This window comes from Rhodanobacter sp. UC4443_H10 (genome assembly GCF_052978325.1).
Map to the genome: position 1 here is coordinate 2325040 of NZ_CM129668.1, position 57511 is coordinate 2382550.

Annotated in this window: 50 protein-coding genes (2 of these 50 running past the window's edge); 24 read left to right on the top strand and 26 right to left on the bottom strand. The window is 65.0% G+C overall.

Translation table 11 applies throughout. From position 1 onward, the window contains the following. The 3 genes from ACVCMB_RS10710 to ACVCMB_RS10720 form a co-directional block, all read left to right on the top strand. Window positions 1-716, top strand: partial view of a toll/interleukin-1 receptor domain-containing protein gene (locus ACVCMB_RS10710; protein WP_447106890.1) — the 3' portion only. 430 nt of this gene lie to the left of the window's left edge; only the last 716 of its 1146 coding nucleotides appear in the window; the start codon falls outside the window, past its left edge; the stop codon is at window positions 714-716. After that, complete coding sequence (locus ACVCMB_RS10715; protein ID WP_447106891.1) at window positions 701-1300, top strand: SLOG domain-containing protein; 600 nt, start codon at window positions 701-703, stop codon at window positions 1298-1300. The genes ACVCMB_RS10710 and ACVCMB_RS10715 overlap by 16 nt, the downstream gene beginning before the upstream one ends. 92 nt (window positions 1301-1392) lie before the next feature. Further along, window positions 1393-1896 (top strand): TIR domain-containing protein, encoded by a 504-nt coding sequence (locus ACVCMB_RS10720; protein ID WP_447106892.1) that lies wholly within the window; start codon window positions 1393-1395, stop codon window positions 1894-1896. A 187-nt stretch (window positions 1897-2083) separates the two neighbouring features. Here ACVCMB_RS10720 and ACVCMB_RS10725 read toward each other — a convergent pair whose 3' ends face one another. The 6 genes from ACVCMB_RS10725 to ACVCMB_RS10750 form a co-directional block, all read right to left on the bottom strand. Beyond that, window positions 2084-2773 carry a uracil-DNA glycosylase gene (locus ACVCMB_RS10725; RefSeq protein ID WP_447106893.1) on the bottom strand — a complete coding sequence of 230 codons (690 nt, stop codon included), beginning with the start codon at window positions 2771-2773 and terminating at the stop codon, window positions 2084-2086. Continuing rightward, window positions 2770-3876, bottom strand: coding sequence for a hypothetical protein (locus ACVCMB_RS10730; RefSeq protein ID WP_447106894.1), 1107 nt, complete (start codon window positions 3874-3876; stop codon window positions 2770-2772). Before ACVCMB_RS10730 ends, ACVCMB_RS10725 begins: the two co-directional genes overlap by 4 nt. A gap of 25 nt (window positions 3877-3901) precedes the next feature. Then, window positions 3902-4525 (bottom strand): Nmad2 family putative nucleotide modification protein, encoded by a 624-nt coding sequence (locus tag ACVCMB_RS10735; protein WP_447106895.1) that lies wholly within the window; start codon window positions 4523-4525, stop codon window positions 3902-3904. After that, a complete protein-coding gene (locus tag ACVCMB_RS10740; protein ID WP_447106896.1) occupies window positions 4522-4995 on the bottom strand; it encodes a TIR domain-containing protein in 474 nt (157 codons plus the stop codon). Before ACVCMB_RS10740 ends, ACVCMB_RS10735 begins: the two co-directional genes overlap by 4 nt. A gap of 161 nt (window positions 4996-5156) precedes the next feature. Beyond that, window positions 5157-5525 carry a hypothetical protein gene (locus ACVCMB_RS10745; protein ID WP_447106897.1) on the bottom strand — a complete coding sequence of 123 codons (369 nt, stop codon included), beginning with the start codon at window positions 5523-5525 and terminating at the stop codon, window positions 5157-5159. Beyond that, complete coding sequence (locus tag ACVCMB_RS10750) at window positions 5526-6053, bottom strand: OB-fold protein (RefSeq protein ID WP_447106898.1); 528 nt, start codon at window positions 6051-6053, stop codon at window positions 5526-5528. It abuts the gene before it with no gap. A gap of 183 nt (window positions 6054-6236) precedes the next feature. Here ACVCMB_RS10750 and ACVCMB_RS10755 point away from each other — a divergent pair, with 183 nt between their 5' ends. Beyond that, window positions 6237-6461, top strand: coding sequence for a helix-turn-helix domain-containing protein (locus ACVCMB_RS10755; RefSeq protein ID WP_447106899.1), 225 nt, complete (start codon window positions 6237-6239; stop codon window positions 6459-6461). Between the two features lie 6 nt (window positions 6462-6467). Here the strand turns inward: ACVCMB_RS10755 and ACVCMB_RS10760 are convergent, their stop codons facing one another. From ACVCMB_RS10760 to ACVCMB_RS10790, 7 genes are all read right to left on the bottom strand, one after another. Further along, window positions 6468-7499: a site-specific integrase gene (locus tag ACVCMB_RS10760; RefSeq protein WP_447106900.1), complete on the bottom strand. Its 1032-nt coding sequence runs from the start codon at window positions 7497-7499 to the stop codon at window positions 6468-6470. Then, on the bottom strand, window positions 7496-8656 hold the full coding sequence (locus tag ACVCMB_RS10765) for a hypothetical protein (RefSeq protein ID WP_447106901.1): 1161 nt from the start codon (window positions 8654-8656) through the stop codon (window positions 7496-7498). Before ACVCMB_RS10765 ends, ACVCMB_RS10760 begins: the two co-directional genes overlap by 4 nt. A 164-nt stretch (window positions 8657-8820) precedes the next feature. After that, window positions 8821-9711, bottom strand: a complete 891-nt coding sequence (locus tag ACVCMB_RS10770) for a hypothetical protein (protein ID WP_447106902.1) — start codon at window positions 9709-9711, stop codon at window positions 8821-8823. 87 nt (window positions 9712-9798) lie between these two features. Beyond that, a complete protein-coding gene (locus tag ACVCMB_RS10775; RefSeq protein WP_447106903.1) occupies window positions 9799-10005 on the bottom strand; it encodes a helix-turn-helix transcriptional regulator in 207 nt (68 codons plus the stop codon). Between the two features lie 222 nt (window positions 10006-10227). Further along, complete coding sequence (locus tag ACVCMB_RS10780; RefSeq protein ID WP_447106904.1) at window positions 10228-10530, bottom strand: helix-turn-helix transcriptional regulator; 303 nt, start codon at window positions 10528-10530, stop codon at window positions 10228-10230. A gap of 145 nt (window positions 10531-10675) precedes the next feature. Further along, window positions 10676-12004, bottom strand: a complete 1329-nt coding sequence (locus ACVCMB_RS10785) for a tyrosine-type recombinase/integrase (protein WP_447106905.1) — start codon at window positions 12002-12004, stop codon at window positions 10676-10678. A 231-nt stretch (window positions 12005-12235) separates the two neighbouring features. Then, on the bottom strand, window positions 12236-13531 hold the full coding sequence (locus ACVCMB_RS10790; RefSeq protein ID WP_447097882.1) for an NAD(P)/FAD-dependent oxidoreductase: 1296 nt from the start codon (window positions 13529-13531) through the stop codon (window positions 12236-12238). Window positions 13532-13616: 85 nt separating this feature from the next. Between ACVCMB_RS10790 and ACVCMB_RS10795 the strand changes: the two genes are divergently transcribed. Further along, the gene (locus tag ACVCMB_RS10795) at window positions 13617-15596 is read left to right on the top strand and encodes a UvrD-helicase domain-containing protein (protein ID WP_447106906.1); all 1980 of its coding nucleotides are present in this window, start codon (window positions 13617-13619) and stop codon (window positions 15594-15596) included. A 58-nt stretch (window positions 15597-15654) separates the two neighbouring features. Here ACVCMB_RS10795 and ACVCMB_RS10800 read toward each other — a convergent pair whose 3' ends face one another. The 4 genes from ACVCMB_RS10800 to ACVCMB_RS10815 all read right to left on the bottom strand — a co-directional run bounded on the left by ACVCMB_RS10800 (window position 15655) and on the right by ACVCMB_RS10815 (window position 23269). Continuing rightward, window positions 15655-16884, bottom strand: a complete 1230-nt coding sequence (locus tag ACVCMB_RS10800) for an ISL3 family transposase (RefSeq protein ID WP_447106907.1) — start codon at window positions 16882-16884, stop codon at window positions 15655-15657. Window positions 16885-17012: 128 nt separating this feature from the next. After that, window positions 17013-19925: a TonB-dependent receptor domain-containing protein gene (locus tag ACVCMB_RS10805; protein WP_447106908.1), complete on the bottom strand. Its 2913-nt coding sequence runs from the start codon at window positions 19923-19925 to the stop codon at window positions 17013-17015. A 118-nt stretch (window positions 19926-20043) separates the two neighbouring features. Next, complete coding sequence (locus ACVCMB_RS10810; RefSeq protein WP_395120446.1) at window positions 20044-22074, bottom strand: alpha/beta hydrolase family protein; 2031 nt, start codon at window positions 22072-22074, stop codon at window positions 20044-20046. Between the two features lie 163 nt (window positions 22075-22237). Continuing rightward, the gene (locus ACVCMB_RS10815) at window positions 22238-23269 is read right to left on the bottom strand and encodes a hypothetical protein (RefSeq protein ID WP_395120448.1); all 1032 of its coding nucleotides are present in this window, start codon (window positions 23267-23269) and stop codon (window positions 22238-22240) included. 331 nt (window positions 23270-23600) lie between these two features. Between ACVCMB_RS10815 and ACVCMB_RS10820 the strand changes: the two genes are divergently transcribed. The 6 genes from ACVCMB_RS10820 to ACVCMB_RS10845 all read left to right on the top strand — a co-directional run bounded on the left by ACVCMB_RS10820 (window position 23601) and on the right by ACVCMB_RS10845 (window position 30930). After that, window positions 23601-24485, top strand: a complete 885-nt coding sequence (locus ACVCMB_RS10820) for a 5'-nucleotidase, lipoprotein e(P4) family (protein ID WP_395120449.1) — start codon at window positions 23601-23603, stop codon at window positions 24483-24485. Window positions 24486-24813: 328 nt separating this feature from the next. Continuing rightward, window positions 24814-27462, top strand: a complete 2649-nt coding sequence (gene plsB / locus ACVCMB_RS10825; protein WP_447106909.1) for a glycerol-3-phosphate 1-O-acyltransferase PlsB — start codon at window positions 24814-24816, stop codon at window positions 27460-27462. Window positions 27463-27493: 31 nt separating this feature from the next. Next, window positions 27494-28852, top strand: coding sequence for an amidohydrolase family protein (locus ACVCMB_RS10830; RefSeq protein WP_447106910.1), 1359 nt, complete (start codon window positions 27494-27496; stop codon window positions 28850-28852). Between the two features lie 215 nt (window positions 28853-29067). Beyond that, on the top strand, window positions 29068-29835 hold the full coding sequence (gene ubiE, locus ACVCMB_RS10835; protein WP_395120454.1) for a bifunctional demethylmenaquinone methyltransferase/2-methoxy-6-polyprenyl-1,4-benzoquinol methylase UbiE: 768 nt from the start codon (window positions 29068-29070) through the stop codon (window positions 29833-29835). Window positions 29836-30034: 199 nt separating this feature from the next. Then, complete coding sequence (locus ACVCMB_RS10840; protein ID WP_136259712.1) at window positions 30035-30301, top strand: DUF2249 domain-containing protein; 267 nt, start codon at window positions 30035-30037, stop codon at window positions 30299-30301. Beyond that, a complete protein-coding gene (locus ACVCMB_RS10845; RefSeq protein ID WP_447106911.1) occupies window positions 30301-30930 on the top strand; it encodes a hypothetical protein in 630 nt (209 codons plus the stop codon). Before ACVCMB_RS10840 ends, ACVCMB_RS10845 begins: the two co-directional genes overlap by 1 nt. Before the next feature lie 16 nt (window positions 30931-30946). On the opposite strand, the gene ACVCMB_RS10850 is transcribed toward ACVCMB_RS10845, so the two are convergent. Next, complete coding sequence (locus tag ACVCMB_RS10850) at window positions 30947-31876, bottom strand: DMT family transporter (protein WP_395120458.1); 930 nt, start codon at window positions 31874-31876, stop codon at window positions 30947-30949. A gap of 103 nt (window positions 31877-31979) precedes the next feature. Here ACVCMB_RS10850 and ACVCMB_RS10855 point away from each other — a divergent pair, with 103 nt between their 5' ends. The 10 genes from ACVCMB_RS10855 (at window position 31980) to ACVCMB_RS10900 (ending at window position 43231) form a co-directional block, all read left to right on the top strand. Next, window positions 31980-32507, top strand: a complete 528-nt coding sequence (locus tag ACVCMB_RS10855; RefSeq protein WP_395121273.1) for an Lrp/AsnC family transcriptional regulator — start codon at window positions 31980-31982, stop codon at window positions 32505-32507. A 95-nt stretch (window positions 32508-32602) separates the two neighbouring features. Then, window positions 32603-34171 carry a S10 family peptidase gene (locus tag ACVCMB_RS10860; protein ID WP_447106912.1) on the top strand — a complete coding sequence of 523 codons (1569 nt, stop codon included), beginning with the start codon at window positions 32603-32605 and terminating at the stop codon, window positions 34169-34171. A gap of 16 nt (window positions 34172-34187) precedes the next feature. Continuing rightward, a complete protein-coding gene (locus ACVCMB_RS10865) occupies window positions 34188-35741 on the top strand; it encodes a S10 family peptidase (RefSeq protein WP_395120461.1) in 1554 nt (517 codons plus the stop codon). Between the two features lie 16 nt (window positions 35742-35757). After that, a complete protein-coding gene (gene acpA / locus ACVCMB_RS10870; protein WP_447106913.1) occupies window positions 35758-37452 on the top strand; it encodes an acid phosphatase in 1695 nt (564 codons plus the stop codon). A 21-nt stretch (window positions 37453-37473) separates the two neighbouring features. After that, entirely contained in the window at window positions 37474-38427 is a 954-nt protein-coding gene (pip, locus tag ACVCMB_RS10875) for a prolyl aminopeptidase (RefSeq protein WP_447106914.1), read from the top strand. A 101-nt stretch (window positions 38428-38528) separates the two neighbouring features. Next, window positions 38529-39170, top strand: a complete 642-nt coding sequence (locus ACVCMB_RS10880; protein ID WP_447106915.1) for a glutathione S-transferase family protein — start codon at window positions 38529-38531, stop codon at window positions 39168-39170. Between the two features lie 73 nt (window positions 39171-39243). After that, a complete protein-coding gene (locus ACVCMB_RS10885) occupies window positions 39244-41106 on the top strand; it encodes a M1 family metallopeptidase (RefSeq protein ID WP_447106916.1) in 1863 nt (620 codons plus the stop codon). A 44-nt stretch (window positions 41107-41150) separates the two neighbouring features. Next, window positions 41151-42089 carry an alpha/beta fold hydrolase gene (locus ACVCMB_RS10890; protein WP_447107159.1) on the top strand — a complete coding sequence of 313 codons (939 nt, stop codon included), beginning with the start codon at window positions 41151-41153 and terminating at the stop codon, window positions 42087-42089. 164 nt (window positions 42090-42253) lie between these two features. Next, entirely contained in the window at window positions 42254-42799 is a 546-nt protein-coding gene (locus tag ACVCMB_RS10895; protein WP_447106917.1) for a sterol desaturase family protein, read from the top strand. A gap of 42 nt (window positions 42800-42841) precedes the next feature. Further along, window positions 42842-43231 carry a YciI family protein gene (locus tag ACVCMB_RS10900; RefSeq protein WP_447106918.1) on the top strand — a complete coding sequence of 130 codons (390 nt, stop codon included), beginning with the start codon at window positions 42842-42844 and terminating at the stop codon, window positions 43229-43231. Window positions 43232-43251: 20 nt separating this feature from the next. Here ACVCMB_RS10900 and ACVCMB_RS10905 read toward each other — a convergent pair whose 3' ends face one another. The 3 genes from ACVCMB_RS10905 to ACVCMB_RS10915 all read right to left on the bottom strand — a co-directional run bounded on the left by ACVCMB_RS10905 (window position 43252) and on the right by ACVCMB_RS10915 (window position 46440). After that, window positions 43252-44022 (bottom strand): M48 family metallopeptidase, encoded by a 771-nt coding sequence (locus tag ACVCMB_RS10905; RefSeq protein WP_447106919.1) that lies wholly within the window; start codon window positions 44020-44022, stop codon window positions 43252-43254. A 132-nt stretch (window positions 44023-44154) separates the two neighbouring features. Then, window positions 44155-45072 (bottom strand): recombination-associated protein RdgC, encoded by a 918-nt coding sequence (locus ACVCMB_RS10910; RefSeq protein WP_447106920.1) that lies wholly within the window; start codon window positions 45070-45072, stop codon window positions 44155-44157. Between the two features lie 165 nt (window positions 45073-45237). Next, a complete protein-coding gene (locus tag ACVCMB_RS10915) occupies window positions 45238-46440 on the bottom strand; it encodes an amino acid aminotransferase (RefSeq protein WP_447106921.1) in 1203 nt (400 codons plus the stop codon). Window positions 46441-46703: 263 nt separating this feature from the next. Here ACVCMB_RS10915 and ACVCMB_RS10920 point away from each other — a divergent pair, with 263 nt between their 5' ends. Then, window positions 46704-46910: a YdcH family protein gene (locus ACVCMB_RS10920; protein ID WP_447106922.1), complete on the top strand. Its 207-nt coding sequence runs from the start codon at window positions 46704-46706 to the stop codon at window positions 46908-46910. 4 nt (window positions 46911-46914) lie between these two features. Beyond that, window positions 46915-47517 carry a GNAT family N-acetyltransferase gene (locus ACVCMB_RS10925; protein WP_447106923.1) on the top strand — a complete coding sequence of 201 codons (603 nt, stop codon included), beginning with the start codon at window positions 46915-46917 and terminating at the stop codon, window positions 47515-47517. 11 nt (window positions 47518-47528) lie between these two features. On the opposite strand, the gene pssA is transcribed toward ACVCMB_RS10925, so the two are convergent. The 5 genes from pssA to ACVCMB_RS10950 all read right to left on the bottom strand — a co-directional run bounded on the left by pssA (window position 47529) and on the right by ACVCMB_RS10950 (window position 56463). Next, the gene (gene pssA, locus ACVCMB_RS10930) at window positions 47529-48911 is read right to left on the bottom strand and encodes a CDP-diacylglycerol--serine O-phosphatidyltransferase (RefSeq protein ID WP_447106924.1); all 1383 of its coding nucleotides are present in this window, start codon (window positions 48909-48911) and stop codon (window positions 47529-47531) included. A gap of 374 nt (window positions 48912-49285) precedes the next feature. Then, a complete protein-coding gene (locus tag ACVCMB_RS10935) occupies window positions 49286-50215 on the bottom strand; it encodes a LysR family transcriptional regulator (protein ID WP_447106925.1) in 930 nt (309 codons plus the stop codon). A gap of 52 nt (window positions 50216-50267) precedes the next feature. Then, the gene (locus tag ACVCMB_RS10940) at window positions 50268-52193 is read right to left on the bottom strand and encodes a CocE/NonD family hydrolase (protein WP_447106926.1); all 1926 of its coding nucleotides are present in this window, start codon (window positions 52191-52193) and stop codon (window positions 50268-50270) included. A gap of 2 nt (window positions 52194-52195) precedes the next feature. Beyond that, window positions 52196-53608: an SLC13 family permease gene (locus ACVCMB_RS10945; RefSeq protein WP_447106927.1), complete on the bottom strand. Its 1413-nt coding sequence runs from the start codon at window positions 53606-53608 to the stop codon at window positions 52196-52198. 101 nt (window positions 53609-53709) lie between these two features. Next, window positions 53710-56463 (bottom strand): TonB-dependent receptor, encoded by a 2754-nt coding sequence (locus ACVCMB_RS10950; RefSeq protein WP_447106928.1) that lies wholly within the window; start codon window positions 56461-56463, stop codon window positions 53710-53712. A 216-nt stretch (window positions 56464-56679) separates the two neighbouring features. On the opposite strand from ACVCMB_RS10950, the gene ACVCMB_RS10955 reads away from it, so the two are divergent. Next, window positions 56680-57511, top strand: the 5' portion of a protein-coding gene (locus tag ACVCMB_RS10955) for a CapA family protein (protein WP_447106929.1). Its footprint extends 296 nt past the window's final position; 832 of the gene's 1128 nt are visible here — the first part of the coding sequence; it begins with the start codon at window positions 56680-56682; the stop codon falls past the right edge of the window.

Here is a 57511-nt window from a genome sequence, read left to right on the forward strand (position 1 = left end):
CAGCTGCGCTGCAGCTGTTTGACCTGTTATCGGCTCGTGGTTATGACGTGTTCCTTGACACTCACAGCGTCGCGCGAGGTGTCGACTTTCAAGAAGCGCTCTGGCACCGACTATGCGATGTCGATGTCATGGTTATGCTAGAAACCGCCACCTATTTTCAGAGTCGGTGGACCTCGGAAGAATTCGGCCAAGCATTGGCGAAAAACATCGGGGTACTGCGCGTGCAGTGGCCAGACGCCACTCCATCGCCGGACACAGAAACCTGCAGCCGCGTCGAGATAGTGCCTGAAGAGCTCAACAACGCGACCGGTGAGCTCGCCGACCAAGCACTCGATCGAATCGCCGCTCAATTGGAACAGTTCCGAAGCCTAAGCGTGGCTGTGCGTCGGCTGAGCGCCATGTCGCAGTTGGTGTCCGCCGTGGCAAGCGTCAAAGGCCAGGTGCTCGGCATCGGGCCACAATTTGCGGCGCATGTTCGCCTTCCCGGTGGGGAGGACGTGACCGTCAGCCCCGTGATTGGTGTGCCGGATTCCCAGACTCTGCACGACGCGCTGGAGCGCTCCAACGGCCAGCGTTCCGCCGTGCTATACGATCACGTAGGAGTGATGCCCCGCTGGAACAATCATTTGCGATGGCTTGCGACCAACATTCCGCGTACCGGCTGGATCCGAACAAGTGAAGCTGCTCAGGATCTCCAGACATGGGCTGGCGTATGAAACAGATATTTTTGAGTGCCAGTGTTCCTGAGCGGGGCAAGGGTCAATTCGATGAGACATCGAATCCATTCCTGATCCAGTTCGCCGTACGCGAACTGATCACTCTTTGCTTGGGCCGGCGACGTGTGATCTGGGGCGGACATCCGTCGATAACTCCGATGGTACATGCCGTCTGCCAGGACTTCGGTATGAGCTTTGATGCCCCAGTCCTGCTGTACCAGTCAACGTACTTTGCCGACCAGTTTCCTGCCTCAAATCAGTTCTTCGACCCGATCCTAGTCGAAGCATGCAGCAGCCGGGCTGAGAGCTTGACTTCTTTGAGGTTTCACATGCTCAACCAGCCGTTAGATGCTGCGGTTTTCATCGGCGGCATGGATGGAATCTTTGAGGAGTATGAGCTGTTCCGGAAACTGCATGGCCCAGACGCAACTGTGCTGGCTCTGAGGGCACCAGGCGGAGCGGCTCGGGACCTGGCCTCAAGACTTCTTCCAGAAGACGTGGACGACCGCATTGATTTCGCACGTCTGCTCCAAGAGGGCTTGCAGATTGATCCCGCCGAGCCACGCGAACTTATGGAGCAGTGACTGGCCGATATGCCATAGCAACTCGATAAATTTACACGACCGCACGCTCCCTAGCGCGCAAGAGATTTGTGGACTCAGCACGGAACGAACATATGGCCAGAAGGTGCTTCTACAGCTTTCACTTCAAGCCCGATTGCTGGCGCGCTGCAACAGTACGCAACATCAAGGCCATTGAGAGTAACGAGCCGACGTCAGACAACGACTGGGAAGCAATTGCCAGCGGGTCAGACAAAGATGCCAAGATCACTCATTGGATTGCGAAGCAGATGGCCGGCAGAACATGTACGGTTGTACTGGTAGGTAGCAACACCGCCAACCGCAAGTGGATCAATCACGAGATCGTGGAGTCCTGGAACGCTGGAATGGGTGTCGTCGGCATACGCATCCATGGGCTAAAGAACCATCAGCAGCAAACGTCGCTTATCGGCGCAAATCCTTTCGACTACATCACGCTTAAGCGCACTGGCTTGCCATTGTCCAAGGTTGCCAAATGCTACGACCCGGCCGGCCTGACCAGTCAAGATCGCTACGACTGGATCTCGAAACATCTCGCGAACGCAGTCGAGGAAGCGATCACCATCCGCAAAAATTATTAGTACGCCGCCCGATGGGGGGAGGCCGTGGAGCGACCAGCCGTCCAATGTTCGTCAAAGATTGGCCTATGCGATCGTTCTGCCCGCCCTGCCTTTGCAGGCTGTCGGTTGACGAACCCGTTTCAAGGCCTCATGCCCTGATCCCGTAATGGAGCAGCGCCAACGTTGGCGCATCAAGAGCAGACATGGATTACGCGACGTCGCGAGCGACCAGTTCGGGAAATAATGCAAGCGATGCCGCACACTCGGGTAGCTGATACAACTCGGCAACTTGCTTCTCAAATTGGCGCTGCCCGCCATAGCTTGGATGCCTGACCAATGTCACTGAACACTGGTTCGTGACGCGTGTCGCTGCAGCAAATGCATCATTTCCCACAGCCACCACACGACGCGGCCGCAGAAGCGCGATCAGCATACTAAGAATCTCTTCGCCGGCCTGCCGTTCCCGTGCATTGTGCTGGCGATTGGTAAACGGAAACCCGGCCTCGTGAGGGTGGAGCGGAAAGACGTTCCACAGGAAAACAGGGGCTGCGATCTGATCGAGCATTCTCCAGATAACTGAAGCAGTACGCTCTACGACTGCCTCGCCCACAGTCTGGCGCTCAGCGCGGACGTCCCAACGCTGCGCGTGATGTGCCACGCGAATGTCGTCAGTGAGTGCCAGTCCCGTACGTCGGCCACCGCGATAGCCTAGATCGCGGCCGACCCATATGGCGTCGACCGTCGACTGCGTTGCTTTCTCGACCAAGGCCGACAGTGCCTTTGCACGACGCTGGGGGGCATCCTGGCGGTCGTGTACCTCGCAGCGATCCGAGTACGGATTAAAGGTGTTCTCAAAATGCAGCGATGCCACTGTTTTGACGAACGGATGGATGCTCATGATTCGTTCTCCAGCGGTTCATACCGCAATGTGCGGGTGACGCGATCGCCAATGACCCATCCACCTTGAGCATCGCGGACTTGGCGGAACACCGCAAAGCCTTGGAGGATAGAACTTTCCCATAGCTTCAGCGGGCATTGATCGACTTCGTAGCCGGCAACAAATTCTTGGACGGTCTTGAGGATGCTCAAGGATACTCGGCTCTTTCCCTCGTAGAAGTTCAGGGCCTTAGCGCGCGCGAACAACCACGCCGTCACGCCCTCTTCTACAACAGTCGCTCGACCGCCGTCCTGCTCTTCGTCGATCTTGGGATTGCTCTTGCGCTTGTGCTTGATCAGCGCCCGCACGACTGGAGACCAATGGAGGATGGCAGCATTCGCCAGGTGAAATACATCATGGAAACGATATCCGTCCGAGTCGGCAATGTTATCAGTCAGTGGATCTCCTATGAACACGCCATTCCACTGCAAATAGCTCTTGCCGCTGGCCCGCTGATCGATCCGGATGCGAAAGTCGGCTGGTAGTCTTTCGTCTTTGCCGAACTCGGCATCAAAGTCGATGAGATCTTCAGGACTTGGATCTAAGAATGCACCACGCGCCTTACGCAAATTTGCTTGCACCACTTGAGCGAACGTCAAGCCGGACGCATGAAGCGCGTCCAGATACTGACATGCAAATTTCACCAGGGCGTCGGCCGTGGGTGTGCCCTGGAGCAAGTCGGCGGCGGCCTGCCCAAGCGTGACAAGCGCAGCATCCAACTCGGGAGAACTCTTCGGGACTGCAACAGAAGCCACGGGCCCTGCCGCCACATCGCTGGCTGCGAAAGCCAGGGTGTAGCGGCCATCGCTGGTGGCACGTTCGAAAACAGACGCAAGTTCAACGTCACAACGCCGACAGAGAGCTGCCAAGTACCACAATGTGTCGCCGAATTCCTCTTCCGCCGCCGACCGGTATTCCGGGAACAGAGCGCCCTCACGAACATTTTTTTTCGCGGCGGACATAATGCCGCCTACTTCGCCGAAGAGGCCGTGCTGCACGGAGCGCAGGTCGGTCTCATCGAGGATGTCGGTCGGCGCAATCTCGGTGGCGTATTGCGACAGCAAGATTGTGCCCCTGAGAGGAGTCGGCTTAATCACGAAGTGAAATCCATTCAAAAGGAGGACTCTGGTAACCCTGTGCTCCTAGCGACATCAGCCATGTTTCAACACGTGCAATGAACGCCGGGTCATCAAAAGCGTAATAGCCGATTCCCGCCTTACTGAGCGGCCGTCCATCAGCTGCTCTCAGCTCAGTAGGGATCTTCGGTCCGGCGCCCCCGAAGTAAACGAACGTGTTACTCACCAACACGCGGTTAACCCCCGTGTCCCGCTGTACATGATCGGCACGGCGGCTACCATCGACGTTGGAGTGAAAGGAATCGCGCTGAAGCCATTGCCGATTCGCGGCATCGCGGTAGTAGATGCTGTCGCCACAGCTCTGTTTTCGACTCCCATGGCGATAAGGCTTTTTTGCCTGGAAGCGGGGATCCGCATCATACGCCTCGAAAGTCATGATTTCGCCCACGCGCATTGCGTAGACTAAGTACCCACCCCGTTGCACCTGCTGGCTATCGCTACCTGTGCCGACGAGCCAGTCTCCTACCTGCGCCGTGCGACGTATGTATGGCTTGCAGGTTGCTAGCGTGCACCAGCCATAGAACGGATTCGGCGCGAAGCCGCTGTCGTAGCGTACGACATACGAGTACAGCCTCATCCGCCGCACGGATGGCGCTTGAGGGGTACTGCCGCACAGGCGCTGCCGTCGGGCATCTGCCAACCATCCTTGCCATTGATAGCGTCGACAATGGCCTCACCGTTCCATCCAACGACGGCGTCGGCGTATTCCTCAAGGGCCGTCGGTAGATCGCAGTCTTTATCCCCTTGCTGCCAGACTCCTACGATGCGCTTGCCTTGCTTGGCCGCGTACTCGATTTCCCAGTTGACCCAATCGCTGTTTTTCGTCAGCGGCGAGACGTAACAAATGAACGTTCCGGCCCACTGGATCAGCGGCGCGAGGATTCCGGATTTGATGTAGTCCGGATCCTTGGCATCGTTGAATTTGCCAGTATGCACCGACGAGTCGCGAACCGTCATGCCCTTGGACGCGAGCAGATCCTTCAGCTTCTGCAGGCCCGCATCGTCTTCGTGGACGTGACTGATGAACACATTTTTCAAACCGGCCATATCCCCCTCCCAAGCCGTTCCGGCGGGACATTGGCACGCCCCGTCCGAGCTACGATAGAAGAGTTTTCAATTGTGCTCAACTGCCACGTCTAGCCGGCGCCGACAGCTGCCAGGGCCTCATCGCCGGTTTGCGGGGAATCGCCCTAATCAATCGCGGCCCACTACCTTGTTTGAGCTGGTGTACCGCCGGTAACGAACTTACGAAGTTTGTTGTCTGGCCCAAAGTTCAAGCCGAGCGTCTCCGTCTCGCCTCTACCATGGCCAACGAAGTTGCCATGAGCGACTATATGGACATATACCAGCACTTTGCTTCCATCGCTGCTTTGGGTAATTTGCGTCGGCTTTCCGAACCACGCTTCCGCATCAGCAACCGTCGTCTGCCCAATTTTCAACCGACTTTCCGCCGAAGTATCGAATTTCGTCCCAGACTCAACGGTCGCGCATCCAGCGACAAGAAAGAACGTTGCTGCAATTGTTGCAAATCGTCTCGAATTCATAACGTTTCTCCCAAAAGTTTCGATATAGCGCATTCAGTTATCAACAAACGGAGATTGGGATTGCTTTTCCAACCCAGCCACCACTGTGCTGCAGTCATCCGCATAAACGTACTTGTCATTACCGGAGATCAAAATACCTGACTTGCCTGGATCTACCGTGCAAGCAGCAATGTCTAACCCGCCAGTAGGTAACGACGAATATGCAATCTCCCAATAGTGAGCGGCTGACAGAAGGATATATTCGCTTCCTGGATCATCCGGCTCACCTGACCCTGCCGTAAATTTAACTACGCCACCGGGCTTCGACTCGACGCCAAACTCATCGCCACGCAAAAGCGTCGCATCAAAAGCCCTACCTCCAACAAAGAAGCGTTTTCCAGAATATTTAGAAATCGCTGCATTCTTATCTTTGGCATAGGCGTCAAAGAGCTTCGACGCGGATATCTCCGTCAACGATGCATCTGCTTGCTTGCGTGCCCTCATCGCCTTCTGCCACTCAAAGTCATCGTACTTCTTCCACCCATATCGACCAGAAAACACGACGATGACCAAGGTGAGCATCAAGAATGCCCAGCGTCCCATCCTCCGCGTATCTGGCTTCGCTTGTTGCCTGTTCTGCCGAGCTTGATCTCTTGCCACGTTCCTTCCTCCCCTGCTCAACTGGCCCAAGATTACCAATATATTATGAAGACCGGCTAGCGCCTTCCCTCCTACGGTCACTCCCTCACCGGGAGAGTTGGGTTAGTGGAGCCAGAGGTCGCATTCGGTTTGGTTTTGCGCGCACTGCGCAAACGGGCAGGCATGTCGCAGGAACAGCTCGCACTGAACGCAGACCTCCAGCGCAACTACATATCCCTGCTGGAGCGCGGCCTGAACTCGGCGAGCATCAAGACCCTTTTCAAGCTTGCCTCGGTCTTGCAGGCCAGCCCATCCCAGATGCTCGAACAAGCCGAGCAGCTCATGGAGTGATCCTGACTACAGGAGCGCTCCCGCTGCGTTCCCGATGAAGATGTCGGCATCACGGATGTAGCGCTGGAGCATGGCATCCGAGCGATGTCCGGTCTGCTGCCGAATCTTCCATGAACTGATCCCAGCCTTCGCGGCCGAAGTCACCAACCCGGCCCGCAGGCTGTGTCCTGTAAGCCGTTCGCACGACAGCCCCACGCGAGCGGCGCACTTTCGAAGTACCAGATTGACGCTTTGGTCGGTCAATGCCTGGCTACCGATCTGCCCGCCCTTGCCGACAGACCGGAAGACCGGCCCGGTTTTCACTTCGGCCCCATCCAACCATGCGCGCAACGCCTTGACCGGGCATGCGCGGGTACGGCCATACGGGATGCCCACCTTTCTCCCCACACCTTCCTGATCTGTCTTGCTCCGGCGCAACGTCACCAACAATCCGTCCGGAACAAATGCCACGTCCGTGACATCGAGGCCAACCAGTTCACTGCGACGGAAGCCGCCCGCGAACCCCACTAGCAACAAGGCCCTATCACGCATTCCCATCAGGGAATCCGGCAAGGCATCCACCACGGCCAGCAGGTCTTCGCGGAGTAGCGGCGCGGCTTGTCGCTGGGGCTGACCATGTAACCGACGAATCCCCCGCAGCGTGGCTCGAACATGCTCGTCCTTGGTAGGGTCGTCATACCCCTGAGCTACATGGGCCTTGCCTATCGCCACTAGACGACGCTGCAATGTGACCGGGCTTAGCTCCTCGGCCAAGGCCGCCAGATAGCGAGCCACCTGTACTGATGTGGCAGGGATCGAGCCGCCCCGCGACAGAAAGGCCAGCACATCCGCACGATAGGCCCGCTTGCTCGCCTCCGACAAGGACGCCTGAAGATATCGCACCTCGGGCTTCGACAGCGGCTCTGCAATTGATTGCACAGGTGCTGGGGAGCCAGTCGTGCAATTGATTGCATGGACTCCCGCCGTCATCGGAGCTCCCTGAATAAGTAGCGAGAATGAAGGGTTATCGGTAGTAAAAGTGGAGTGCCGCATGTTCATGCCGACTCCCCAGACAACTTCGTTTCGACCAGGTAAGTCTTCCATGCCGCTCGCCGAGCTTTGTTCAACATCGGCAGTCGATTCTTGAGCATCATGCGCAAAGCCGCACAGGCTGCATCGTCCGTCATGCCGAACTGCGCCAACTCTGCGCGCTCGGCGTCGATGCGCACCTTGGGCGCGTAGTCTTCGATGCGATCCAGCAAGCCCGACTCGACTTGGAACAGCAGTAATCCGAGGGCCTTGAACGCATCGGCCGCCCCCGCTCGGCTCAGCACGCCCCGAAACTCGACGTCTCGATGCAGGAATAACCGTAGTGCCCGCAACCCCGCACGGGTATACATGCAGAAGGATGGTGCAATCAGGCCACCGATGCAGGGCGAACCTTGCACTTCCTCCTCATGGTCAATCACCGGACAACGATCAGCCGCCTGCCGCAGGAGGTGAGCAAAGAGCAGCGCAACATTCAGTGACTCCGTACCCTTGCCCCGGAGAACAGCAAAAGCAACCAATGGATGCGGCTTCAACGCCTCGACAACTCGCAACACCGCTTCCGGATCAGCCCTAGTGAGCGTTCGATAGCCCCCGCCTGTTCGCAAAGTGACCCCAGCCAACAACTCCAGAGCCACCACTCGCTGCCAGATTGGAATATCGTTATCCAAAGCGAGCGACTCCCATCGCGCAGGTTGCTCCAATAGCTTGGCGCGAAGGTCGATGGCTTCGGGGGCGCACCCGATCCAGCTAATCAGGTCACAGGCTGTCCGGTCTTTCAGGCCAACTGCAAGCATCTGCACGTTAGCCACATAGAGCCGCAGATCGCCGAGGGACTCTCGCACCTTCCGCTTGCCAGCCACCGCCATCACAGTGGCAACGGCCTCGACATCGCCCATGCCAACATCTTCCAGCGCGATCACGCGAAGCCGCCGCCATGCGTACTCGGCATCAACTGCATGAAGCGCGATGGCGACATCCGTCACCTCGGCATGCAATCCACGCCGAATACATTTCTGCAACGCGCTGGCGAGCAGCCATCGGTCTGGATACAGCAATTTATGAGGAACAAGACGGTGGTCGCGCGGAACCGACTTCACCAGTCCCTGTATCAGCTCACCGTCTAGAGCGCGAAGTAATGTCGCGAGTGTCGATGCGATGCGTGCCATTTACTAACCCCAGTGTGGAGGGTTAATCGTGGCACTGAGACACCTTATGTAAAGAGGAAAAGCATCATTTTAAATAATTTTTCAATTATTTATGCGCAACGAAAAGCAAGCCAAACTACGCTGCTGCACACGATTGCTCGTTTACCACATCTGGCTACATGCCCTCAGAGTAGTTCCATCATCCAGTCCAAGCTCTCTGGAAATTTCTTCCAAATCTGTTCGGGCTTCCACCAATCCGGCTGAAGCTCATTTAGCGCCTTTTTCAACTCCTTTCTTTGCTTGAGAGGAAAGGATAGATAGGCTGCCTGTGGACTACATCCCAACGCAGTAAGGCGGCTCCTGAACTCGTTGGCGAGAGGGTTGGTACTTTTTGCCAGCATCACTCGATCTACTACAAACAGTGTTCCGAAGGGCGAGGGCTGCGCGTCTATCTCGGCCAACGGGAACCCCTTTGCGCCTTGAAGTATCGCCTCGACACGCAATGTCTCTGTCGCATAATCACCCCCGTACTTTTGCTCCTTCGACTTGTCATACACGGTGAAGCGTCGATTACTTTTTTTCGATCCTATATACATCGTTCCTACCGACTCGAAGGCGGCGCTCGCAGTCCTCAGTGAGCTATCTAGATACATATACTCATCAAACGGCACTCCGCGAATGTCGATGTTGATCTCCATATAGCTCATCCATCCACTTCTTAACATGGTCATAAAACCATCTTCAAGAAGAATGGACATGTGGCCCTTCAAGGCAGCTAGATCGGCTCCAGAAAGCTTTGAAGGATTGAACTGTAACCATATTCCTTGTTTTGCTTTCTGTTTCTTCCCAGTCTGTCCGTACATAGCATCCACATACCCACCCTCTGGTAACTTCTGATGCAGACGTGATAAGGAACTCTCAGCGTGAACCTTTGTAAGACTTCCCTTCACACCAAAATCGCCATTCAAACTGCACCCGATCCACCCGTGCAGTTGACCGTACTCGTCTTTGCCATGCGGTGAACCCGTGTAGTAATACTTCATCTTGATCTTATCTAACCCGATGATGATGTCCATCTGACTATCAAGTTGCGGTGTATTTATAGGGAGCTACGGAGCGGCACCATCATGGAACATGCACTACCAACAAACCGAAAGAATTCACTACCGCCTGCCCGCAGCGATAAATGTATCCAGCTCGCTAATTTCGTAGCGAATTCTGTGACCGATCCTCATGTATTTCGGCCCCTTCCCTTTTGCACGCCAGTCCTCCAGTGTCCGAACAGACACACCGAGATATTCAGCAGCCACCTTTGTGGTCACGCGAACGGGGGCCGACGACAACAACTTTTCATACTGATGGGTAAGCATGGTGATATTCCTTTGGCTACATTGCATGGATTGAAGGCAAAGCATGCCCATCGGCTCGCACATAAGCGGGAGTCGTTCGACTTAATTTCAATAGAAAAACCTAATGCGCTCCATTAAGTGGAGCACATGAATATCCGATGTCCTACAGGAAGACGCGTGACTCGCAGCTCAGATCAGCCTGCAATTGCCAGCGAGCCACAAACAGCACATCTGTTTTAGCTGTCATCCCTCCAGACGCGCCCTGATCGTTTGCGTATTCCAATACGGACGCCCCTGCTTGCCCGCGGGCCGATTAGGCCAGTCGTATCCATCCGGCTTCGGAAATTCACCGGTCTTGATGCGCTGATAAATCGTAGTATGCGAGCAACTGAAAATTGCCATCAGATTGGCCATCCGCAACCTCCCTGGTTGATCCAGCGAAATCACGGGAGCCTTTGCCCTGACAGCACGACCCCGCTTTTTACTGTCACGCGAATCATCCACTACAAGTGCAGCCACTCCATTGGCTTTGAACAAATTGGACATTTTCGGCACTCCAAACAAAAAAAGCCCGCAATGAGGTGAGTGCCGATGTTCAGGCTCACTCCATTGCGGGCTTGGTTATAAGCAGCGACTTACCGCTGCTGTCATTTACAGGTTGGCACCGCCTTGTATGGTTGTCAAGCGAAACCTACGCCTTCTTTTTGATCGGAACTACATTGGTTTTTTCTGACATGATTATATCGGCCCAAAACTCCATCAATTTTATTCTTTCCGGCCAATATTTCGCGTGATTATATGAAGCCTCTGTCCTGTCCCTTCGCCAGTGGGCGAGCTGCATTTCCACTACGTGAGGCAGGAAGCCATGCTCATTCAGGGCAGTAGACGCCGTCGCTCTGAACCCGTGGCCTGACAGCTTTCCGCCGTAATCCATCCGGTAGAGCACTTGATTGATCGTGTTTGGATTCATCGGGCGATCTGGATCGCTCCGACTGGGAAACAGATACCGCGAGCCACCGGTCAACTTACGAAGCTCTGCAATCAATTGCAGCGCCGCAGCGGACAAAGGTACCGCATGATCCCTGCGCTTCTTCGTCTTGTGGGCCGGAATAAGCCAATGTGGCCCGTACTTCGCGTTCGCTCCCGTCAAATCAAACTCCTTCCATTCGGCATTGCGGAGTTCGTTGGTACGAACGAAAGTCAGGGCCAATAACTTGATAGCGATCTTCACTTGCTCGTTCGCACCCACCTTCGCCAGAGCATTCCAGAATGTCGGAAGCTCTTCGGGTTCAAGGTACTTGTTGTGCTGAACTTCCGGCCTGCTGACCACATCTCCGAGCGCCCAAGTGGGATCATAGCCCTTGTCGATCATGCCCTTCGAAGCAGCGTAGGCGAAAATGGATCGCGCCATCTGGCGGATATGGATAGCCGTTGTGAACGCACCGCGCGCACGTACTCGTGCCTTCTTCTGGTGCGGCATCTTCAATTTTTTGCGGCCTGCAACAGCGTCCATGATCGAGCTGAGTTCGGCTGCACTCACATCCCCGACTTTCATTGCCCCCACCTTCGGGAAGGCGTCGCGCTCCAAGATGCGCTTCATCTTGGTGACATAGCCAGCCGAGGTGTGGCTGGGATTGTCGGGGTTTTCCTTGTGTGCCAGCCACGCCCGTGAAACGGCCTCGAAGGTGTTCCCCCCATCGAAGATCACCTTCTGCAGTTCGGCCTTTTTGTGCTTCCCGGGGTTGATACCTTGCTCAACCTGCTTGCGGGCAAGCTCATGAGCGTCACGAGCTTCCGCCAGCGAAACCTCTGGGTAGCTGCCAATCGTGAAGGTGCCTTCCTTGCCGAGCAGCCGGTACTTGTAGCGCCAACTTTTCGCGTCGATGGCCGAGAGCCACAGGTACAACCCTCCGCCATCCGCAATCTTCAACCCTTGAATATCGGTGGTCACACCACGCTCTTTGACCAGCTTTTTGAACGTGATTTTCTTGATGTAGGTGTCGGTCAGTTGGCGCTTCATCTTGAGCAACCCAGTGTTTTTACCTACCCCCAATTCTACCCCCATGAGTGCCGGATTTGGGGGTATGCAGCTATATGTGTCCTTACATGGTCACCTAGAAGAACCCTTGTAAATAAGCCACTTCCTTACGCTGACTTACGCGAACTTATTCCAATAATAGAAATAGAGCTTGGCCATGGGGCGTCGGCGCGGCGATCGGTCAGCGGAAACGCGTCATTGTAGGCTGCGCACTCACTCCGCGCGCGCCTGCGCGAGCCGATGGCGATGGCCGCGCCACCACTGACGCGGATGGCGCAGCACCATGATCGCGTAGACCAGCTTGAACAGGCGCAGCCGCCGCAGCACGCGCGGCGGGTCGTAGAGGTCGCCGGCCAGCATCGAGATCACGCCCTGCTCCAGCTGCCAGCCATTGCGCGGCGCAGCGAACATGCGCCGCATCACCGGCTCGTTGAAGCGGTGGATGAAGAACGCGAAGCGCGCCATGCCCATGCGCAGGCGCTTCTCCAGCGCCCGCTGCAGCGCCGCCTCGCGCTCCGGTTCGCGCAGCGCGCCGTCGATCACGTCCACCGCACGCTCGGCCGCGTCCATCGCCAGAAACACGCCGGAGGAAAACACCGGGTCGAGGAAGGCGAACGCGTCGCCGACCAGGATCCAGCCGGGGCCGGCCATCTCGCGCGAGTCGTAGGAATAGTTGCCGGCCACACGCACCTCGTCGATCAGCTCGGCACCCTGCAGGCGTTCCCACAGCGCCGCGTTCTGCCGCAGCGTGTCGAGCAGGAAGGCGCGCGTGTCGCCGTGCCGCTGCTTGAGGTAATCGGGCCAGCACACCGCGCCCACGCTCATGCTGTCGTCGGGCAACGGGATCATCCACATCCAGCCGTGCTCGAAGCGGTAGATGCTGACGTTGCCCGCGTCTTCGCCACTGCGGCGCGCGGCATGGCGGAATCGGCTGAACAGCGCCGCGCTCTGGTGCTGGCGATTCCTGCGCTTGAGCTTGTGCTTCGTCGAGAGGAAGGCATCGCGGCCGCTGGCGTCGACCAGGTAACGCGCCTCGATCGCATGCTCCGCGCCGTCGTCGGCATGCACCTCGATCCGCGTCTGGCGCGGGCCGCGCTGCTCGACTGCCACCACCTGCTGCCCTTCGCGCACGTCGGCGCCGCATTCGCGCGCGTGCTCGCAGAGCATCTGGTCGAAATCCTGCCGCCACACCTGGTAGCTGTGCGGCGGGCTGTCGCCGAGTGCGCGACCGAACGAGAACACATTGTAGCCGCGCTCGTTGTCCGCCTCGAAGTCCGCGCCGGCCTTGAACACGCCCATCGCGTGCACCTTGTCCAGCACGCCGAGCCGCTCGAACACCGGCAGATTCATCGGCAGCAGCGATTCGCCGATGTGGAAGCGCGGGTGGCGCGCCTTTTCCAGCACGATCACCCGGTAGCCGCGACGCGCCAGCAGCGCCGCTGCGGTGCTGCCGCCGGGGCCGGCACCGATCACCGCCACGTCGCATTGCTCGACTTGCTGGGCTGTCATGCAGCTCCCCATCGGTGGGTTCACTCGATTATGCCCCACGGCCGCTCTGTTACCATCGGGCGCTGTCCCACCCTCGCAACGATCAATGCTCAACCCACAACAACTGGCCGCCGTCGAACATTGCGAGGGGCCACTGCTGGTGCTGGCCGGCGCCGGCTCCGGCAAGACCAGCGTGATCACGCAGAAGATCGCGTATCTGATCCAGCGCCGCAGACTCGACCCGTCGAAAATCGCCGCGATCACCTTCACCAACAAGGCCGCGCGCGAGATGCGCGAGCGCGTGGCCAAGCTGGTGTCGAGCGAGGATGCGGCCGCGCTCACGGTGAGCACATTCCACGCGCTGGGGCTGAAGTTCCTGCAGATCGAGCACGCGCGCGCCGGGTTGCGCCGCGGTTTCTCGGTGCTGGACGCGGACGACAGCGGCGGCATCGTCAAGGAGCTGGCGCCCAAAGGCGCCAAGCCCGACGTGCTGTTCGGCCTGCGCAACCTGCTCAGCCGCGCGAAGAACGGCGGGCTGTCGCCGCAGGAAGCGCTGGCCGCCGCGCGCAGCCCGCGCGAGCTGGAGGCGGCGACCATCTACGAGCTGTACCAGGCGCGCCTGGCCGCGTTCAACGCGGTGGATTTCGACGACCTGATCCGGCTGCCGCTGCGCATCCTGGAATCGGATGGCGAATGCCGCGACGCCTGGCGCGAGCGCCTGCGCTACCTGCTGGTGGACGAGTACCAGGACACCAACGATGCGCAGTACCGCATGCTGAAGGCGCTCACCGGCGAGCGCGGCGGAATCACCTGCGTGGGCGACGACGACCAGTCGATCTACGCCTGGCGCGGCGCCAACCCGGAGAACATCGACCAGCTCGGCCGCGACTGGCCGAACCTGCGCGTGATCAAGCTGGAACAGAACTACCGCTGTGGCAAGCGCATCCTGCGCGCAGCCAACGCGCTGATCGCGCACAACCCGCACAGCCACGAAAAGAGGCTGTGGAGCGAGCATCCGGAAGGCGCACCGATCCGCGTGCTGGAATGCAAGGAGGCCGAGCACGAGGCCGAGCGCGTCGCCGCGATCGCCACCACGCTGGCGGAGAAGCACAAGGCACGCTGGGACGACATGGCGATCCTGTACCGCGGCAACTTCCAGGCGCGCCCGCTGGAGAAGGCGCTGCGGCTGGCGCGCATCCCCTACCACCTCACCGGCGCGCTGTCCTTCCTCGACCGCGCCGAGGTGAAGGACATCCTGTGCTACCTGCGCCTGCTGACCAACCCCAGCGACGACGCCGCCTTCCTGCGCGTGGTGAACGTGCCCAAACGCGAGATCGGCTCCACCACGCTGGAGAAGCTCGGCCAGATCGCGCAATCGCGCCACTGCTCGCTGCTCGATGCCACCCGCAGCGACGGCGTGCTGCGCCAGCTCACGCCGCGACCGGCCGCCGCGCTGGCGGGCTTTTCCGACCTGCTCGATGAACTGCGCAGCGCCTCGTTGCACGAAAGCGCCGCCGACCTGGTCGAACGCATCCTCAAGCGCACCGGCTACGCCGCCCAGATTGCCGCCGGCACGCCCGACGCCAGCGTGCGCGAACGCAAGCTGGGCAACCTGAAGGAACTCGCCGACTGGTTCCGCGCGATGCAGAAAGGCAACAGCGCCGGCGACCTTGCCGCCCAACTGGCCCTGCTCAGCCACGCCGACCGCGACGAGCCGGGCAACGCGGTGCGCATGATGACGCTGCACGCCGCCAAGGGCCTGGAGTTCCGCTTCGTCTTCATCGTCGGCTGCGAAGACGGCACGCTGCCGCACGAGGGCGCGCTGGACGAAGGCCGCATCGACGAGGAACGCCGCCTGATGTACGTCGGCATCACCCGCGCCAAGGAACTGCTCACCCTGTCCTGGTCCGCGCAGACCAGGCGCTACGGCGAGATCCACCGCAACCAGCCCAGTCGTTTCCTGCATGAGCTGCCGCAAACCGACCTGCACTGGCAGGGCAAGGACCCCGAAGCGGACAAGGAAGTGACCCGCGAAACCGCGGAGTCGCACATGGCCAAGATCCAGGCGATGCTGGCCGGCGGGTAGTTCGCCAACCGCCGCGACGGCGCACCGGCATCACTACAAAAAAAGGGTCCTTCCGGCTTTAGCGTGGGTAAACATCGAGGCCGCCGCAGAAGAAGTAGGCGGCGGTCTTGAAGTGTTCGGGGTTGCGGTAACCGCAGGCCCGGCGCTTGATGGCCATGAGCTTGCTGTTGATGCCTTCGGCGACGGCGTTGGTGATGCGTAGGCGACAGTAGGTGACTATGTTGTCCAGACGCCGCTTGAGCATGTGGGCAACTTGCCGGATGGGCTCCAGGCGGCTGTGCGTGGCCCAGTGGAACCAGTGTTTGAAGTAACGGCGTGCCCATGCCTCACGCCGGTAGGACCACAGGTGGCGCAAGGCCTCCTTGATCGCCCAGGCACGAGCCACCTTGAGGTTCTGCCCCATCAGGTCACGCAGTTGATGCCGTCGCTGCTGGGGCAGGTTTTCCCGGCTGTAGAGCCACAGGTATTTGGTTCGCGCCAAGGTGTTGTCCCCGGTCGCGCGCAGGGCCCGATGCTCTGCCTTGCGTACCGCATCCACGGCTTGCCCCATGTGCTGCATGATGTGGAAGCGATCGAAGACGATCTTGTCGGTGGCCGCGGGGACATGCGACACGGTGGCCTGGAAATAGGGATCCCACATGTCCATGGCCACCGCCTGGATGTGCTCACACTGCTCCGGCGTCAGGGTCTCGTAGAACTCTGCCAGCGATCCACGCGTGCGCTCATCTGCCATGTACTCGATGGTGGAACGATCCACGTCACTGACAATGGTCGTGTACGAATGGCCTTTGCGGAACGCCTTTTCATCCACGCCGATCCGACGCAGCGACAGCGGCCCCTTGCGCGACTGACCACGGCGCACCGCTCGCTCCATGACGCCGAACACCTCGTCCCAGGACAGATGCAGCAGCCGGCAGGCGCCACTGACCGTGGCGCACTGCTGCAGCACGTCGATGATCCAGCGCTCCATCAGCAACGTGAAGCGAGAGCGTGGCTCGGCCCAAGGCACCGCGACCTGCACCACGCCGTGATCCGGGCAGCGAACACGAGGCACCCGTGCCTTGAGGATCGTCTGCAGCTGGCAGGTATCCAAGTGGCGCCAAGCGCGCGCCGGCGCATGGTCATGGACCGGCAGTTCCTGGTCGCACTTGGGGCAACGCCAGCGACATCCCTCCGGATGATCCACCTCTACCTCAACCCGATTCCCTGGTAGATCCAGATGAACATCCGCTACTCGCCAGGGTGCTGATAGACCAAGGATCTGCCGGTATAGCTCTACATCGCGCATTGGACGGGCTCCGCTCACCGCTCCCGCCCATCCTCCTATCCCCAGCTACCCACGGGAATCCCGGAAGGACCAAAAAAAGAGGCGACCCGAAGGTCGCCTCTTTTCGTCCTGCACCAACGCCTTTGCGATCAGAACTTGTAGTTCAGGCGCGCAAAGAACGTACGGCCGTACCAGTCGTACTGCGAGGCATACAGCGGCGCATTGCCCACCGTGGTACCCGCGCTCGGCGAGATCAGATCCGGCTCGGTATCGAACACGTTGCGGATACCGACCAGCACACCCCAATGACCGCGCTCATAACCGACCGACACGTTGTGGATGAGCTGCCAGCTTGCCTCGATGTCCCGAGCCGCGCCCTTGTACCCCAGGTAGGTATAGATGTTGCTGAGGTCCTTGTTGCGGGTGGTGCTGACGTACTGGCCGTTCCACGTATAGGTCCAGTCGCCCCGCTCCAGGCTGATGACGCTGCGAGCCACCGTCTTCGGACGCCCGATGTAACCCACCTGCTCCGACGAGCTCAGGCCGCTGGCCGCAGCCGAGTCGAACAGCTGGTAGATGTCGGACATCGTGTAGGTGATCTGCCCTTCCGCCGTCAGCTTGCCGAATGAGAAGTCGTTGCTGTAGTTCATCTGCAGGTCGTAACCGCGGGTCCGTTCGCGGTTGATGTTGACGTAGACGCTGTAGATCTCGGTGATCCGGTTCGGATCGGCAGCTGCGTTCGGCGGGTTGCGCACGAGCTGGTTGCAGAACGAGTTGGGATACACGGTGGAGCCGTAGCAGCCGAGTACGATGTCGCCGGCGTCGAGCTGCGAGATCTCGCCCTGAACGTTGTAATCGAAATAGTCCAGCGCCACGTTCAGGTTGGCGAAGGTCGGCTGCCAGACGAAACCGGCCGACTTCGCGCGCGAGGTTTCCGGCTTCAGGAAGCCCGCACCGCCACCCGAATAGATCGTCGCGGAAGCACCGCCGCCGGGATAGTTGGCCGGGATGCCCGCCGCGGCACAATTGGCACGGAGGCGATCGTTGCTGCTGTCACCCCACAGAATGCAGGGATCGATGCCGAGCTGGCCCAGGAACCCGGTCTGGTTGCCGAGGTAGAGCTCGTAGAGGCCCGGGGCGCGATACGACGTGCCCAGCGTGCCGCGCAGACGGAAGGTCGGGGTAACCTGCCAGTTCAGGCCGGTCTTCCACACGTTGTCGGTGCCCGGGATGCTGCCGTACTTGAACGCGCGACCCGAAAAGTTGGCCGACAGCGACTCGACTGCCGGCAGGCCCTTCAGCAACGGCACGTCGATTTCCGAGAACGCCTCGGTGACGTGATCCTGTCCGCGCGTGACCTGCGCCGAGCTGGAGCCCCACAGCCAGCCGTTCTTGGAGGCCTCGGAAGGCTGGTCGTCGATCGAGTAATGGCGATACTCGAGGCCGAACGCCGCACCCACGTCGCCCGCCGGCAGGGTGAACAGGTTGCCGGTGGCCAGCGCCTTGGCGGTCGCCTGGGTATACAGGGTGTTGCCCTTGATGTTCATGCCGACGGCGTTGACGAGCTGGCTCATCTTGTCGCCGTTCAGGATGCCCGGATCGAAGTAATCGACCAGCGGCGTGTCGAGCTCGTTGGCCGCGTCGCCCAGGTCACCGCTCTTGCGCGCATCGATCGCGAGCTGGCTGTAATCGCCGCTGGAGCGGCTGTAGCCGGCATCGACTTCCCACGACCAGCTGTCGGTGGAGGCGAACAGGCCTTCCAGCTTGGTGGTGCCGTAGAAATAATCCACGGTCTCCTTGCCATTCGAGGGGAACGGCATGATGGGCTCGTAGTAATCGTCGTCCGTCGGGTTGTAGACGATCGGGAAGAACTGGCGGTAGCCGTGCGTCTTGGTTTCACGACGGTTTGCCAGCCACTGGGTGCTCCAGTTCACCTCGCCGAAGCTGAAATTCGTGGCCGCATAGACACTGGCGCGCTGACGCTGGTTGATGGCGTACGCATCACCCACGAACGGGAAGTTGAGCTGATCCTCGTAGTACGCCTGCGGCGAGTTGCCGTAGCTCTTGGACGGGTTCGGCCGTGGGTGGTAACCGGGGAACGGCCCGACGGTGCTGCCGTCCACGGACGGCACGTAGCGAATGCCGGGATTGAAGTAGTTGATGATGCTGTTGGCGTACAGGTTGTTGCAACCGCCGAGGCTGGTGCCTCCGATGACGGAGTGATCCTCGCGGTCGATGCGCTGGCCGTCGGTACCCCAGACACGATCCTGGCTGCACTTGAGGAAGTCGCGGTCACCCAGCTCGATCGCGTTGAGCCGGTCGAGCTGTGCCGCCAGCACGACGCTGCCCTTGTCGAAGTTCCAGCCGGTGCCGAACGACAAGGTGTACTGCTCGCCGCCGCCATGCTGAGGCATGCTGGCGGCGAAAGTCATTTCGGGACGATCCATGCGCTTCTTGGTGATCAGGTTGACGACGCCGGAAACGGCATCGGAACCGTACAGCGACGAAGAACCGTCCTTGACCACTTCGATGTTCGACAGGATGACCTGCGGAATCACGTTGAGGTCGAAGCCCGCGCCGGTCTGGCCGCGCGTGCCGGCCGGACCCGGGCGCTGACCGTCGAGCAGGACGAGGGTGCGGTTGGCGCCCAGACCACGCAGGTTGACGGTCTGGATGCCGGTGCCGCCTTCGACGATGTAGCCGCCGAACTGGCCATTGATCTGCGTGGAGCCCGCGGCAGCGGTGGTCGTCTGCAGGAAGTCGGCGGTGTCGAACTGACCACTGGCGATGTTGTTCTGGACGTCGATCACCTGCACTGGCGAGGTGGTCTGGTATTCCGGCCGCTTCAGCAGGGTGCCCGTGACGGTAACCGTCTCCAGCTCCTTGGCTTTCTTGTTCTGGTCCTGCTGCTTGGTCGTGTCAGCCTGCTGGCTGGTCGACTGGCTGGCACTGTCGGTTGCCGGCGCCTGGTCCTGTGCGAACACAGGCGTGACTTGCAACGCTGCAACGACCGCGATCGCCAGCGGCAAGCGTTGAAGCCCTCGTTGGACAAACTTGTTCATGAAATAGCACTCCCCTAAATCGACCAGTTGTTGTAACCGCATTATTTTGCGGTTAAGCGAATGTAGCCGGTGGGGGGAGACTGTGCAACCGCCTCAACCGGCAGGCAAAAACGTTCGGCTAGCCTGAAATCTGCCCGCAATTCTTGCCCAGGAAATCCAGGATCAAGTTGAGGGTCTGCCGTTGCTGGCTCGGATACCAGGGCATGCTGTGCGGCATGTTCGGAATCCAGTGGAACTGGGCCGGCACGCGGTTCTTGACGGCCTCGTAGAACGGATGGGCGTGGATCGCCGGCGGAGTCCGCACATCACGGTCGCCGTCGAACAGCATGATGGGCAGGTGCGCCTTGTCCGCATTCTCCATGGGGTCCATGCCCTTCACGGTCTGGCCCTGCAGGATGCGCTGCAGGCGGTTGTCGCTCCAGGACGTACCCAGCCGACCGAGATTTGCCACCGGCGCGCCGGCAATGGCGCATTGGTACGGCGACGGCGAACGCACGGTGGCGGCCACGGCCGCGAACCCGCCGTACGAGTACCCGAAGATCGCGATCTGGTTCTTGGCGGCAACACCCTGCGAGACGAGCCACGCAGCGCCGTCGTCGAGATCGTCGGACATCTTCAGGCCCCACTGCTTGTCGCCGGCCATCCAGAGCTCGCGACCGAGACCTTCCGAGCCGCGGTACTGCGGACGCAGCACGGCATAGCCGCGCGAGGTGAGCATCGGCACCCAGCCCGACGCGTCCCAACCCGTGTAATCCCGCGCCCATGGGCCGCCGTGCGGCATGATGATCGCCTTCGCCGGCGCATCGCCCTGCTTCCAGCCGGCAGGCAGGTCGAGGATCGCGGGAATCTCGCGCCCGTCGCGCGCCTTGTAGGTCACCCAGCTTTCCTCGCCGGTCATGTCGTTGCCGATCCACGGGCGCGTGCTGCCGAGGTTGGCCACCTGCTTCTTGTCCAGCAGCAGATGGTAGGCCGGCGGATTGCTGGCGCTCTGCGTGGTGAACAGCACCTTGGTCAGGTCGTCGGTGTAGCTGGCGATGTTCACCTGCTGGCCGGCAAAAGCCTGCTTGATCGAGTCCTGGATGGCTTTCAATTCCGGGTCGATGTAGACGGCCTGGCGATACGGCCCATCGACAACGAAGCCGACGATCTGGTTGAAGTTGCTCGCCCGCGTGCTGAAAAGCAGGCCCCCGATGGAATAGTTCTTGTCGGCAAGGGCCGGTTCCGGGTCGTACTTCTGCGTCGCCGGGTCATACATGCGTACCTGCAGCTTGTCGGAAAACTGGTCGGTCAGGATGTAGAACTTGCCGGTCGCGTCGTCGAGGCCGTCCACCGTCACGGTGTAACGCTGGGAGAGCTTGGTGGTCAGCGCAGGCTGCAACTCGAACTGGCCGGTCTTGGCATTGAGCAGCAGCACGCGCTGTTCGTAATCGCCGCCGACGGGCTCGATCTCGGATTTGGCCAGCACCTTGCCGGTGCGGGAGTCGAAGAGCGAGGGCCGGGCGCGGTTGCCGCCCTTGAACAGCAGTTCGCGCTCCTTGGTTTTCAGGTTGTAGAGGTAGTAGTTCGAGGTCCAGGTGACCTGGCTCAACTGGCTGATGATGACGCGGTCCGGATCCAGCGGCAGCATGTTCACCAGCGACGAGGTGCCGGCGATTTCCAGGCAGCGCTCGGTGCTCTTGCTGACGCCCAGCTTGCGGGTGTCATCGGCAAAGGCCTCGCCGAAATTCTTCTGGTCGATACCGGAAAGATAGGTCTTCACCACGAACGTCTTGGTCGCGCCGGTGGCCTTGCCCTCGCCGCAGCCACCGAGGTGGCCGGTCCATTCCTGCCGGGCGATCGCCAGCAGCTTGTCCGCCTTCATGGCGTAGGCGGCAATGAACTTCATGTGGTCGCCCGACGGGGTCACCACCTTGGGGCCGGCGGACAGCGCGTCCGTGTCCCACGTGGCCAGCGCCGTATCGTCCTTGTCGTTGGGCGAGGGAATCAGCCCGACCAGATGCTTGCCATCCGGACTCATCGATACCGATTGCAGTGCCGGCAAGCGGGCCAACGCCTCCACCGGAATCGGCTGGGCCGCGTGAGCCGACCCCAGACTCAATGCCGCTGCCAGCGCACCGCCAAGCAACGCCTGAAAAAACGTGTGTCGCATGTATTCAACTCCCCTGGAAATGACCGCCCCATACGGCCGTTGCGCCCGTGGGCGAATGGCTCTTGATCCTCGAAGATAGCAGGAACTTTGCGCTCGGCGAAGAAGCTGCGCGCACCGGCAGCGGACCGTCCGCCGTCCTGCTCAATTCATCCGTCGACCACCCTCACACCAACCCCCACGCTTCCAGTTCCAGTTTCAGGTAGGCGTAGTAGATCGGTGCGGCGATGACGCCCGGGAGGCCGAAGGCGGCTTCCATCAGCAGCATCGCCAACAGCAACTCCCAGGCACGGGCATGGATCTGGGTGCCGACGATGCGGGCGTTGAGGAAGTATTCGAGCTTGTGGATCAGGATCAGGAACGCCAGCGCGGCGATGCCCACGCCCAGCGACACCGACAGCCCGGCGATGGTGATGGCGGTGTTGGAAATGAGGTTGCCGATCACCGGCAGCAGGCCGACGATGAAGGTCGCCACCACCAGCGTCTTGGCCAGCGGCACGTGGACGCCGAGCAGCGGCAGCACGCCGAGCAGGAAGATCGCGGTGAACACGGTGTTGATCAGCGAGATCTTGATCTGCGCGAACACGATGTTGTGGAACCCCTGCGCCAGCCGCAGGCAGCGCAGGCTCAGTGCGGCCGCCAGCGGGCCGATCTGGTGCGCCGGCCGTGCGCGGCCGAGCGCCACGATCGCGCCCAGCACCAGGCCGATGAGGATGTGCACGAATACCCGCACCGCGCCCTTGCCGGCCAGTTGCAGGGCACCGGCATGCTTGCGCGCCAGCTCGATCGCGCCCACGCGCAGGTCGTCGACGCTGTCGGGCAGGTTGTTGACCAGGGCCGGCGGCAATTGCTGGCGCGCCTTTTCCACCAGCGGCATCAATTGTTGCTGCCAGAGCAGCTCGGGGTTGCCGAGCTCGTGCCGGAACAGGCTGATCGCGCCGAGGATCAGCAACAGCAGCAGGCCGACCACGATGGCGCCCAGCACGGCCACCACCACCAGCCGCGCGCGGTCGCCGGAAATGCGCCGGCCCAGCAGCGGCGCCATCGACTGCACCAGCTCGAACACCAGCAGGCCGGCGAGCAGGGCCGGCAGCAGGTGGAGGTCGATGATCAGCAGCAGGCCCACCGCTACCAGCAGGTAGCTGGCATAGCTGATGATGTGCGAGGGGCTGCGCGGGGCAGGAGGAGGGAAATCCATACGGGATGAAACCGGGGTGGCGAAGCGGGCAGTCTGTCAGAGCTTGTGAAGAAAACCACCTCCCGTAGCTATCTCCGATCGCGAATCCGGTACGCCCGGACTCGCTCACGTGAAGCAGTCACTCGCGTTGCCGCTTCATGCCCGGCCATCGGGCAACCGCCCCAGCGTTGCCTCAACTCGGGCATCCCTGCCCTCGCCCTGGCCGGCCCGAGAGGCTGAAAATCCACAACCTCCCGGGACCCCGCGGCCACTGCCAGCCCCGCCGAAACCGTCATGTGGCTGTCGTAAACTCGGGCGCTTGCCCACGTCGCCCCGCCCCAAGGATCCGCGCATGCCACTTCGTTTGCCCGCGAGCCTGCTCGCGTTCGCCCTGCTGGCCGGTTGTGCGGCCACCCCACTCCGGCATCCCGAGGTCGTCTCCTCTCCTGCCGCGCCCGCGACCGTCGCCGCCAACGACAACCTCAATGCCGTGGCGTGGACCCAGACCGCGATCGAGCACGACCTGATTTACCTGCAGACCTATCGCGATGCCGAAGCGGGCCTGCTGGCCGCCCTGCAGGACCAAGGCTGGGATGCACTGGCCAAGGACGACCGCGCCGCGCCGCTTCGCGGCCTCAAGCCGGCCGTGGTGCTGGACATCGACGAGACCGTGCTGGACAACTCGCCCTACCAGGCGCGCCTGGTCAAAAGCGGCGGCGAGTACAACGAGGCCGATTGGGCCGCCTGGTGCAAGGAGGAGGCCGCCCGCGCGCTGCCCGGCGCAGTCGCGTTCACCCGCTTCGCCGCCCGGCATGGCATCGCCGTCATCTACATCTCCAACCGCGCCAAGGATCTGGACCAGGCCACCCTGGCCAACCTGCGCAAGGCCGGCCTGCCGGTGTCCGGGCCGGAGGCCTTCCTCGGCCTGGGCACCTTCGTCGAAGGCTGCGAGCAGATCGGCACGGAGAAGGGTTGTCGGCGCCAGCTGGTCAGCCGCAAGTACCGCGTGCTGATGCAGTTCGGCGACCAGATCGGCGACTTCGTGACGGTACTGGCCAACAATGCCGCCGGTCGCCACCGCGCCATGGCGCCCTACATGGACTGGATCGGCCGGCGCTGGTTCGTGCTGCCCAACCCCACCTACGGGTCATGGGAACCGGCACTGTTCAACAATGACTGGAGCGCGCCACCGGCGGAACGCCGGCGACAGAAGATCGACGCGTTGCGCTCTGAATAATATTCGTCAACAAAATCATGACTCTGCAAGACAAATGGAAAGTATTGCCTAAACTTTGACGAACCGGTAACATTTGCTCCGCCAACGCCTGCCGGGGATTCCTTGCGGGCAAGGCCATTTCCCTTCCGGCTCTGCCGGATTGCCCCGTGAGGCCCTCGGCCCGCGGGGTTTTCTTTGACCTGCACGCCGCGATGCGGCACGAGGCTCGCCCACACCCCTTGCCGCCGTGGGCCGAGGACCCCCGGCAACCGGTCCGGATGGCCGCCCCCGCGGCGCCGCCGACCGCCATCGGCGCGGATTGGACGACGCGGCCGGGTAGAATGGCCCGATGCCGAATACCACAATGGTGGACTCCACCGTACGTCGCCGCGCCCCTTGGTGGTTCAACCTGGCCGGGCAGTTGCTGCAGCCCTGGGTGCGCATCCGCCGCGACCCCGCCGAGCCGGCGGCGCTGCTGCAACCGGGCGTGCCGGTGTGCTACGTGATCGAGCGCGACGGCTTCTCCGACGCGCTGATCCTGCAGCGCGCCTGCCGCGAGGCCGGCCTGCCCAACCCGATGCAGCCGCTGGCCGGCACCCGCCGGCGCCGCTCCGTGTTCGCCCTGACCCGCCGCGACGGCTGGCTGTTCGGGCGCAGCCGCAAGCGCGCCGCCGGGGAACCGCTGCGCCAGCTGGTGCGCTCGCTCGAGGGCGTGCCCGACCTGGACGTCCAGGTCGTGCCGGTGGCGATCTACGTCGGCCGCGCACCCAGCCGTGAGACCGGCTGGTTCCGCGTGCTGTTCTCGGAAAACTGGGTGATGGTCGGCCGCTTCGGCCGCCTGCTGGCGCTGCTGCTGAACGGGCGCGACACGGTGGTGCACTTCTCCGCGCCGGTATCGCTGCGCAGCGTGCTGGATGAATCCGGCGAGATCGGACCGGAGCGCTTCGCGCGCAAGATCGCGCGGGTGCTGCGCATCCACTTCCGGCGCATCCGCGCCGCGGTGATCGGGCCGGACCTGTCGCACCGGCGCACCGTGGTCGACGCGGTGCTCGCGGCCGAGCCGGTGCGTGCGGCGATCGCCGCCAATGCCGCCAAGGAGAAGACCAGCCACGCCAAGGCCTGGCGCAAGGCGCACAAGATGCTGCTGGAGATCGCCGCCGACTATTCGCATCCGGTGGTGCGTTCGGCATCGTTCGTGCTGTCCAGTTTCTGGAACAAACTGTACGACGGCATCGCGATGCACCACTTCGACAAGGTCCGCGCGGTGGCGCCGGGTTACGAAGTGGTCTACGTGCCCAGCCACCGCAGCCACGCCGACTACCTGTTGATGAGCTACCAGTTGCACGTCTCCGGCGTGGTGGTGCCGCACATTGCCGCGGGCGTGAACCTCAACCTGCCGGTGATCGGGCCGATCCTGCGCCGCGGCGGCGCGTTCTTCATGCGCCGCAGCTTCACCGGCAATCCGCTGTACTCGGTGGTGTTCAAGGAATACATGGCGCAGCTGATCGACCGCGGCGTGCCGATCGAGTACTTCACCGAGGGCACCCGCTCGCGTACCGGGCGGCTGCTGTCGCCGCGCGGCGGATTGCTGTCGATGACCGTGCGCGCCTTCCTGCGCGCGCCGCGCCGGCCGGTGCTGTTCCAGCCGGTCTACATCGGTTACGAGAAACTGATGGAGGGCAACAGCTACATCGGCGAGCTCTCCGGCAAGCCGAAGGAGAAGGAATCCCTGCTCGGCCTGCTCAAGGGCCTGAAGGTGCTGCGCCAGCGCTACGGCCACGTGGCGCTGAACTTCGGCGAGCCGATCGAGCTGACCCCGCTGCTCGACGCCGCCAGCAGCGACTGGCGCAGCGCCGGGCTCGACCCGGAGGCGAAACCCGAGTGGCTCAATTCGGTGGTCAGCCAGCTGGCCGAGAAGATCCAGGTCAACATCAACCGCGCCGCCGACGTCAATCCGATCAACCTGCTGGCGCTGGCCCTGCTGGCCACGCCCAAGCACGCGATGGCCGAGAACGACCTGCTGGTGCAGCTCGACCTTGGCAAGGCGCTGCTGGAGGAACTGCCGTACTCCGACCGCGTCACGCTGACTCCGATGAACCCGGCCGCGATCATCGCCTACGGCGAGCAGATGGGCTGGATCGAGCGGGTGCAGCACCCGCTGGGCGACGTGCTCACCGTCAGCGGCGAAAAGGCCGTGCTGCTGAGCTATTTCCGCAACAACGTGCTGCACCTGATGGCCAGCGCGGCATGGGTCGCCTGCTGCTTCCTCAACAACCGGCGCATGTCGCGTGACGCGATCCTGCGCTTGGGCGGCATCGTGTATCCGTTCATCCAGGGCGAACTGTTCCTGCCGTGGGATGAGGACGGCTTCAAGGAGCAGCTGAAGGCGACGATCGAGTTCCTGGTGCGCCGCGGCCTGCTCGAATCCACCAACCATGGTCGCTCGCTGGAACGCAGCGCCGGCCAGGAAGACAGCGCCTTCCAGCTGCGGGTGATCGCGCGCAGCCTGATCCAGGCGTTCGAGCGCTACTACATCACCATCGCCGCGCTGGCCAAGAATGGCCCGCACACGCTGACCGGCGGCGAGCTGGAGAATGCCTGCACGCTCACCGCGCAGCGGCTGGGCCTGCTCAACGAATTGTCCGCACCGGAGTTCTTCGACAAGGCGCTGTTCCGCGGCTTCATCCAGAAATTGCGCGAACGCAAGGTGGTATGGACCGACGAGAACGGCAAGCTCGACTACGACCGCGCGCTGGAGGATCTGGTGCGCGACGCCCGCGTGATCCTGTCGCGCGAGGTGCGCCACTCGATCCTGAAGATCACGCCGGGCGGCGATCGCGAGCCGGCCGCGGCGCTGCCCGGTGACGCGTCGGCATCCGACCTGCACCAGCGCCACGTGGATACCGAGCAGCAGGAACACGAGCGGCGCACCGGCATCGACCGCCGCCAGGGCGACGCTGCAACACAGGAGCCCGCGCGCCGCGAAGGCGCCGAGTAGGATCAGCACACTGTCACCCGGGGGAACCACCATGACCACGACTCGCCACCTGTTGTTCGCCGCCCTCGTGGCATGTCTCCCTCTGGCTGCCGGCGCCGACGCGCCGGCCCGCGCCGATGCCGGCGACCACCGCGTCAGCGTGATCGAATGCGCGCGCCTGCTCGACCCGGCCGCCGGCAAGATGCTGGGCCAGACCACGCTGGTAGTGGAGGACGGCCGCATCAAGGAGATCCATCCCGGCACCGTCGACATCGCGCCGTACCGCCAGGCCGCCGGCACGGTGAGCTTCACCCGGCTGGCCGATGCCACCTGCATGCCGGGGCTGATCGACTCGCACACGCACCTGACGATGCAGTTCAGCAAGAGCACCTACAGCGACAAGTTCCGCCTCAATCCGGCCGACCACGCCATCCGCGGCACCGTCTACGCCAAACGCACCCTGCTCGCCGGCTTCACCACGGTGCGCAACCTCGGCGACGACGACAATGCCTCGCTCGCGCTGCGCAATGCGATCAACGCCGGCCTGGTGCCCGGCCCGCACATCTTCAGCGCCGGCAAGTTCATCGGCACCACCGGCGGCCACGCCGACCCCACCAATGGCTTCCGCTGGAACCTGCAGGGCGACCCCGGTCCCAAGGACGGCATCATCAACTCGCCCGCCGACGCGTGGAAGGCCGTGCGCCAGCACTACAAGGACGGCGCCGACCTGATCAAGATCATGCCCTCCGGCGGCGTGCTGGACGAAAGCTCCAGCTCCGAAAACCCGCAGATGACGCTGGAGGAAATCCAGGCCGTGGTCGCCGCTGCGCACGACTACGGCTTCACCGTGGCCGCGCACGCGCATGGCGCCGAGGCGATCCGTCGCGCGGTGCTGGGCGGCGTCGATTCGATCGAGCACGGCACCTTCATGGATGCCGACGACATGAAGCTGATGAAGGCGCACGGCACCTGGTACGTGCCCACCATCATCGCCGGCCAGTACGTGATGGAGAAGGCGCGCGAGGGCTGGTATCCGCCGCAGGTCGCGCGCAAGGCCGAGGAAGTCGGCCCGGTGATCATGGCCACCGCCGGCAAGGCGTACAAGGCCGGCGTGAAGATCGCCTTCGGCACCGACTCCGGCGTGTTCCCGCACGGCGACAACGCGAGGGAGTTCGCCTACATGGTGCAAGCCGGCATGCCGCCGATGTTCGCCCTGCAGGCCGCCACCACCCACGCCGCCGAACTGCTGCACAAGTCCGACCAGTTCGGCCGCGTCGCGGTCGGCCGCGGCGCCGACGTGATCGCCGTACCCGGCAATCCGCTCGATGACATCACCGTCATGCAGCACGTCGAGTTCGTGATGAAGGACGGCGTGATCTACAAGAAAAGCGGCGAGCCGACGCTTCAATAAAGTAACCGCACCTCTCGCGTTTGCCCCCTCTCCCCCCGGGAGAGGGTTGGGGTGAGGGTCCGCCTCAGGCCGGACCTACATCAAAATCGCGCCTCGACATGCGTTCTGGCGAGCACCTGCCCCTCTCCTCAATCCTCTCCCCGGAGGGAGAGGAGGCGAAAGCAAGAGGCGCGTTATCCAATTGAGGCGCCAGGGCTTGCTGTAGCATTGCAGGGATGAACGAGCAGCCGAAGTCCCCGCCCGCATCCACCACCCACTTCGGCTTCCGCGACGTGCCGGTGGGCGAGAAACAGAAGCTGGTCGGCCAGGTGTTCACCTCGGTCGCACGCAGCTACGACCTGATGAACGACCTGATGTCGTTCGGCACGCACCGGTTATGGAAGCGCCATTTCGTGGCGACCAGCGGCGTGCGCCGCGGCGACCGCGTGCTGGACCTGGCCGGCGGCACCGGCGACATCGCCGCGCTGCTCCATCCGGTAGTGGGCGAGACGGGCGAGGTGGTAGTCGGCGACATCAACGCAGCCATGCTCGACGTCGGCCGCGACCGGCTCACCGACCGCGGCCTGGTCGCCGGGCTGCGCTGGGCCCAGCTCAACGCCGAACGGCTGCCCTTCCCCGACAACTCCTTCGACGCGGTGACCATGGCCTTTGGCCTGCGCAACGTCACCGACAAGGATCAGGCGCTGGCCGACATCTGCCGCGTGCTCAAGCCCGGCGGCCGGCTGCTGGTGCTGGAGTTCTCGAAAGTGCAGAGCGAGGCGTTCGGCAAGCTCTACGACTTCCACTCCTTCAAGGTCCTGCCGCGTCTGGGCCAGCTGTTCGCCGGTGATGCCGACAGCTACCGGTACCTGGCCGAATCGATCCGCAAGCACCCGGACCAGCAGACGCTCAAGGGCATGATGGAGCGCGCCGGCTTCGGCAAGATCGAGGTGCGCAACCTGACCAACGGCATCGTGGCGATCCACCGCGCGTACAAGTTCTGAGAAGCAGTCAAGCAAGTGACTGCTCATGCGAGCGAGTCCGGGCCTGTATCGGACTCGCGATGGAAGAAAACCCCAGGAAGTGGTTTTTTTCGCCGGCTCTGAGCATCGCGCGCCACGGGGTTTGCGCCTGATCCAGGTCAGTGGCCGATGGCCATCGACGGCGTATGTTGGGGCGGTCTTTCCCACCATGAGTCCCGTCATGCCCCTCGATATCGAGACCGAGCCCAACACCCACCTGTTCGATGCCCGCGGCGTGGCCCGCCGTTTCCGCCATTCCGCGATCTTCGGCGCGATCGGCGTGCTGCGTTCGGGCGAAACCATGCGCTTCGTCAACGACCACGACCCGCTGCCGCTGATCGCGCAGTTGCGTGATCGCCTCGGCGACAACCTCACCGTGGCCTACCGCCAGCGCGAGCCCGGTGCCATCGTGATCGACTTCGGCATCACCGGCTTGCCGGACGAGTGATGGGCACCCCGGCTTTCTTCGACCAGGCGCCGCCGATCCCGATGCGCGATCCGCTGGCGGCGTTCCTGGGTGCGGCCGACGACGGCCTGCTCGACTACCGCTATATCGACGCGGTGCGGCTGGCCGGACACTCCTGCCCCACCGTCGCCGGCGCGTACCTGATGGCGCGTGCCGCGCTGCACGCGCTGTACCCGGACGGCCCCGCCGAGCGCGGGGGCGTCGAGGTGCTCATACCGGGGCCGGAGAGCGAGGGCGTCAACGGCGTGATCGGCCAGGTCTTTACCCTGATCACCGGGGCGGCCGGCACCAACGGCTTTCACGGCATTGCCGGACGCTACGCGCGCGAGTCGCTGCTGAGCTATGCCGACACCGCCGAGCACGCCGCCGTGCGGGTCCGCCGGCGCGACACCGGCGCGAGCGTGGCGGTGGAGCTGGATCTCTCGAGCGTGCCCGCACCGGCCAACCTGCGTCCGCTGCTCGGCGGCGCACTCGATCCGGCGGCCAGCGCGGAACAGCGCGCGGCATTCGGTCGGGCATGGCAGGAGCGCGTGCAATGCCTGCTGCTGGAACACGCCGATGACCCGGACGTGATCCGGCTGACCCGGCTCGACCACCCACCGATGCACTGAAGCGCGCCGGTCGTCCTCACGACTGCTCGCACGAGGACACCGGCAGCGCCGGGCTGGCTGCCGGCGGCGCTGGCCGCCGCCGTGCGTTGGCCAGCACCACGCCGCCGATGGTGATCGCACCACCGACCAGCACCAGCACCTCGGGCACCTCGTGCAGCCACAGCCAGCCGATCAGCAGCGCAATCGGCGGCGACAGGTAGATGAAGCTGCTGACCTGCGAGGCCGATGAGCGGTTCACCGCCAGATTCCAGGCCAGGTAACCGACGAAGGTCGGCGCGATGCCCAGCCACAGCAGCGCGCCGATGTGCGGCCACGAGGCCGCTGCCAGCGCCTGCGGCAGATGCCAGCCGAACGGCAACGCGCCGAGCGTGCCGGCGAACATCGCGAACGCGGTGACCCCGACCATGCTGCTGCGCGAGAACAGCGCCTTCTGGCCGACGAAGAAGACCGCCGAGACGGCCACGCACACCAGCACCAGCAAGGCGTGCGGATCGACCTCCACGCGCTGTCCGCTGGCGAATACCACCAGCACCGTGCCGAGCAGGGCCACCGCCAGCCCGAGCCACGTGCGTGCGGCCAGCCGTTCGCCGATCCACAGCGCCGACACCGCCGCCGTGGCCGCCGGCACCAGCGAGATCAGGATCGAGGCGGTGCCGCTGGCGATGCGCGTCTCGGCGTAGTTCAGGCACAGGTGATACACGGTCAGGCCAAGCACGCCGAGCAGGGCCAGTTGCGGCCAGTCGCGCAGCGCCGGCAATGGCACGCGCCTGATCCAAAGCAGCACGGCGAAGCACAGCGAGCCGATCAGCAGCCGCGCGAACGCCACCTCGCCCGGCGTGAACGCGGGCAATGCATAGGCGATCGCGGCATACGCCGACGACCAGGTGAGCAGGGCGATCGCGATGGCGAGCAGGGCACGGCCATCGAGACGTTGAGCGGTATCCATGGGGGGATTCTCCGGCGGGGAAGCGCGCATCCTAGTCCTGGCGATGGCGCCGGTGAATAATGCATCGCGGCGGAATCGCGATGTTTCGCCGCTGATCGAAATGATGAAAGAGGTTGTCACCTTGGAATCGAAACCGACCGATGGCCGATCCGCACTGGACGGCAAGGACTGGCAATTGCTGGAGGCGCTGCAGCGCGATGCGCGACTCGGTTTCGCCGAACTCGGCCGGCTGGTGCGCCTGTCCGCGCCCGCAGTGGCCGAACGCGTGCGGCGACTGGAGGATGCCGGCGTGATCAGCGGCTACCACGCCACGGTCAACCCGCGCCGGCTCGGTTATGCGCTGAGCGCGATGGTGCGCCTGCGCTGCGACGGGGCCACCTGCGCGCGCATCGGAAGCCTGGTCGAGGACATTCCCGAGGTGCTCGAATGCCGCCGCCTGGCCGGCGAGGACTCGGCCCTGCTGCACGTGGTGGCGATGTCCACCGGCCACCTCGAGTCGGTGCTCGACCGCCTGCTCAAGACCGGCGCCAGCAACAGCACCACCACCCTGATCGTGCTGCAGACGCCGCACGAGAACCGGCCCCTGACCCGCGCGATGTGGAACGCGGCGATGGCGATGTCGGGCGACTGATCCACCGGTCGCGCGGGGCGACCAGTACTTTTGTCACGGTCGCGCATCGACACGGCGTCGCATACTCGAACGCTGCTCGAACTCAGGGGAACCCCATGCGCCGCCTCGCTTCGCTATTGCTGGCCAGTGCCATCGCGCTCGCCGGCCTGCCCGCCGCCCATGCCGCCGACGCGGCGCCGGCCAACGCGTCATCCAGCGCCACCCACGACAGCACCGATCCGCGCATCCCCGCCCATGAAACGGCGGTGCGCACGCAGCACAGCGTCGCCATCGGCGGGCGCACGATCAGGTACACCGCCACCGCCGGCACGGTGATCATCCGCGACGACAAGCAGCAGCCGCAGGCCAGCGTGTTCTACGTCGCCTACACCGTCGACGACGGCAAGCCCTCGCAGCGCCCGCTGACCTTCCTCTACAACGGCGGCCCGGGTTCCTCCAGCGTGTGGCTGCACATGGGCTCGCTCGGCCCGGTGCGCATCGAGACGGCCAGCCCGCAGGCCACCGCGCCGGCGCCGTACCACCTGGTGGCCAACGGCGACAGCCTGCTCGACAAGACCGACCTGGTCTTCATCGACGCCGTCGGCGCCGGTTATTCGCGCCCGCTGGGCAAGGCCACCGGCAAGGACTTCTGGGGCGTGGACCAGGACATTTCCGCCTTCAGCCGCGCGATCGAGCGCTACGTCACGCTCAACCGGCGCTGGAACTCGCCCAAGTTCCTGTACGGCGAGAGCTACGGCACCACCCGGTCGGCCGCGCTGGTCGACGCGCTGCAGGACAAGGGCATGGCCTTCAACGGCGTGATCCTGATGTCCTCGATCCTCAACTACGCGATCCGCATGCCGGGCTACGACGAGAGCTACGTCGGCTACCTGCCCAGCTTTGCCGCCGCCGCGTGGTACCACGACAAAGTGCCTTCCAAGAGCGGCCCGAACAAGCCGGCCGAGCTGGAGGCCTTCGTCGACCAGGCCCGCGCCTGGGCGCGTGGCCCGTACGCCTCCGCGCTGGCACTGGGGCAGGATCTGCCCGCCGCACAGTTCGACGCGATCGCCACGCAGATGGCCGGCTTCACCGGCCTGCCGGTGCAATACATCAAGCAGGCGAACCTGCGCGTGAGCCCCAGCCGCTTCCGCAAGGAACTGCTGCGCGACCAGCGCCTCATCCTGGGCCGCTACGACGCCCGCTTCACCGGCACCGACCCCGATGCCGCCGGCGAAACGCCGGAGTACGACCCCTCCGACACCGGCATCAGCGGCGCCTTCGTCAGCGCCTTCCACGACTATCTTGCCGACCAGCTCGACTACCCGAGCCAGCTCGACTACCGCCCCACCTACGGCAAGATCATCCAGGGCTGGGACTGGAAGCACGCCGTCCCGGGCATGCGCCGCGCGCTGCCGCTGCCGTACGTGGCCGGCGACCTGGCGCACGCGATGCGCACCAATCCGAACCTCAAGGTGCTCTCGCTCAACGGTTACTACGATTTCGCCACGCCGTTCTTCATCACCGAGTACGACCTGGCGCACATGAACCTGGACCCTTCGCTGCGCGGCAATCTGTCGTTCGCTTACTACCCTTCCGGGCACATGATCTATCTCAACACCGAGGCGCTGCAGCAGCTCAAGCACGATCTCGCCCGCTTCTACGACCTTGCCGCGCCGCAGCGCTGATACGGAGCCTCTCGCCATGCGCCATTCCCTCATCGCCCCGCTCGCCTTCGTCCTGGCCATCGGCCTTGCCGCCCCGCTGCATGCGGCCGACAGCAACCCGCACGACAGCAAGTCCCAGGCCGACAAGGACGCCAAGAAGGACACGCTGCCGATCCCGCCCGAACGCAAGGTGGTGACCTCGCACAGCGTGCGCATCGATGGCCGCAACGTGGCCTACAAGGCCACCGCCGGCACCTTGCTGATCAAGGACGACAAGGGCCAGCCCACGGTCAGCATGTTCTACGTGGCCTACACCGTCGGCGACGGCAAGGCCGCGCAGCGGCCGGTCACCTTCCTGTTCAACGGCGGCCCCGGCTCCTCCAGCATGTGGCTGCACATGGGTTCGGTCGGGCCGGTACGGGTGGCCAACGCGGGCGACCAGCCGATCCCGCCGCCGCCGTACAGCACGGTGCCGAACGAATACAGCCTGCTCGACAAGTCCGACCTGGTCTTCATCGACGCGCCCGGCACCGGCTATTCGCAGCTGGTCGGCGCGGCCAAGGGCAAGGACTTCTACGGCATCGATCAGGATGCCGACGCGTTCGCGAAGTTCATCACCCGCTACGTCGGCGACAACCACCGCTGGAACTCGCCGAAGTTCCTGTTCGGCGAGAGCTACGGCACCACCCGCTCGGCGGTGCTGGCCAAGCAATTGCAGGACCAGGGCATGGAGCTCAACGGCATCGTGCTGATGTCCTCGATCCTGGACTTCAGCGTGTGGGCCAACACCGGTGTCGACCACGGCTACATCGTCAACCTGCCGACCGAGGCCGCGATCGCCTGGTACCACAACAAGGTACCGAACAAGCCCGCCGACCTGGCCGGCTTCATCGCCGCCGTGCGCCAGTTCGCCAGCACCGACTACACCCTGGCACTGGCCAGGGGCGACGCGATCACGCCGGCCGAGGCCGACCGCATCGCCACGCAGCTGAGCCAGTACACCGGCCTGTCGACGACGTACATCAAGCAGGCCAACCTGCGCATCGACCCCAGCCGCTTCCGCAAGGAGCTGCTGCGCGACCAGCGCCGCACGGTTGGACGTCTGGACGGCCGTTTCGAAGGCATCGACCCGGATGCCGCCGGCGAGACGCCCGACGGCGACGCCGCCAGCGATGCCGCCACCGGCGCCTACCTGGCCGCCTTCAACCAGTACGCCACCAGCGCCCTGAACTACACCGGCGACCACGCCTACCTGCCCAACAACTACGGCGTCATCAACCGCAACTGGGACTGGAAGCGCGAGCACCAGCGCTTCCCGCAGGCGCCGTACGTGGGCAGTGACCTGGCCGACACGATGCGGCGCAACCCGCATCTGAAGGTCTTTTCCGCCAACGGCTACTACGACCTGGCCACGCCGTTCTACGCCACCGAGTTCGACCTGGGCCACCTCAGCCTGGACCCGGCGATCAGCAAGAACATCGAGTACGGTTTCTATCCGTCCGGTCACATGATCTACTTCGATGTCGACGCCTTGAAGCAAGTGAAGGCGGATCTGGCGCGCTTCTACGACGAGGCCGCACCGCGGCCCTGACGGAGTCTCCCCAGCCATGACGGACAAGCCGAGCGCACCGCCCGACGCCGACGAGAACGCACCCCGCGACCCTGCCCGGCGCCGCGTGCTGGGCGGCATCGCGCTGGCGGGTGCGGCCGCGACGCTGGGCGGCTGTCGCATCGACGACGCACGCCACGCCAGTGCGCCGACGGGAGATCAAGCTGCGCTCGACGCGCTGCTGCGGCAGCATATCCAGCACGTGGTGGTGCTGTACGCGGAGAACCGCAGCTTCAACAACCTGTTCGCCGGCTTCCACGGCCTGGCGCAACCGCTCAAGGCGCTCGACTCGCCCGAGTACCGCCAGCGCGACCGCGACGGCAGTCTGCTCACCACGCTGCCGCCGGTGTGGAGCGGCATGGTGCCGCGCGAGCAGGTGGTCGGCGGGCGCCGCTACCTCATCGACGAGCAGGCCATCATTGGTTTGCCCAACCGGCCTTTCGCGCTGCGCACGCCCGATGGCGAGCTGCTGCCGCACGGCGTGATCACCCGCGACCTGGTGCACCGCTTCTACGAAAACCAGCTGCAGATCAACGGCGGCCGCAACGACGGCTTCGTGGCCTGGAGCAACACCGGCGCGATGCCGATGGGCCACTACGCCGACACGGCCCGCAGCCTGCGCCTGTGGCAGCTGGCGCGGCAGTACACCTTGTGCGACAACTTTTTCATGGGCGCATTCGGCGGCTCGTTCCTCAACCACCAGTACCTGGTCGCCGCGCAGCCGCCGTACTTCCCGCACGCCGACCAGAGCCCGGCGAAACTGCAGATCGCCCAGGTGCAGGGTGACGACCCCACCGGCATCCTGCCGAAGTTCGCCGAAGGCTCGCCGGCGAGCGCGATGCAGGGTCGCCCGGAATGGGCCTCGCGCGATGCCATGACGCCGGACTTCTGGGCGGTCAACACCATGGGGCCGGCCTATGCGCCGGGCTTCAGCCATGACCCGCGCGATCCGCGGCTGGCGGATGCGACCAGCCCGAACACGCTGCCCGCGCAGAGCCACCTGACCATCGGCGACGTGCTGTCGCAAGCCGGTATCGACTGGGCCTGGTATGCCGGCGCCTGGCAGCTGGCGCTCGACGGCAAGGGCGAAGGCGACCACAGCGAGTTTCCGCAGGTGCCGGATTTCCAGCCGCACCACCAGCCGCTCAACTACTTCCGCCAGTTCGCCCCGGGCACGGCGGCGCGTGCGCAGCATCTGCGCGACGCCGGCACCGGCAGCCGCGCCGACAGCAACCATTTCATTGCCGCGGTCGAAGCCGGCCAATTGCCGCCGGTGACGTTCTACAAGCCGCAAGGCAATCTCAACATGCACGCCGGCTACGCCAGCCTCGATGCCGGCGACGAGCACCTGGCGCAAGTGGTCGAGGCGCTGCAGCGCAGCCCGCAGTGGCCGAACATGCTGGTGGTGCTCACGGTGGACGAGAACGGCGGCTGGTGGGATCACGTGGCGCCGCCGAAGGGCGATCGCTGGGGCCCGGGCACGCGCGTGCCGGCGCTGGTGATCTCGCCACACGCGAAGCGGGGCTTCGTCGACCACACGATCTACGACACCGGCTCGATCCTGCGTTTCCTCACCCGCCGTTTCGACCTCAAGCTGCTGCCCGGACTGAAGCTGCGCGACGCATCGATGATCGCCGCCGGCGGCCCGCCGCCGGGCGACCTCACCGCCGCGCTGCAGTTCGCCAGCGCCTGACCCCCGCAGGAAACACCGACCATGCGCGAGCTGTACCCGGAGATCGAGCCGTACCAGACCCATCGCCTCCCCGTGGATGCGCTGCACACGCTGCACGTGGAGGAGTGCGGCAACCCGCTGGGCCTGCCGGTGATCTTCCTGCACGGCGGACCGGGCGCCGGCCTGTCGACCTATCACCGCCGCTTCTTCGATCCGGCGCGCTACCGCATCGTGCTGTTCGACCAGCGCGGCTGCGGGCAGTCCACCCCGTTCGCCGAACTCACCGACAACACCACCACGCACCTGGTCGCCGACATCGAGCGCATCCGCGCCTTCCTGGGCATCGAGCACTGGGTGGTGTTCGGCGGCTCCTGGGGTTCGACCCTGGCGCTGGCGTACAGCCAGGCCCACCCGCAGCACTGCCTGGGCATCGTGCTGCGCGGCATCTTCCTCGGCCGGCCGCAGGAATTGCGCTGGTTCAACGAAGTCGATGGCGGCGCACGGCAGATCTTCCCCGAACGCTGGGCGCGCTTCCGCGATTTCATCCCGAGCGACGAGCGCGGCGGGATGCTGGACGCCTACTGGCAGCGCCTGAACAGCACCGACGAAGCCACCCGCCTCGCCGCGGCGCAGGCGTGGAGCGCGTGGGAAGGCGGCAGCACCACCCTGGTGCACGACCCCGACGCCGGCGGCATCTTCGAAGACCCGCATCACGCAGTCAGCCTGGCGCTGATGGAAGCCCACTACTTCCGTCACGCGCTGTTCCTCGAACCGGACCAGCTGCTGCGCGACGTGCCGCGCATCCGCCACCTGCCGGCCACCATCGTGCACGGCCGCTACGACATCATCTGCCCCGCCGTCAGCGCCTGGGACCTCGCCCAGGCCTGGCCCGAAGCGACCCTGCACTTCGTGCTCGCCGGCCACAGCGCGGCCGACCCGGCCATCGTCGACCGCCTGGTCGAGGCCACTGACGCGCTGGCCGATCGGTACTGCTGACGACAGGCCGTTTCGGACCGGAACCGCGTCGGCGCAAGAAGCGGATGGCGCGCCCGGCGCGGTGACGCCAGAATGCGCGCCTCACCTCGATGGAGTTGCCGATGCTGACCCTCTACGACTACCTGCCTTCGCAGAACGCCTGGAAAGTGCGCCAGCTGCTGCATCATCTCGGCCGGCCGTATCGCACGCTGGAGGTCAGCATCTTCGAGGGCGAGGGCCGCAGCGAAAGCTATCTGCGCATCAGCCCGACCGGCACGGTGCCCGCGATCGAACTGGACGACGGCCGCACGCTGGCGGAATCGAACGCGATCCTGATGTACCTGGCCGATGGCACGCCGTATGTGCCGGGTGATGCGTTCGGCCGCGCCAAGGTGCAGCAGTGGCTGCATTTCGAGCAGGAGCGGGTGGAGTCGGTGCTCGGCGCGCTGCGGCACTGGACGCTGACCGGCAAGCTGGCGCAACGCGCACCCGCGCTGGTGGAGGCGAAGCGCCACGCGGCGCAGCGCACGCTGGAGATCCTGGAGCACGAGCTGTCGGAGCGCGACTTCATCGCCGGCGAGCGTTACACCATCGCCGACATCGCGCTGTTCGCCTACGGCAGCCGCGCGGCCGAGGCGGGCTTCGCGCTCGACGAATATCCCGCCATCCGCGCCTGGATCGCCCGAGTGGAGGCACAACCGGACTTTCTCGCCACCATGCATCCGTACGCGAGCGACCCGCATTCGGCAGGCGAGTTGCCCTGAGCTTTCGTCACAGGCGGCAGCCTGCGCGGCGGTGGCATACTCGGGGTTTCCCGGCCCGAGAGATCTCCCGCCCATGCGCCTGTTTCCGCTTCTTGCCTTCGGTACGCTGCTGTTGCCGGTGGCTGCCCAAGCCAACGATCCGAACTCCTACGCCCAGCCCGACCAGGTGCGGGTGACGCATCTGGATCTCGACCTCAACATCGACTTCCCGCACAAGCAGCTCGCGGGCCAGGCGACGCTGAAGCTGGATTGGCGCAACCCGCAGGCGCAGTCGCTGGTGCTGGATACGCGCGACCTGAAGATCGCCAAGGTCGAGGCGCTGGCCGCCGACGGCAAGGCCACGCCGCTGAAATACGCGCTGGCACCGCGCGACAAGGAGCTGGGCAGCAAGCTCACCATCACCGCGCCGAAGCATCCGGCGCAGGTGCGCATCGTCTACAGCACGGCACCCACCGCGTCCGGCCTGCAGTGGCTGACCCCGGCGCAGACGGCGGACAAGCGCGCGCCATTCATGTTCTCGCAGTCCGAATCCATCCACGCGCGCTCGTGGGTGCCGCTGCAGGACTCGCCGGCGATCCGCTTCACCTACGACGCGCACGTCAGCGCGCCGAAGAACATCCGCGTGGTGATGAGCGCGCTCAACGATGCGCAGCATCCGCTTGACGGCGATTTCAGGTTCGACCAGCCGCACCCGATCCCGTCCTACCTGCTGGCGATCGCCGCCGGCGACCTCGCGGTGAAGGAAACCGGCCCGCGCTCGGCCGTGTACGCGGAACCCTCGGTGGTGGCCAAGGCCGCGCACGAATTCGAGGACACCGAGAAACTGATCGAAGCCACCGAGAGGCTCTACGGCCCCTACGCCTGGGGCCGCTACGACATCCTGGTGCTGCCGCCCTCGTTCCCGTTCGGCGGCATGGAAAACCCGAACATGACGTTCGCCACCCCGACCGTGCTGGTGGGCGACAAGAGCCTGGTTTCGCTGGTCTCGCACGAGCTGGCGCACTCGTGGTCGGGCAACCTGGTCACCGCGGCGGCGTGGCGGGACATCTGGCTCAACGAGGGTTTCACCACCTACGTGCAGGGCCGCATCACCGAGGCGGTGTACGGCAAGAACCAGGCCGACGAGGAGGCACTGCTGTCGGCGCGCGCGCTGCAGAAGAGCATCGGCGCGATGGCCGAGAACGCGCAGAAGCTGGCGCCCGACCCGCGCGGCGTGGGCGCCGATGACTCGCTCTCCGACGTGGCCTACGACAAGGGCTCGTGGTTCCTGCGCACGCTGGAGCAACGCTTCGGTCGCGCCGATTTCGATGCCTACCTGAAGGGCTATTTCAAGCATTTCGCCTGGCACAGCATCACCACCGAGCAGATGCTCGACTACATGAAGCCGAACCTGATCGAGAAGTACCCCGGCAAGATGGGCTGGGCGGAGGTGCGCGAATGGGTCTATGGCAGCGGCATCCCCAAGGATGCACCGCTGCCCGAGTCGCCGAGCTTCGACGCGATCGACAGGCAGCGCGGCGAATTTCTTGCCGGCACGCTGGCGGCCGACAAGCTCGACGCGAAGGGATGGAACACGCAGGAGTGGATGTATTTCCTCGACCGCCTGCCCGACGCGCCGGCGCTGGACAGGATGCAGCAGCTCGACGCCGCCTGGCACCTCACCGGCACGCCGAACGCGGAGATCGGCATGCGCTGGTACAGCCACGCGATTGCCGCCGGCGACAAGGCGGTGTGGGATGCCGCCGCCGAGCACATGACCCGGATCGGCCGCATCTACCTCACCACGCCGCTGTACAAGGCGTTCGTGAAAACGCCGGAAGGACTGGCCTTCGCCGAGCAGGTCTACGCCAAGGCGAAAGCCGGCTACCACCCGCTGACCCAGCAGGTGGTGGAGGGCATCCTCGCCAAGGCGAAGCAGGCGGACAAGCCTGAGTGAGCCCGACCTCGCCCACCGACACGACCACGCCGCTGTGGAAGCGCATGCTGCGACGGCGGCTGAAGTTCCTTGCCTGGCTGGTGGCGCTGCTGGCCATCGTGCTGGGCGGCAGCTACCTGTTCGCGCCGCAATGGCTGATGCGCGCCGGGCACCTGCGCGAGGCGATGGCGGCCAAGCTGGAAACACACAGCGTGCAGGTCGGCGACACCCGCTGGTCGTACTACGAAGGCGGCGAAGGCCCGACCATCGTGCTGCTGCACGGCTTCGCCGGCGACAAGGATGTCTGGTTGCCGGTAGCCGCGTTGCTGAGTGCGCATTTCCATCTGGTCATCCCCGACCTGCCCGGCTGGGGCGATTCCTCGCGCGTGGCGCAGGGCAACTACGACGTCGACGCGCAGGCCGCGCGACTGGACGCCTTCGTGCAGGCACTGCGACTGCCGCGCTTCATGCTGGCCGGCCACGGCACCGGTGCAGCGATCGCCGCCGCGTATGCCGCCGACCAGCCGCAGCGCGTGGCCGGCCTGGCCCTGCTCGATGCGTACGGCCTGAAAGCCGGCGAGAGCGACTTGACGCGCCTGGTACGCGCGGGCAACAACCCCTACCTGTTCGGGGACCGCGCCGGTTACGCGCAGCTGGCCGCGCTGGAGTTCGCGCAGCCGCCCGACCGGCCCGGCCGCTTCGTCGACGTGCTGGTCGAGCGCAATCGGCGCGACCGCGATTTCATCCAGCGCACGTTTCAGGCCTGGCACGCGCAGCCGCTGGCGCTGCAGCAGCGGCTGGGCCGGCTGACCATGCCGGTGCTGGGGTTGTGGTGCCACGATGACAGGATCACCGACATCTCGGCGCTGGACAGCCTGCGCAACGGATTGACCGCGGCCAGCGCGATCAGCACCAGCACGATCAACGGCTGCGGCCACCTGCCGATGCTGGAAAAGCCCGAGACGACGGCGCAGATACTCACCGGTTTTGCGCTGTCGCACTGAACGGAACCGGTCGCGATGGCGGCCGGCGGGGGAAAACATGATGGATTGTGGTTGCCGACATGGGAGAATGCACGCATGAGCCTGCACACCGGCATGGCGCCTGGCAAGAAAGTGCAACGATGAAGCAGAACCTCGTTCGTTCAGGTGTGGATGCGATTGCGCGGATGTCCACCACGCGGACCAACTACTGGACCGAGCTGGTGCTGGACACGGCGCTGGGCGCGTGGCTGCTGGCCGTCGGCTGGCGCCATCTCGAGGGCGGCCCCTGGCTGGCCGCCGGCGCGATCGCGCTGGGCCTGTTCGCCTTCAGCTTCATCGAGTACTTCTTCCACCGCTGGATGTTCCACACCCGCATCCCGCTGTTCGAGCAGGGCCACCGCATGCACCACGAGCGTCCGCTCGGCTACGACTCGCTGCCGTTCTTCCTGCCGGCGATGGTGCTGATCGCGCTCACCGCGGTGCTGGTCGTGCTGATGCCGTTCGGATTCGCGCTGCTGCTGGCCGGCTCGGTCACGCTCGGCTACATCGTCTACGGCCTGGTCCACTTCATCATCCACCACGTGCGCTTCAGGCAGCCGCTGCTGCGCCGCTGGGCCGGCGCCCACCACGTGCACCACTACCATCCGGACACCAACTTCGGCGTCACCACGCCGCTGTGGGACATCCTGCTGCGCACACGCTACGTGCGGCAGCCGCGCAAGGCGGGCTGAGGGGCGCGGCACTCCATACCGAAAGGCCAGGCAACCATGCCCATGAACGAGTACCTGCTGATCTCGCGCGGACAATGGGACGAAGGCGCCGACAGGGACGCCGTGCAGGACACCATCGACCGTTTCTACGCCTGGTACGAAGAGGGCCTGGCGCAGGGCCGGCTCAAGCCGGGCAGCCGCCTGGCGAACCGCGGCAAGCTGGTGTCCCGCACTTCGGTCACCGACGGGCCCTTCAGCGAATCCAAGGAGTTGGTCGGCGGCTACTGGTTCATCGTGGCCGACACGCTGGAGGAAGCCGCCGCGATCGCCGCGGAAAATCCCTGCCTCGCCTTCGGCCTGACGGCCGAGGTGCGTCCGCTGGACCCGCAGCGCTCCAGCGTGGCGATCGTCACCAACGAGACACCGCGAAGCTGGAAGACAACCGACGCCTGAGCCGGCAAAGACGGCGCCGCTCAGTCGGCCACGTCGGCGACCAGCCGGTCGAGTTCGGCCTTGAGGATCGCGCCGTGCAGGCGCAGCCAGTCGCGCTGTTCGCGCCAGTCGGGATAGAGCGTTTCCACCAGCGCCCAGAAGCGCGGCGAATGGTTGCGCACGCGCAGGTGGCACAGCTCGTGAACCAGCACGTAGCGCAACGCCGCCGCCGGTGCCAGCGCCAGCGCAAGGTCGAGGTTGATGCGATCGCGCGTGTCCAGGCTGCCCCACAGGCTTTTCATCGGGCGGATGCGCAGCGAGGTCGGCGCCAGGCCCAGTTGCGGCACGTGGACCGCCATCCAGCGCGACACGTCGCGGCGAATCAGGGATTCCAGATGGGAGGCGAGCAGGCCGCGGGCGATCGGCAAGGCGCGGCTGTGCGGGCGCGGCACCACCAGGGTCAGGCCGCGCGCATGCGCCTCGATCTTCGGGTAGGAGCCCTCGGACCAGTCCAGTTCCGCCAGCTCGCCGCGCAACGGAAAGTGGCAGGCATGGCCGATGCGCAGCGGCGGCAGCGGCTTGACGATCAGGTTCAGCTCGTCGAGCTTCTGCTCCAGCCACTCGGCATGGCTGCGCAGGAACGCGCTGACCTGCGCCGGATGCGTGCCGCGCGGGTACGACACCCGCGCGCCCTTGGGCGTGACGGTGAGGCGCAAGCGCCGCGCACGCGGATGGGCAGCCTTCAACACCCGGATGGTGTTGCCGCCCGCCATTGCCAGTTCCAGCCAGTCGCCTTCGAGATGCTGCGTCATGTCCTGCCGTCCGTCCGGTACGCCATGCGCGGTCGGCGTGGCGAGTCCGGACAGACAGTATGCCGGCAAGCCGGCGCCCCGGCGCAAGGGCCGGGCGTCATGCCGGCGGGCCGCCCCGGCTGGAGCCCAATCTCAACCGTCGGTGGGACGCGGCAAGCCGAACCACTCCTCCAGCTTGGCCAGCAACCGTGCCAGTTCCAGCGTCAGCAGGGCGAAGCTGGCGTCCATCTCGGCGTGGGCGTCGGCCTGGCTGTCGCCCAGCTCGTCCAGCACCACGTCGAGGAACTTCAGCTTGCGGATGACCAGGTCCTCGCCCAGCACGAAGCTGATGCGGTCGTCGAAGGTCAGCCCCAGCAGGAATACCTGCTTGCCGTTGCGCAGGTGCTCCTTGACCTCTTCCGCATCCAGATCCTGGCGGCGGCAGCGGGCGATCGCGCCGGTGGCGGTGGCCGGGTCGCGCAGTTCACATTCGTCGCCCAGCGCCAGTCCGGCCGGCAGGTTGCCGGTGGCCAGCCAGTCGGTCATCAGCACGCGCGGGCCCTCCTCCGGCGCCAGCGGCACCGCCGGGAAACTGCCCAGCGCCTCGCGCACCTGGCTCAGCGCGTTCTCGGCCGACTTGCGGCTGGAGGTGTCCAGCACCAGCCAGCCGTGCTTCTTGTCGACGTAGGCGGACATGCGCGAGCTGCGCACGAAGGCGCGCGGCAGCAGCTCGTTGAGCAGGTCTTCCTTGATCCGCTTGCGCTCGCGGCCGCCGACCTTGCGGCCTTCCTCCTCGGCGATCTTCTGCACCTTGCGGTGCAGCTCGTCGTTGATGACGGCGGCGGGCAGCAGCTTGTCCTCGCCGCCGACGGTGAACAGGGTGGACTGCTTCACCGCATGGGTGAGCGGCTCGCCCTCGCCGCGGCCGACCGGCGGCACGAAGCCCTTGGTGAACATCTCCAGCGGGCCGCAGGGGCGCAGCCGATGCTCGGCCAGGGCTTCGTCGAGGCGCTCCAGATCGGTGGCGACCGCGGGAGAAAAACGGAACAGCGTGAGGTTGCGAAAGAACATTCGGTATCCGGATGATGGAGTTCGCCCGAAGGCGAGGATTCAGCCCTCACCGTTCATCCCGAGCGCAGGCCTGAAGGGCCGAAGTCGAAGGATGCCGCAGCGCGCCCTTCGACTTCGCTGCGCTACGCTCCGGGTGAACGGTAGGGGCGAGGCTGTGGTGGACAGTCAGCGGAAGACGTCGGCCACCGCCGCCGCCACCGTGTCGAGATTGGCGTGATTCAACGCCGCCACGCAGATGCGTCCGCTGTCGAGCGCGTAGATCGCGTGCTCGTCGCGCAGGCGATGCACCTGCGCCTTGCTCAGGCCGGAGTAGGAGAACATGCCGGCCTGCTTGTTGATGAAGCCGAAATCCGGCGCGCCGAGCGCGGCCAGCTTCTCGACGAAGCCCGCGCGCATCGCATGGATGCGCGAACGCATGCCGCCCAGCTCCTGCTCCCAGCGCGCGCGCAGCTCGGCGCTGCCCAGTACGCCGGCGACCAGCGCGGCGCCGTGGGTGGGCGGGCTGGAATAGATCGTGCGAATGACCTGCTTGATCTTCGACTGCAGCCGCGCCGCCTCGTCGCGATCGGCGCCGACCATCGACAGCGCGCCCACGCGCTCGCCATACAGCGAGAACGACTTGGAGTACGAGTTGGCGACCACGAACGCCTCGATGCCGGAGTCCGCCAGCACGCGCACCGCAGTGGCATCCTGTTCGGTGCCGCGGTCGAAACCCTGATAGGCCATGTCGACGAACGGCAGCAGCTTGCGCTCGCGCAGCAATTCGACCAGTTGCGCCCACTGCGCGGCATCCAGATCCACGCCGGTGGGGTTGTGGCAGCACGCATGCAGCAGCACCACGGTGCCGGGTTCCATCCGGCCCAGATCTTCCAGCATGCCGGCGAAATCCAGGCCGTGGCTGGCCGCGTCGTAGTAGCGGTACTCCAGCAGTTCGAAGCCGGCGGTGCGGAACACCACGTGATGGTTGCCCCAGCTGGGGTTGCTGATCGCGACCTTCGCGTTTGCACCGGCCACCTGCCTGAGCAGGTCCGCCGCCACGCGCAGCGCGGCGCTGCCGCCGATGGTCTGCGCGGTGGCCACGCGGCCGGCCGCCAGCAGCGGCGACCGTTCGCCGAACACCAGCTGCTGGGTCAGCCGGTTGTACGCGGCGAGGCCGTCGATCGGCAGGTAGCCGCGCGGCTTCGCCGCCGCAGCCAGCGCCAGCTCCACCTCGTGCACGGTGGGCAGCAGCGGAATGCGCCCATGCTCGTCCACGTAGATGCCCACGCCGAGGTTGATCTTGTGCGGCCGCGCGTCCGCCAGATAGGTTTCGGTGAGGCCCAGGATCGGATCTCCAGGGGCCATTTCAACGGGGGCAAAGAAGGACACGATCGGTACTCGATGGGTGGGGAAGGCACGCGCCGGGGCCGTCGATGGACGGCTTTCTCCGGCATGGCGGCGCGACGCACGGGAGAACGGCGCGAAACACCGCCGACTATAGCAAGAGCCGGCCGGCCACCGCAGCGGCGGGCGGGCCGCAACCGCCGCCCACGGCAGCGCGCGGAGCCGCCGCGTGATCCGTGGCGATTACCGCTGGCGCGGCGCCACCAGCGCGCTAAACTGGGCAGTACGTAACACGTTTGGCCATTCCCATGCCGATCCAGGATCACGCCGAAATCGTCCACCTGCTTGCCGAGCTCAAGCTGGAACATCGCGATCTCGACGTGGCGATCGAGGAACTGGCCCATGCCATCGGCCGCGACGAACTGCAGCTGACCCGGCTGAAGAAACGCAAGCTGCTGCTGAAAGACCATATCGCGCGGCTGGAAAGCAAGCTGATCCCCGACCTCGACGCCTGAGCCCATGACCCTGTTCGCCCCGATCCGCCTGCACGACGAGCATGTCGTGCTGGAACCGCTGACGCCGGAACACGCGCCCGCGCTGGAAGCCGCCGCCGCCGACGGCGAGCTGTGGAACCTCGCCGTCACCAGCGTACCGCCGCCGGGCCAGGCGCGTGACTACGTGCAGAAGGCGCTGCGCGGCCAGGCCGAGGGTCACATGCTGCCGTTCGTCGTGCGCGAGGCGCACAGCGGCGACATCGTCGGCAGCACGCGCTATTACGAGATCGACACCGCCGTGCCGCGCCTGGCCATCGGCTACACCTGGTACGCGAAGCGCTGGCAGAAGAGCCACCTCAACACCGCCTGCAAGCGATTGCTGCTGGAGCATGCGTTCGAGACCCTGGGCTGCGCGGCCGTCGCGTTCCACACCGACGTGCTGAACGAGGATTCGCAGCGCGCGATCGAACGCCTCGGCGCACAACGCGAAGGCGTGCTGCGCGCGCACCGGCGCCGCACCGACGGCAGCATGCGCGACACGGTGTGCTTCAGCATCCTCGCCGGGGAATGGGGCAACGTCGCCAACTGGCTGGACATGCGCCTGAACCGGCTCGCCTCGAAGCGATAGACGGCCCCGCCCTACAGCAGGCGATTGACCAGGCGGGCGAGTTGCGTGCGGTTCAAGCGGCGCAGCAGCCGACGCACTTCGGGCGGGTACTGGCGCGGGCTTTCCAGCGCGCGGTAATCGGCCAGCTGCACGGCGTGCCGGCGCAGTGCCGCCCATTCCGCCTCGTGCTGCGCGTGCAGCCGTTTCGCCGGGTCGCGCAGCAGCAGGCCGTTTTCCAGATCCAGCGACCATGCACGCGGGTTGAGGTTGTGGCCGGTCAGCACGGCCACGTCGTCATCCACGAACAGGCCTTTCAGGTGGTAGCTGTTGTCGCCGTCGCGCCACAGGTGCAGCCGCAACCGGCCGGCCTCGATCTGCGCACGGTGCGCGCGCGCAAAGCGGCGCAGATTGTTCTCGTACAGGTACGGCAGCAGGCCGATGGTCTTGAACGGTTGCTCCGGCGGTATGTAGAAATCGTTGGCGACCTTGTCGCCGACCATGATGTCGATGCGGCAGCCGCGCCGCAGCAACTGGCCGAGCACCAACCGTACCGGACGTGGCAGGTTGAAGTACGGCGTCAGCAGGATCACCCGCTCGCGCGCCTCCCGGAGCAGCGCCAGCAGCACCGCGTCGAGCTGGTTGCCGCTGCGGCCAAAACCCAGCAGCGGAGTCACCGCCACCTGGTCCGCATTCGGCAGCGCCGGGATCACTTCGTACCGCGCCTGCTGCAACTGCCCGCGCAAGCGGCGGATCTGCGGCTGCAGGCTGCGCGTGCTCGGCACCTCAGCCACGTTCAACTGCCGCACCGCGCCACTGCCGGCGAGCCGGTTCGCGACGAAGCCGGCCATCGCGTCGGCCAGGCCCGCATGCCGCAGCAGGTGGTAGCGATCGAGTCGGTAGCGATCGTGTCGCGCCAGGTAGACGTCGTTGAGACTGGCGCCGCTGTACAACACCGCGTCGTCGATCACGAAGCCCTTCAGGTGCAGCACGCCAAACAACTCGCGGTTCTGCACCGGCACGCCGTAGATCGGCACGCCATCGCCCAGCCGCTGCGCCCATTCGCGGTACATGCCGGCGTTGCCCGCGCTCTTGTGTTTGCCGATCAGCCCGCGCTGCGCGCGGTGCCAGTCGACGAACACCGCGATGTCCAGCTCGGGCCGGCGCGCCTTGGCCGCGTAAAGCGCCGCCAATATCTCGCGACCGCCATCGTCGTCCTGCAGGTACAAGGTCACGATCACGATGCGCCGGGCAGCCTGCGCGATCAGCGTCAGCAGGGTTTGCCGGAACGCCGCCGGATCGGACAGGCAGCTGATCGCCGCCGCATCCACCGCAAACGCCGGCAAGGCTGTGCGCGGATTGCCCTTGCGTCGCGGCAGCGACACCAGGCGTCGAGCCAGGCGGATAGGTGTTGTCATCAGGGTCTTGCGCGCAATCATTCCTCCATCATCGCAAACCATGCCGCGCACTACGACCCGTCCGGCGGGAATTGCCTGCGGCGAACCATGGCCGGACCGTTCCGCGCGCCGGCGGGTCCCTGCGCGACCCGCACCGGCGCCGAGGGGGTCGGCGCAGCACCAGCACCTGCTGCCGACTGTCGCTGAGCGCTCGCGGTGGCGGGCGCGCCTCGGCCAAGGCGGGGATTTCCGCCGGCAGCTGCCGGTATTCCCATGGCGGGGCTGCCGTCGCGCCGGCCGCATCGTGGCAAGCGCCGGCGACCATCGGATCAACCCGTGACAAGCCACCATCCACCTGGCACCGCCGCGGCGGCGCTTGCTGGCGCCCGCCCCTGTCAGCCTCGCCGCGGCGGCGGTGACCCGCTGCGCCTGCGTCCCAGCGACGCGCGGCAGTGTTCATAGAACGCCTCGGTCAAGGATGTCTCGCGCACGTTGGCGGACGACATGAACACGTACTCCTGCTCGATCGTCGGCGCGAAGCGGCGAATGCGCACGCCGGTCCACAACGAATGGCGCGACAGCAGCTCGTTGACGATCGCGATGCCGACGCCTTCGGCCGCCAGCGCACAGGCCGCGCCCACGTTGTGGGCTTCCAGCCGCACCGTCTGGCGCACCCCCGCCTGCTGGAAGGCCTGGTCGATCCGCATCCGGGTGTCGCCACCACGATGACCGACCAGGATCAGCGGTTCGCCGGCAAGATCTCTGGCGCCGATCGGGCGGTTGCCCGCCGACAGCCGGTGCGCCGGCGGCAGCACGCAAACGGTGGGGCTGCTGATCAGCGGACGCAGGCGGATGCCGGGATGATCCAGCGGCAGCTTGCCGAAGCCGCAATCGGCGGTGCGCGTGGCAACCAGGTTCATCACCGTCGGCCGGGTGCGCGAATCGACGTTGATGTGGATATTGGGATGCAGGCTCAGGAACGAAGCGACCAGCTTCACCAGCGGCCCCTCGGCGAAACTCGGCGGCGCCACCACGCGCAGTTGCCCGGCATTGGTCTGGCGGATGTCCTGAGCCAGCACATTGATCCGCTCGACGCCTTGCAGCGCCAGATCCACCTCCTCGAACAGCAGCAGCGCCTGCGAAGTGGGCAGCAGCCGCCCCTTGCTGCGATGGAACAACTTGAAGCCCAGTTCGGTCTCGAACTGCCCCAGCAGGCGGCTCACCGCAGGCTGGCTCAAGCCCAGGCTGCGCCCGGCGGCGGTGGCCGAACCGAGCCGGATGATTTCGCGAAAGGCTTCCAGCGCCTTGAGGTTGTCGAGCTTCATGGGCGGAGCGCCACGTGGCAGCAGTGAATGGGCTGCCGAACAACGTACACGATCAAGCGGGCGACGCCACCGGCAACACCGGCAACAGCAGTCGCGACGGGTGCGCGCGATCCAGATGCACGCGATTGTGCGCTGGCCTGGATTCGCGCCAGCGACCGGGCGCGGCATCGGTGTTCGGATTGAGGTCGAAATGCGGATAGTTGCTGCTGGACACGTCCAGCCGGATCCGATGGCCCACCGCGAAATGGTTGGCAGTGGCGAAGGCCTCCACCTCCACCTCGACCACCTCGCCCGGCACCAGCCAGCGCGGCTGCTGCCAGGAATCGCGATAGCGCAAACGCAGGATGCCGTCGCTGAGGTTCATCGCGAAACCGTGCGGGTAGTCGGCATGGGGCGGGTACTCGTCGATCAGCTTGATCGTGATGTCGGTATCCCGGCAATCGGAGGAAACGAACAGCCTCACGCGGATGGGCCCGGCGATATCGACCGCGCGCGCCAGCGGCGCGCTGCGAAAACACAACACATCGTCGCGCTCGCCGATGTCGCGACCCGTGCCGGCGCAGCCGAAGAAACGGGCGTCGTCGCGCTGGTCGAAGGCGCCCGGTGGCATCACCCCCTCGGCCGAGGTGATGGTGCCGCCGATGGTCGGCACCGGTCGCGCAGGATCGTAGACATAGTCCAGCGCCGCGAACCGCTCCGTCGGCGGCGTGGCGTCGAGCCGGCCATCGGCATGCAGGTGCCACGCCTGGCTGGTGGTGCCGGGCAAGGGCCAGTCGTCGGCATGCAACCAGCGCCCGCCGTGCTCCAGCCGGCCCTCGGCGTTGCGCCGGCCGCTGCCGCCGCCCATCAGGAAGATCGACACGCGACCGCGCGCGAACGGGTTGTCGGCCTGTCGCCCCAGCAGATGGTCGTACCACGCGCGACGCAGCTCGTAGAACGAGTGGCCGAACGCCGCATCCAGTGTCGCCTGCTCGCCGAAATCAACATCGCCGGCGAACGTCTGCGAGCGCCGGCCATGAATCCACGGCCCCATCACCAGGTGCACCGGAGCATGCTTGCGCCGCGACAGGCCGAGGTAATTGTCGGTGGCGGTGCGCACGTAGGGGTCGTACCAGCTGGACATGTGCACCATCGGCACGTCGGCGTAGGTGTCGTAATGGCGCTCACCGCACAACTCGACCTGTTGCCAATAGGGGCCGAAATCGCCGTGCTCCCATTGCTCGAACAGGTAGTCCTCGTATTCCGGTGCCGCACTGACCGGCGAGTCGCCGCGCGCCCACGGCATGCGCCGAAACCAGGCGCGAATGTCCTGCGCCTGCAATGCTGCCTTGCGGCTGGAATCCTGCTGCGTCAGCGGGCTCAGCAAGGCGTGCTTCAAGGCCCAGGTCGCCTGCTTGAGTTCGAACGCACCACCCTGCCGGATGCCGCCGTGGTACGCGTTGGAGAAGCCGCCGGAGTCGACGAACTGGGCGCTCAGCGCCGCGGGCGCCAGGCTGCCCAGCGCTGTCTGCACGTGCGCGCAATAGGACAGGCCCTGGGTGATCACGCGGCCATCGCTCCACGACTGCGCCGCCAGCCAGGCAAGGGTGTCGACACCGTCAACGGCCTCGTTGGTGTACTTGGTGAACACGCCTTGCGAACGGTAGCGACCGCGACAATCCTGCATCGCCACCACGAAGCCGTGGCTGGCAAACCACCGCGCGATCTGCGGTTTCGACAAGGGCAGTGGATACCCGGCCACGACATCCGACTGCGCGGTGCCCGCCTTGTCGTAGGGCGTGCGTTCGAGCAGGCAAGGCCAACGCGACCCGCTGGCGCCGTCCGGCAGATACAGATCGACCGCCAACTGCACGCCATCGCGCATCGTCACCATCACGTCCGGGCGCAGGCGTACCGGGTACGGGCCCGGCTGCAGGCCTGCGGCCGCTGCGTCGGCGGTGTCCGCCCGCGTTTGCTCCATGCCCTCACCGATCGCCATGCTCAGTAACCGATCCGCGTGGCGACCAGCAGGAATGCCGTCGCCACCACCGTCAGCACCAGGGTCAGCGGCAGCATGAAGCGCACCCACGCGCCGTAGTGCACCTTCGCCATCGCCAGCATCGCCAGCATCAGCCCCGAGGTGGGACTGACCGTCGCCATCAGGCCGTTGCCAAACAAGTAGGCCAGCACCACCGAGTTGCCTTGCAGCCCCGACAGCTGGCCGATCGGCCACAGGATCGGAATGCTGATTGCGGCCTTGGCCGAGGTCGAGGGAATCAGCACATCCAGCCCCGCCTCGGTGAACATGATGGCCAGCGAGGCGATCCACGACGACTGGCCGTGGATCAGGCCGGCCATGGCGTTGACCACGGTGTCGAGGATATTCGCCTCCTGCAGCAGCACGTGGATGGCGCCGGCCAGGCCGATCAGCAGCGAGGGCAGGATCATGCCCTTGATGCCATCGATGAAGGCATCCGCGCTGACCCGCGCACTCAGCCCGCCGATCACGGCAAGTCCCACGGTCACCGCCAGGTAGAACGCGCTGAGCTCGTTGTAATGCCAGCTCCAGGTGCGTCCGGCGTAGACCATCAGCACGATCGCCAGGCCCAGCAGCAGCAGCACGCCGAGGTGCCGCCCGGACAGCGATCCCGCGGCAGGCGCGAAATCCGCCTTGGTGAAACCGCTGCGGCGGATGCGGTACAGCAGATAGGCGATGCCGATCGGCAGGAACACCGCCAGCACCGCCAGGCGCATGCCGAAACCGCTGAAGATCGGGACCTGCACGATGCCTTGCGCGATCGGCAGTACCACCGGATTGCTGACCGAGGCGATGTAGCCCAGCTTGGCCGCGATCAGCAGCATCGCCACCGCGTACAGCGGACTCAGGCGCAGCCGCTCGGCCATCGACAGCAAGACCGGCAACACCACCAGATACTCCGAAATCAGGCCCAGGAACGAGCTGCCCGCCGCCAGCGCACCCATCAGCACCGGCGCCAGCAGGTAGACATTCCCGCGCGAGCGATGCACCAGCTGGTCGAGGCCGGCGTCCAGCGCACCGGTCTGCTTGAACACGCCGAACAGGCCGCCGACGAACATCACCATGAAGATCAGCGAGGCGTTTCGCACCAGTCCCAGCGGGATGGATTCGAGCACCGTGATGACGCCGGCCGGGCGCGCCTGCTCGCCGGCCGCGCCCAGGCCAAGCAGGTGCCACCAGTCGAACGATTTCGGGATCACCGAGTAGGTCCCCGGCACCACCCGCCCATCGACGCGCTGGAACGCGCCGGAGTCCAGGACGTAGGTGAGCACCGCGCACAGCAACAGCACGGACACCAGCATCAGCACCGGGTGCACGTCGATCTTGCGACGGGGCCGCTGTGCAGGTTTGCCATCGGTGACGGGACGGTTGGCCATGCTGGGAAGATCCATGTGGTTGAGCGGGTCGCCGGCGCCCGCTCCCGCGGCGGCCCGGGCCGACGGTCGGCGGCATCGCGCCGATGCCGCCGGTGCCCGTCTCAGAGGGTGATCGTGGCCTTCACGTAGATGAAGCGGCCACGCGGGTTGTAGGTGCTCATGTCGAAGTTGAGGTCGCCGCCGTTGACATAGGACAGCGGCGGGTCCTTGTCGAACAGGTTCTGCACGCCAAGGGTGAAGGTCATCAGTTGCGAGCGCAGCGTATAGGCACCCCACACGTCATGGGTGATCTGCGCCGGGATCCGGCCATAGCCCGGCGCCGGGCCCTCGTCGGTGTTGCCGATGTAATGCATGCTCCAGTTCGCTGACCACAGGCCACGCGACCAGTCCACGGCGGTGTTCGCTTTCCAGCGCGGGAAACTCTCGCGCGCGATGTCCGATTTGCCGGCCCGCCTGGCCACGCGCACCTCCCCGCTGGGCAAGGTGTCGTAACGATCGAACGCGTTGAGGTAAGCCGCGTTGAACATCAGCCCGAGATTGCCCGCCGCCATCGTCGGCAACTGGTAGCGCATGGTCGTATCGACGCCGCTGGCCTTGAGCCGGTTCAGGTTGATCGGGCCGTCGATCAGGTTGATGATCTCGCCGCTGGTGTCGCGCTTGATCAGGTTGCAGCGTTGACCGGTATTGGCGCACAAGTCGAGCAGGTTCTGCGAGCCGAAGCTGGAGATCGCCTCCTTCAGGTCGATGTCGTACCAGTCGACCGACCAGGTCAGGCCCTTGGCAAAGCTCGGCGTGTAGATGAAGCCGCTGCTGCGATTGACCGAGGTTTCCGGCCGCAGGTCGGGGTTGCCGCCCACGGTCGAGAGGATCGAGCCGCCCGAGTAGTTGCGCTGGTCGTAGCTGGTCGGCACCCCGGCACACCCGGGCTTGCCGGCGCCGCCGCCGTTGCAGGGGTCAACCGCCGGCAAGTTGGTCTGACGCAGGCCGGCGTAGAGTTCGTTGATCGAGGGCGCGCGAAAGCCCTGCGCCCAGGTGGTGCGCAGCATCAGGTCGTTCCACGGCCGCCAGACCAGGCCGAGCTTGCTGTTGGTGGTGTTGCCGAACGTGTTGTAGCTCGAGTAGCGCGTCGCGGCGGACAGCTCCAGTTGCTTGACCGCCGGAAGGTTCGCCAGCAACGGCACGTTGAACTCGACATAGGCCTCTTTCAGATCGTAGGAGCCGGCGGTCGGCAGGCGCGGCGCCGAGGTGGTCTTGCGGCTGTAGGTGATGAACTGCGGCGTTTCATTGAAGTACGGGCTGGGCTGGTCGTAGCCCGATTCCTTGCGGTACTCGACGCCACCGGCGAACGCCAGCATTCCGGCCGGCAACTCGAACAGGTCGCCGGTGAGGTTGGCGGTGAAGTCGTGCTGTTTGGTGCCGTTGTGGTCGACGCCGGTGGCGCGGATGTAGTTGGCCATCTCCGGGGTGATGGTGCCGAAGATGTTCAGCGGCACGCAGTCGTTGGCCGCGCAGCGGGCGTTCGGGCCCAGTGCCAGCGCGACCTTGTCCAGATCGATCTGATTGGCCGAGGTCCACTTCGCCTTGTTCTGGGCATACGTATAGAAGCTGTTCCACGACCAGCCATTGGAGAAATCGCCTTCGAATCCGGCCGCCACACGCATCGTGTCAACGTTCTGCGTGTTGATGCGCGGCCCCAGCTCGGTGATCGTCCGCACCACCTCGAACTTGGTGCCCGTGCCCTGGAAGTCCACGCCGAACGGGTTGTACGGGTGGTCGGCCGGAATCGTCATGCCGTCGCCGCCGCGGATGCGTGGCGTTGCCGGCGGGAAGCGCTGGCTCGATTCGCGCGTGTTGTACAGGCCTTCAGTCACGAAGGTCACCGCATCACTGACGTGGAAGCGCAACTGGCCATACACGCCAGCCATGTCCAGGGGGCCGATCAAGGTGGTATCAGGCTGGTCGTTGTAGACGTCGGTGGCCGGCACGTCCAGGCGAAAACCGCCGTTGCCGTCCGGCACGAACGCCTTGGTGCCGAAGCCATCCACCGGCGTGCTGTTGCGGAAACGGCCCGCCGGCGTGTTTCGGCTCAACCCTTGCAGCGGTACCCGCGAGAAATCGCGATGCCCGGCCAGGATCTCGTTGCTGCCGGCGACCGTCGCCGACACCAGCGCCGACCCCCAGTCGCCGGACTTGCCCCAGAGGAAATCCTGGTTGTGTGTGAAACCGTCGCCCTTGTCGGTCTGGCCGACATAGCTGCTGGCCTTCAGCCCGTCGAACTCGCTGAAGGTGATGATGTTGACCACGCCGGCGATCGCGTCGGCACCGTAGATGGCGGTGGCGCCATCCAGCAGCACTTCGATCCGCTCGACCGCGGCCAGCGGAATCGTGTTCAGGTCGACAAAGTCGCGAAAACCGCGGGTACCGGCTCCGTTCACCCAGCGCCGCCCGTTGACCAGAACCAGCGAGCGGTTGGCGCCCAGGTTGCGCAGGTTCAACGAGCGGGAGCCATGGCTGGTGCCGCCCGAGCCGGTCGAGTTGAAGCTGGAACCTACCGATGGCAGCTCCTGCAGCAACTCGCCGACCGAGACCACGCCGGTAGCCTCGATCTCGTTGCGCTCCATGGTAAACACCGGGCTGGCCGCCACCTCGTCCTTGCGGCGGATGCGCGAGCCGACCACGCTGACCGCCTCCAGCGTCTTCGCCTTGTTCGCATCGCCGCTCGTCGTGTCCGCGGCGCTCTGCGCATCCGCGGTCGCCGGCATTCCGCCCGCCGCCAGCGCCCCCGCAATCGCCACCATCATCACACCCAGGCGCGGTACACGCCGTGACTCCCCCTTGCCAGCCATCTTGTTCATCACCCCTCCCGAAACCATGCGTGGCGACCAGTTCGCCGGAGCATCTGCCTTGGTATCGAGTAATTCACGCGGACTGAACATATGCAATCTTATCGAGTCCGGTAATGCGTCCATGCCATTTTGGTATGGCATGCGCAGGTACGCGAATAAGCTTGCAAGCGGCCCGGTGGACGTGGATAGCTGGGGCTGTCGGGTCCGGATCGAGCGAGGGGCGTCATGGTCGAGTCGTGCAATCTGCAGCGCCGGCGGCTGCTCGCCGCCCTGGCGATGACGCCGCTGTTGCCGGGCGTTGCCGTGCGCGCGGCCGAACGCCGCGAGCTGACCCTCACCCTCACCGGGCAGGCGCTGATCGCGCACGACCTCTGCAGCGAGCCCTACCCCGGCCTCGCCGAAGTGATCGCCCAGGTACGTCGCGGCGACGTTGCCATGACCGACCTGGAGACGCCCATACGCGTTGGCGCGTCGGGCGCACCGACTCGCCAAGGGCTGTTCCTGCATGCCGCAGGCCCCGCCGCCCTGCGCTGCCTGCGCTCGTTCGGCTTCGACATGCTGGCCCTGGCCAACAACCACGCCGGCGATTTCGGCCGTGCGGGCGTACTGGCCACCCGCAGCGCCGCGCAGCATGCCGGTTTCGCCACCGCCGGCAGCGGCAGCGACCTCGCCGAAGCCAGCGGTGCCGCCTGCTTCAAGGCGCGCGGTCGTCGTGTCGCGCTGGTGGCCATGGCGGCCGGCAAGATCCGTCCGGGTGTGGCGGCAACAAGTTCAGGCGCCGGCATCAACGAGCTGCGTCTGACCGCAGCCGGCACACCCGACCAGGACGATGTGGAACGAATCCTTCAGTCGATCCGCGCGGCGGCCGGCACGGCCTTCGTCGTCGCCTGCCTGCACAACCACGATTGGCGCGGCGACATGCGCGTCACCCAGCCATGGGCGCGCGAATTCGCGCGGAGCTGCGCCGAAGCCGGTGCCGGCGCATTCTTTTCGCACGGCGCCCCGCTGCTGCACGGGATCGAGCTTCATCACGGGGTGCCGATTTTCCATGGCATGG

What these genes read in the sequence shown, in the direction of transcription:
- ACVCMB_RS10715 (WP_447106891.1), top strand. Translation starts at nt 701, where the DNA reads ATGGGCTGGCGTATGAAACAGATATTTTTGAGTGCCAGTGTTCCTGAG.
- ACVCMB_RS10720 (WP_447106892.1), top strand. Translation starts at nt 1,393, where the DNA reads ATGGCCAGAAGGTGCTTCTACAGCTTTCACTTCAAGCCCGATTGCTGG.
- ACVCMB_RS10725 (WP_447106893.1), bottom strand. Translation starts at nt 2,773, where the DNA reads ATGAGCATCCATCCGTTCGTCAAAACAGTGGCATCGCTGCATTTTGAG.
- ACVCMB_RS10735 (WP_447106895.1), bottom strand. Translation starts at nt 4,525, where the DNA reads ATGAGGCTGTACTCGTATGTCGTACGCTACGACAGCGGCTTCGCGCCG.
- ACVCMB_RS10740 (WP_447106896.1), bottom strand. Translation starts at nt 4,995, where the DNA reads ATGGCCGGTTTGAAAAATGTGTTCATCAGTCACGTCCACGAAGACGAT.
- ACVCMB_RS10745 (WP_447106897.1), bottom strand. Translation starts at nt 5,525, where the DNA reads ATGCGCTATATCGAAACTTTTGGGAGAAACGTTATGAATTCGAGACGA.
- ACVCMB_RS10750 (WP_447106898.1), bottom strand. Translation starts at nt 6,053, where the DNA reads ATGCTCACCTTGGTCATCGTCGTGTTTTCTGGTCGATATGGGTGGAAG.
- ACVCMB_RS10760 (WP_447106900.1), bottom strand. Translation starts at nt 7,499, where the DNA reads ATGAACATGCGGCACTCCACTTTTACTACCGATAACCCTTCATTCTCG.
- ACVCMB_RS10765 (WP_447106901.1), bottom strand. Translation starts at nt 8,656, where the DNA reads ATGGCACGCATCGCATCGACACTCGCGACATTACTTCGCGCTCTAGAC.
- ACVCMB_RS10770 (WP_447106902.1), bottom strand. Translation starts at nt 9,711, where the DNA reads ATGGACATCATCATCGGGTTAGATAAGATCAAGATGAAGTATTACTAC.
- ACVCMB_RS10775 (WP_447106903.1), bottom strand. Translation starts at nt 10,005, where the DNA reads ATGCTTACCCATCAGTATGAAAAGTTGTTGTCGTCGGCCCCCGTTCGC.
- ACVCMB_RS10780 (WP_447106904.1), bottom strand. Translation starts at nt 10,530, where the DNA reads ATGTCCAATTTGTTCAAAGCCAATGGAGTGGCTGCACTTGTAGTGGAT.
- ACVCMB_RS10785 (WP_447106905.1), bottom strand. Translation starts at nt 12,004, where the DNA reads ATGAAGCGCCAACTGACCGACACCTACATCAAGAAAATCACGTTCAAA.
- ACVCMB_RS10790 (WP_447097882.1), bottom strand. Translation starts at nt 13,531, where the DNA reads ATGACAGCCCAGCAAGTCGAGCAATGCGACGTGGCGGTGATCGGTGCC.
- ACVCMB_RS10795 (WP_447106906.1), top strand. Translation starts at nt 13,617, where the DNA reads ATGCTCAACCCACAACAACTGGCCGCCGTCGAACATTGCGAGGGGCCA.
- ACVCMB_RS10800 (WP_447106907.1), bottom strand. Translation starts at nt 16,884, where the DNA reads ATGCGCGATGTAGAGCTATACCGGCAGATCCTTGGTCTATCAGCACCC.
- ACVCMB_RS10805 (WP_447106908.1), bottom strand. Translation starts at nt 19,925, where the DNA reads ATGAACAAGTTTGTCCAACGAGGGCTTCAACGCTTGCCGCTGGCGATC.
- ACVCMB_RS10810 (WP_395120446.1), bottom strand. Translation starts at nt 22,074, where the DNA reads ATGCGACACACGTTTTTTCAGGCGTTGCTTGGCGGTGCGCTGGCAGCG.
- ACVCMB_RS10815 (WP_395120448.1), bottom strand. Translation starts at nt 23,269, where the DNA reads ATGGATTTCCCTCCTCCTGCCCCGCGCAGCCCCTCGCACATCATCAGC.
- ACVCMB_RS10820 (WP_395120449.1), top strand. Translation starts at nt 23,601, where the DNA reads ATGCCACTTCGTTTGCCCGCGAGCCTGCTCGCGTTCGCCCTGCTGGCC.
- plsB (WP_447106909.1), top strand. Translation starts at nt 24,814, where the DNA reads ATGCCGAATACCACAATGGTGGACTCCACCGTACGTCGCCGCGCCCCT.
- ACVCMB_RS10830 (WP_447106910.1), top strand. Translation starts at nt 27,494, where the DNA reads ATGACCACGACTCGCCACCTGTTGTTCGCCGCCCTCGTGGCATGTCTC.
- ubiE (WP_395120454.1), top strand. Translation starts at nt 29,068, where the DNA reads ATGAACGAGCAGCCGAAGTCCCCGCCCGCATCCACCACCCACTTCGGC.
- ACVCMB_RS10840 (WP_136259712.1), top strand. Translation starts at nt 30,035, where the DNA reads ATGCCCCTCGATATCGAGACCGAGCCCAACACCCACCTGTTCGATGCC.
- ACVCMB_RS10845 (WP_447106911.1), top strand. Translation starts at nt 30,301, where the DNA reads ATGGGCACCCCGGCTTTCTTCGACCAGGCGCCGCCGATCCCGATGCGC.
- ACVCMB_RS10850 (WP_395120458.1), bottom strand. Translation starts at nt 31,876, where the DNA reads ATGGATACCGCTCAACGTCTCGATGGCCGTGCCCTGCTCGCCATCGCG.
- ACVCMB_RS10855 (WP_395121273.1), top strand. Translation starts at nt 31,980, where the DNA reads ATGAAAGAGGTTGTCACCTTGGAATCGAAACCGACCGATGGCCGATCC.
- ACVCMB_RS10860 (WP_447106912.1), top strand. Translation starts at nt 32,603, where the DNA reads ATGCGCCGCCTCGCTTCGCTATTGCTGGCCAGTGCCATCGCGCTCGCC.
- ACVCMB_RS10865 (WP_395120461.1), top strand. Translation starts at nt 34,188, where the DNA reads ATGCGCCATTCCCTCATCGCCCCGCTCGCCTTCGTCCTGGCCATCGGC.
- acpA (WP_447106913.1), top strand. Translation starts at nt 35,758, where the DNA reads ATGACGGACAAGCCGAGCGCACCGCCCGACGCCGACGAGAACGCACCC.
- pip (WP_447106914.1), top strand. Translation starts at nt 37,474, where the DNA reads ATGCGCGAGCTGTACCCGGAGATCGAGCCGTACCAGACCCATCGCCTC.
- ACVCMB_RS10880 (WP_447106915.1), top strand. Translation starts at nt 38,529, where the DNA reads ATGCTGACCCTCTACGACTACCTGCCTTCGCAGAACGCCTGGAAAGTG.
- ACVCMB_RS10885 (WP_447106916.1), top strand. Translation starts at nt 39,244, where the DNA reads ATGCGCCTGTTTCCGCTTCTTGCCTTCGGTACGCTGCTGTTGCCGGTG.
- ACVCMB_RS10890 (WP_447107159.1), top strand. Translation starts at nt 41,151, where the DNA reads ATGCTGCGACGGCGGCTGAAGTTCCTTGCCTGGCTGGTGGCGCTGCTG.
- ACVCMB_RS10895 (WP_447106917.1), top strand. Translation starts at nt 42,254, where the DNA reads ATGTCCACCACGCGGACCAACTACTGGACCGAGCTGGTGCTGGACACG.
- ACVCMB_RS10900 (WP_447106918.1), top strand. Translation starts at nt 42,842, where the DNA reads ATGAACGAGTACCTGCTGATCTCGCGCGGACAATGGGACGAAGGCGCC.
- ACVCMB_RS10905 (WP_447106919.1), bottom strand. Translation starts at nt 44,022, where the DNA reads ATGACGCAGCATCTCGAAGGCGACTGGCTGGAACTGGCAATGGCGGGC.
- ACVCMB_RS10910 (WP_447106920.1), bottom strand. Translation starts at nt 45,072, where the DNA reads ATGTTCTTTCGCAACCTCACGCTGTTCCGTTTTTCTCCCGCGGTCGCC.
- ACVCMB_RS10920 (WP_447106922.1), top strand. Translation starts at nt 46,704, where the DNA reads ATGCCGATCCAGGATCACGCCGAAATCGTCCACCTGCTTGCCGAGCTC.
- ACVCMB_RS10925 (WP_447106923.1), top strand. Translation starts at nt 46,915, where the DNA reads ATGACCCTGTTCGCCCCGATCCGCCTGCACGACGAGCATGTCGTGCTG.
- pssA (WP_447106924.1), bottom strand. Translation starts at nt 48,911, where the DNA reads ATGACAACACCTATCCGCCTGGCTCGACGCCTGGTGTCGCTGCCGCGA.
- ACVCMB_RS10935 (WP_447106925.1), bottom strand. Translation starts at nt 50,215, where the DNA reads ATGAAGCTCGACAACCTCAAGGCGCTGGAAGCCTTTCGCGAAATCATC.
- ACVCMB_RS10940 (WP_447106926.1), bottom strand. Translation starts at nt 52,193, where the DNA reads ATGGCGATCGGTGAGGGCATGGAGCAAACGCGGGCGGACACCGCCGAC.
- ACVCMB_RS10945 (WP_447106927.1), bottom strand. Translation starts at nt 53,608, where the DNA reads ATGGCCAACCGTCCCGTCACCGATGGCAAACCTGCACAGCGGCCCCGT.
- ACVCMB_RS10950 (WP_447106928.1), bottom strand. Translation starts at nt 56,463, where the DNA reads ATGAACAAGATGGCTGGCAAGGGGGAGTCACGGCGTGTACCGCGCCTG.